The sequence below is a fragment of the Streptomyces sp. NPDC001717 genome (assembly GCF_042892775.1).
Lineage (GTDB): Bacteria > Actinomycetota > Actinomycetes > Streptomycetales > Streptomycetaceae > Streptomyces.
The window spans coordinates 1-54,254 of record NZ_JBIAUK010000045.1; the positions used below are offsets into that span (position 1 = coordinate 1).

Here is a 54,254-nt window from a genome sequence, read left to right on the forward strand (position 1 = left end):
CACCTCCTCGGGCGTCGAACCCCATGCGGCACCGGCAACACGAGCGGGTTTCGTTCGACGCCCTGCGGGGGCGCCCCACCGCACACCCGACCCCGCCGGCGCGGGAGTGCCAAGTGGGGGCCGCCCCGCCACACACCCGACCCCGACAACGCGGCGGTACGGGATGGGCGAATGGTCTGGATCGTCGGGAACGGGCAACCAATCGAGGCCCTCATACGTCTCGCCAGACGGGACGGACAACGGTCCCGTCGTGACGTTTGTCATCCAGTGAGGCCGAATTTCCCCCGTGATAGCGGCATATGCCGGAGCTCCCGATCCACAACGCCATTCCGCTCGCCCGGCCCGGCAGCTAGGGTCGGCCGGACGACCGCACCATCCTCGGGGGGAGGGAAGGAACCGGAGACGATGCCCGTACCCGTACCGAGGCAGCGGGAGACCACTGCCGAGGCGAGCGGTCAGGCCGTTCTGCACACGGCCGGCACGACCACCACCGCCACGGCAACGGCCACGGCGACGGCCACCGCGCCCCCGCACACGAGCCCGCTGACCCTCCTCGTCATCGAGGACGACCCGGCCGGCGGCCTCACCGTCCCCGAGATCCTCGATTCCGACGGGCACCGCATCCGGCTCCGCACCGCCCGCAACCTCGTCGAGGCCGAGCGCCTGCTCACCCCCGACGTGCACTGCATCCTGCTCGACCTGTCCCTCCCGGAGACGAGCCCCCGGGCGACCGCGACCGCGACCGCCACGGCGACCGCCACCGCCGTCGACCAGCTCGCCATCCTGCGGCAGGTGCTCCGCCTCGCGCCCCGGCACGCCGTGCTCGTCCTCACCTCCGAGGCCGACGCCGAGCGCGCCGCCGAGGCAGTGCGGGTCGGCGCCCAGGACTTCCTCTTCCGTGACGAGCTGGACGGCCGGCTGCTGAGCCGGGCCATCCGCTACGCGGTGGAGAGAAAGCGGGCGGACATCGCCCAGTACAAGCTTGCAGAATCGAAACTGCGCGCCCAGGAGAACGCCCGCCTGGAGCGCGGCCTGCTCCCCACGCCCCTGCTCGAAGGCTCCGACCTCCGCTTCGCCGCCCGTTACCGCCCCGGCCGCAGCCGGGCCCTCCTCGGCGGCGACTTCTACGACGCCGTCCGCACCCCCGACGGCACCGTCCACGCCATGATCGGCGACGTCTGCGGCCACGGCCCCGACGAAGCCGCCCTCGGCGTCGAACTCCGCATCGCCTGGCGCGCGCTGACCCTGGCCGGTCTGTGCGGCGACGACCTGCTGGCCACCCTCCAGGAGGTCCTGGAAGTGGAGCGCCCGTGCGAGGAGATCTTCGCGACGCTGTGCACGGTCGACATCTCCCCCGACGGCCGGCACGCGGGCCTGTGCCTGGCCGGCCACCCGGCCCCGCTGGTGTCCAGGCCGGGGCGTCCCGCGCGCCTGCTCCCGTACGAGAACAGCGGCCCGGCACTCGGGCTGCTGCCGCGCGCCCGTTGGCCGCGCCGCCAGGTCGAGCTCGGTGGCACGTGGAGCCTGATGCTCTACACGGACGGCCTGATCGAGGGAAGGATCGGCGAGGGCAAGGAACGCCTCGGGCAGGACGGCATGGTCGAGATGATCAACCGCCACCTGGACCGGGGTCTGAGCGGCGAGGGCCTGCTGGAGGCGTCCGTCACCGAGGCCCGCCGCCTCAACGGCGGCGAACTCACCGACGACGTGGCCGTGGTCCTGCTCTCACGCGCCGAGGCCTGAGGGAGCCCGGGGCCTACCGCCCGCCGTTGTACGGGCCGTACGGCCCGTCGCTGCTGCTGCCACCGCTGCGCCGGCCGCCGCCCGAGACCTGCTTGAGGGCCGGGCGGACATCGACGAGGAACACGATGGTCGCGACCAGTCCGGCGATCGTCAGGAACAGCATCGACGCCAGGAAGAAGTCCACCAGGACCGTGACGCCCAGGATGACCAGCCAGAAGGTCTTGGTCTGCTTGTCGGCCGCCCGGTAGGCGTCATCGCGCGCCAGCAGCGCGAACACGAACGCCACGACGGCGAGCGCCAGCATGGCGAACCCGAGAAACGGGAGCACCCCGTTGTCGAACCCGTTCATCAGCATCGCTTCGACCGCCTTCTTCTTCTCCGCCGCACATACCCGTACACACCTGCGCATTCCACGCTACCGGCACAGGTGCCCTCACGAACCACAACGGGCCGGACACCCTCCAGGTGCCCGGCCCGTCACACTCTCACGCTTCGGCCGTGGCCTTCTTCGCCGTGGTCTTGCGCGCGGAGGCCTTCTTGGGGGCGGCCTCGGCCGCCGGCTCCGCGGCCGGTTCCGCGGCGGGCTCCGCCTCGGGCGCGGGCTCCACGGCCACGGCGATGTCGACGATCTCCTCGGAGACCTCGCCCCGCCAGGCGCGCACGGCCTGCTCACCGTGCTCGGCGACCTTGTCGTAGGTCTCCTTGGCGCGCACGGCGTACTCCGCGGCCACGCCGACCCCGCGCAGCGCCAGGTCCTGGGCGGTCTCCCCGAGCTTCTTGGGGTCGATCGCGCCGAGCACCTCGGCGACCTTGGCGGTGACCGCCTCCTGCGCCTCCTTGGCCGCTTCCTTCGCCTTCTCCTGCACGACCTTCGGGTCGGTGTTCTTCACGGCCTCGATGCGCGCCGGGGCCTCGGCGCGCAGCTGCTCGATAAGCCCCGGCACCTTCTTGGCCTGCTGCACCGCGAGGTCCGCGGTGCCGGCGGCGAAGTAGAGCGGGGTGGGGTCGGTGAGGGTCTTCTTCAGGTCATCGGCGATGGCCATGTGGCTGGTCCTCCCGGATCAATTCCAGTTCGTCTTCGGCGGCATCTCGTCGCCCGGTGCCTCGGCCGGCGCATCGAGCGCGTTCTCCTTGCGGAACGACTCGTAGATCTGGAGCAGCACCTGCTTCTGCCGCTCGTTGATGGACGGGTCGGCGAGGATGACGGCCCGCGTCTCCACCTCGTCCCGGTCCCGCTCATCCAGGATCCCGGCTTGCACGTACAGCGTCTCCGCGGAAATCCGCAGCGCCTTGGCCAGCTGCTGCAGGATCTCCGCGCTCGGCTTGCGCAGCCCGCGCTCGATCTGGCTCAGGTACGGATTCGACACCCCCGCCGCGTCGGCCAGCTGCCGCAGCGAAAGCTGGGCCTGTCGACGCTGCTCACGGAGGTACTCGCCGAGGTTTCCGACGTTGAGCGATGCCATGCCCCCACCCTGCCCCACCTTGCTAACTTTTGCAAGCAGCTGCTTGCAACATCTCCCACCCTTGCTCTGGGCCGATCGGGCCGATCGGGCCGATCTGGAGCGTCACTCGTCGCCCTCGTCCTCCTCCGTGACCGCGTCCCAGGCCGGCAAGGGGGTCCTGGCCACGGTCGTGATCTCGACGACCTCGCACTCCATGAGCCGGACGGCGGCGAAGGGCCGCCGCCGCGCCCGTTCCCCGTCCTCGGGCGGGAAGCCGATCCGGATCATGTGAGGGTTGGACCGGTCGTAGGTGAGCAGCCAGTCGGTGTCGACGGTGGCGAAATGGTCCTGCCCTGCGGTCCCGTCGTGTTCGGAACGCCACGAACCCCGGTCCACGGTGGGCGCCAGTGCCCCGCGCAGCAGCCGCAGGCGCTCGGAGTGGGGCAGGGGCCCTTCCGACAGCAGCAGGTACCGCTCGACACGGGGGCGGAAGGCGTTGAACCACGGTGCGAGCCCCGGCTCCTCCTCCATCACCAGACGGGAGTCGACCCGTCCGATGGCCCACCCCTTGGCCGTTGTGCCTGTTCGTACCGAACGGCGTCCGGAGGTAGAGGAAATCGCCGAACTCTCCCCAGCCGTACGTCTCGACGAGCCGCCTGTAGTCATCGGGCAGCCGGGTGCCGATCGCGTTCTCCGCGGCGGTCCAGTCCCCGCGGGCGTCCACGGGGACCGCGGGCGGCGGCACCAGCCGGATCAGACGGTCGCAGTCCGTCCCGGTGCCCTTCGGCCCGGCCATCTCGGTCCCCCTCGTGTCGAATCTCGTCGCCGCGGGCTCAGCCGTTGAAGCCGAGCGCCAGGGCCACCACCGCGGGGGCCGCGTACATGATCGGGAAGACGGCGTGGGCGTACGCCTTGGCCCGGAAGGTCGTGATCACGGCCCCCGCGAAGTACAGGGCGATCCCGACCGCCGCCGCGATGCCGATCAGCGGGACGAAGATCCCGACCACCAGACCCACCGCGCCCGCCGCCTTCGCCACTCCAAGGAACGTCCAGATCGACTCCGGAACCCCGTACTCCCTCAGCGGCCCGACCACGAACTCGGCCTTCGCGAACACCGAGTAGGCCGAGAAACCGACCATCAGCGCACCGACCAGAGCGAAAACGACAGCGGTGGTGGACATGTGAGCTCCCCTCGGGCGGGCCCCGGAGCGACACCCGCCCGGTCGTGTTTCCCGCCTGCTTCACTCCACTGACCCGCCACCGGACCGGGTTGTGACAGGGCGGCCGAAAGTTTTTTCCGGAGACCGCTCAGACCCTGGTCAGGCCCCGTCAGGCCTCGGCGACGACCACCGTCGCGTAGAACTCCTCCGAGACGACCACCTTCGTCGCGAGACCCGCCGCCGTGAGGGCCGCCGCCGTCGACGGCGACTGGCGGGTGCTCGTCTCGATCAGCAGCCGGCCGCCCGGCGCCAGCCAGCGCGGGGCGCCCGCCGCGACCCGCCGATGGACGTCCAGGCCGTCCGCGCCCCCGTCCAGGGAGACCCGCGGTTCGTGGTCCCTCGCTTCCGGCGGCATGAGCCCGATCTCCTCCGTGGGCACGTACGGGGCGTTGACCACCAGTACGTCCACCCGGCCGAGCAGGGAGGCGGGGAGCGGACCGTACAGGTCGCCCTCCCACACCGTGCCGCCGTACGGGGCCACGTTGCGCCGCGCGTACGCCAACGCCACCGGGTCCACGTCCGCCACGTGCAGCTCCACCCCGCCCGGGGTCCGCGCCGCCACCGCCGCGCCCAGGGCGCCGACCCCGCAGCACAGGTCGAGCACCACCGCGCCGGGCCGGGCGAACGCCGCGGCCTCCCCCACGAGGAACTCGGTGCGCCGGCGCGGCACGAAGGCCCCCTCGCCCACCTCCATGCGCAGCCCGCAGAACTCCGCCCATCCCACGACGTGTTCCAGCGGTTCGCCGCCGACCCGGCGGGCCAGCAGCTCCGCCAGGTGGGCGTCGTCCCGGGCGGCCCCGCCCAGCAACTGCGCCTCCTCCTCCGCGAAGACGCAGCCTGCCGCGCGCAGGGCTTCCACCAGTGACATCGAGTGCGTCAAGTAAATCCGTCCCCAGTCCTCAGTCATCGCTCGTCGCTCGTCGCTCGTCGGTCTCAGAAGACGTCCGGGCACCACGGCCGGCGGGCCGTGCGGAACACGGCGTCCGCCAGCTCCACCGCCCCCGGCCGCCGCTCCGTCACCCGCCCGAGCGCGGCCAGCCGTACCGCCGACCCGTCACCCAGGTAGAGCGAGCCGAGCGCGGCCACGTCCAGGCTCAGGTCCGCCGGCTCCTCCGTCCGCTCGCACGCGCCGGTGCCCGCGTCCAGTCGGTAGCGGCCGTCCGACAGGCCCGCCGCGTCCGTGACCTCCAGTACGAGGATCCCCGGTGCGGCGTACGTCCGCGCACCCAGGGCCCGTACGACGTCCAGCAGCCGCACCCACAGGAAGTCCGAGGCCGTCACGATCCGGGCCGAGCGCGGGTCGGGCAGCAGGTCGGCGACCAGGTCGTCGGGGGCGCGGTAGCCGGTGCGGACCTTCGTCACCCAGTCGATGGAGCACAGGAACTGCCACAGCGCCCGCTCCGCCTGCGGGGTGACCGCCAGCAGGTCGTGGACCTGCACGGTGTTCTGCGGGACCTTCGCGTCCGTCCAGTGGTCGTCGGCGCCGTACGCGACCAGCCCGGCCGGCTCACCGGCCGCCGTGCGGTACACCGCGAAGAACTTCTCCTTGTACGGGCGGTACGACATCTCCTCCAGCCCGGTCGCCAGGTTCCACCAGCGCTCGTTCCGGTTCACGGCGCCGTGGGTGCGCGCCCGCAGCCGTTCGTGCAGCTCCGGCCCCACCCGCCGGACCTCGTCCACGTCGACCAGGTCGATCCGGCCGCCGTCCGCGGGGGCGGCGAGGCGCGGGTCCAGTCCGGTACGCGGTACGTCGATCTCCCATTCCGAGACGGAGGCCGCGGGGCCGTAGCCGTACCGCCCGTAGATCGGGTACTCGGCGGCGATCAGCGTCGAGAGCACGTCACCGCGCGCCGCGGCGGCGGCCAGCTCGTCGGCCATCATCCGGGACAGCAACCCCTGGCGGCGGTGCGTGGGCAGCACGCCGACGTTGGAGACCGCGCTGGACGGGACGGACGCCCCGCCGGGCACGGTCAGTTGCTGCGCGAAGGAACGGAAGGCGGCGACGCAGCGGCCCGACTCGGAGTCGAACGCGCCCAACGTCCGGGCGAGGTCGTTGTACTTGGCCCGCTGGGCCACGTCGGAGTCGGTGACACGGGCGGTGGTCAGGAAACCGGTGTTCACGGTCCTCAGCCACTCGGGGAGTTCGGATTCGGCGATCGGCCGGACGTCTGCACTCATGGCCGCCACGCTAATCGCCGGTCCGACGCCCGGTCGCCCGGTTTTCCGCCCTGCCGAGCACCCTTCCCTCCCCGGACCGCCTACGCCAGCAGGTCGTCCACCTGCGCCTCTCCCTCCCGGTAGCGCCGGGTGATCTCCGCGCTGCAGTCGTCGACCGTCCGCTGGAGCTGCTGCCGGCGCCGCGAGACCTGCTGCTCGTAGCGCACCAGCTTGCCCATCCCCTCGTACAGTTCGTCGTCCGTGCGGGCGCCGAGGTCCGACAGCTCCACGTCGGCCAGCATCTCCGCCGCCAACAGCCGGTACTCCTCGCCGTGCGGGGTGCCGAGCGTGACGTGCCGGGCGGAGGCGCTGCGGCTGGAGGGGGCGTCGGCGAGGATCTCCGAGAGCCGGTCCACCACGGGCGCCTCGGGGTCGGCACGCCGGGCGAGTTCGGCCCGCAGGATGTCGATGCGGCCCTGGAGCAGCCGCCGTACGTAGCTCAGATCGGCCTCGTCGCGCTGCGCGTCCCGGCGCAACGCGCGCAGTTCCGGGAGCCCGAGCTCGGTGGTGGGGTCCTCCGGCCCCGGCTGTTCGCCGGTGCGCTGCGCGGGCGGTCGTACCGCGGCAGCTGCGACGGAAGCGGGTGATGCAGGTACGGAGGTACCAGAAGTATTCATACGAACGGGTCCGTCCCCTCGACCGGTGCGGCCACCCGCACCGCCTGCGTGCATCGTGCCACTCTCCGTGGTCCGGACGCAGTCGTACTCCACCCGATCGGCCCCGGACGGGTGCAAGGCTGGTACACAGGTGGTATGCGAGCTGTGGTGCAGAGGGTGGACGGCGCGAGCGTCGTCGTGGGCGGCGAGACCGTGGGCGAGATCGTCGGCGAGGGGCTGTGCGTGCTGGTGGGGGTGACCCACGACGACACGCCGGAGAAAGCGGCGCTGCTGGCGCGCAAGCTGTGGTCGGTGCGGATCCTGGAGGCCGAGAAGTCCTGCAGCGACGTGAACGCCCCACTGCTGGTGATCTCCCAGTTCACGCTCTACGGCGACGCCCGCAAGGGCCGCCGCCCCACCTGGAACGCGGCGGCGCCCGGCCCGGTGGCCGAGCCGCTGGTGGACGAGGTCGTGGCGCAGCTGCGGGCGCTGGGCGCGACGGTGGAGACGGGCCGGTTCGGCGCGGACATGCGGGTCTCGCTGACCAACCACGGCCCGTTCACCATCGTCATCGACATCTAGCGCGCGGAGATCACGGCGCTACGACGACCTCCTGCGCGGCGGCCGTCCCGCCGACCAGCAGCGGCGCGTCCACCGGAACGTTCCGCTTGACCAGCGCGAGCGCGATCGGGCCGAGTTCGTGGTGGCGTACGGCGGTGGTCACGAAGCCCAGCTGCCGGCCCTCCTCCCCGTCGGAGGCGAGCCGGACGGGCGCGCCGTGCGCCGGGAGGACCACCTCGGAGCCGTCCAGGTGCAGGAAGACCAGGCGGCGCGGGGGCTTCCCCAGGTTGTGGACGCGGGCCACCGTCTCCTGACCGCGGTAGCAGCCCTTCTGGAGGTGGACGGCGGTGCCGATCCAGCCCAGCTCGTGCGGGATGGTCCGGTGGTCGGTCTCCAGGCCGAGCCGCGGCCGGTGCGCCTCGACGCGCAGCGCCTCGTACGCGAGGAGTCCGGCGGCCGGACCGTGCGCGGCGGCGAAGGCCTCCAACTCGGCGCGGGGCAGGAAGACGTCACGGCCGTGCGCGGTCTCCCGGACGGTGAACTCCTTGGGCACCTCGGCGATGGACCCGGCCGGCAGGTGCACGACGGCGAACTCGTCGGTGCGGTCGGCGATTTCGACGCGGTAGAAGAACTTCATCGCCTCCAGGTAGGCGAGCAGTTCCCCCTGGGTGCCGGGTTCGACGTGCGCCCACGTGGTCTCGCCGTCGTCGACGAGGTAGAGCGCGTGCTCGATGTGGCCGTTGGCGGAGAGGATCAGCGCCTCGGTGGCCTGGCCCGCGGGCAGTTCGGTGAGGTGCTGGGTGAGCAGCAGGTGCAGCCAGCTCAGCCGCTCCGGCCCGCTGACGGTGACGACCCCGCGGTGGGAGAGGTCGACGAAGCCCCGGCCGTCGGCGAGGGCGCGCTGTTCGCCGTACAGCTCGCCGTAATGGGCGGCGACGCCCTCGTCGCGGCCTTCGGCCTGCACGGCGCCGGGGAGGTGGAGCAAGGGGCTGCTGGTCATGGGACCAAGCGTACGACTCCGCTACGCGTGGCCGTCACGGTGTTTGGCGGAACACTTCTCGCACAGCCCGAAGATCGCGAAGTGCTTCATGTCGGTCTCGAAGCCGAAGGTGGCGCGCAGCTTCGCGGTGAAGTCGGCGGCGATGTCCACGTCCGCCTCGATGACGTCCGCGCAGTCACGGCAGACCAGGTGGATGTGGTGGTGCCGGTCGGCGAGGTGGTACGTGGGGGCGCCGTGCCCGAGGTGGGCGTGCGAGACGAGGCCCAGTTCCTCGAGGAGTTCCAGCGTGCGGTAGACGGTGGAGATGTTGACCCCGGAGGCGGTCTTGCGCACCTGGGCGAGGATCTCGTCCGGAGTGGCGTGCTCCAGGGTGTCGACGGCTTCCAGCACGAGCTGGCGCTGCGGTGTCAGCCGGTAACCGCGCTGCCGCAGGTCGCTCTTCCAGTCGGTGCCCTCGGGGTTCTCGGTGCTGACCACCCCGCCAGTGTAAGCGCGCGAAGGGGACCGGGAGCGAGCCCCGGTCCCCTTCGGCGCACGCGGATCAGCGGAAGAACGCGATGCCGTCGTCCGGCATGTCCGGGAGGTTGCGCGCCATCTCGGCGACCTCCTCGGGCGTGACGACCTTCTTCAGCTGGGCCGACATGTACGGACGCAGCTCGACGTCGGGCGTGGCCTTCTCGCCGACCCACATCAGGTCGCTCTTGACGTAGCCGTAGAGCCGCTTGCCGCCGCTGTACGGACCGGAGGCCGCGGTGCGCGCGACGGCGTCCGTGACCAGGTCGATCTGCGGCTTCTGATCGGCGAGCGAGCCGTACCAGACCTCGACGACGCCCTGGTCGCGGACCATGACGATCTCGACGTTGCGGTCCTTGTCGATGCGCCAGTAGCCCGACTCGGACTCCAGCGGCCGCACCTTGTTGCCTTCGGCGTCGAGCACCCAGGAGTGGGAGGTGTACTCCAGGAAGTCCCGGCCGTCATGGCCGAAGACGACTTCCTGACCGAAGTTGCACTTCTCCTCACCGGGGAAGTCGAAGACTCCCGCGCCCTCCCAGGTGCCGAGGAGGAAGGCCAGGGGGACGAGGCCGGGGTTCAGGTCGGACGGGATCTGGATCATGAATGGCTGCTCAGGCGATCTGTGGGAGGGGTTCCGGGGCGGTCTGCTGGGCCGGCTGTGGAGCCGGGGCTCAGCGCTGACCCTGGTACAGCTTCTTGACCGCCAGGCCGGTGAAGGCCAAGACGCCGACGCAGACCAGGACCAGCAGGGAGGTGAAGACTGCCTCAAGCACGGGGTGCTCCTCGGAATTCGTTTCTGGGGCTGTACGGGGCCGGTCCCCAAGCCTACTGGGCCGGGGACCGGCGCACCGTGTGAGGTGGGCCGTACCGGCGGTCAGTGCAGCAGCCGGCCCTGCAGCATCACCGTCTGGTGGAACGGAACGGTCGCCACCTCGCCCTTGCGGGTCTGGAAGACGACGGCGAGGAGGTCTCCCGAATCGACGCAGCCGAGCCTCACCTGGTCGTCGCCGTACGGGCGGGCCTCCGAGTACAGGGACAGGACCCCGATGCCCGACGGAGCGGACTGGCTGCTCTTGACCTTGGCCCAGGCACTGTCGGGCTCCAGGCGCTTGACGCCGTTGACGCTCGCGTTGAGGCCGCAGCCTTCGAACGTGTTCGCGAAACCGGACGAGTGGAAGCGCAGCAGGTAGACACGGGTGCGGGTGCCGTCCGGCATCAGCCAGCCGCGGCCGACGATCTGACGCAGGCCCTCGTCGGTGAAGCCCTGCTTCATCTTCTCGCGCGCGGTGGACTCGTACTCCTCCAGGAAGGTGTCGGGGGACACCACGGAGTCCTTCTCGAGCTTCAGCGCGGGGTCCTGCTCGGACCCCTCCGGGGCGGGGACCAGCAGTTCCAGTGCGGCCGCGTAGTGGATGCCGTCCTTGTTGTCCTCGGCGAACGGCTGGGCGGCGCCGGGCGGCAGCGTGGGCTTGACCAGCTGCGGGAAGACCCACCGGCCGTCGTCCTTCGTGGAGAGCCCGGGGATGTCGGTGCGCTCGGGGAGCGTGATCCCGTACGCGACGCCCGCGCCGGCAACGGCGAAGACGGTGACGGCCGCGGTCCAGCGGAGGAAGGCGAACAGCTTGCGGCGGTCCTTGGGCGCCCTGCCCTCCGGGGTTTCGGCGGTTTCGGGGGCTTCCGCGGCCGCGGACGCCGGGCCCTGGGCGGCTTCCGCGGTCACGGGCGCCGCGTCCTGCGGGGCCGGGGACTTGACCATGTCGACCGGTTCCACGGCACCTGCGGTCGTGTTCTGCTCGGTCACACGCTCTCCCCGGGGGTCTTCAGGTGGTTCAGCTGGTTCTTGAAGAACTCCGCGGCCTCGGAGGCGGAGAAGGGCTTGGGCCCGTACGCGTGGAAGCTGGCCAGTACGTCGCCCTGGACCGCCACGCAGTCGATCGAGTCGATCTTCTCCTTCTTCTCCTCGCCGATGGCGAAGAGCGAGCACTTGGCGTCCGGGTAGCCGTCCACCTTCGGGGCGTCGCGACCGTCGCCGAGGAGGTCGAAGAGCTTCTTGCTCATCTCGGAGAACTGGCCGAGGGCAGCCGGGTCGGCCTGCATCAGGCTTACCTCCAGCCCCATCCCGCCACCGTCCTTGGTGTAGCTGCGCCCGGCGACACCCTTGAGCTTCAGCTTCGCGAACGCCTCGTCGCGCTTCTTGCGGTCGGTGCTGGACAGGCCGTTGCGGGCTTCCTTGAGGCTCTCGACGGCAGCCTCGCCGGAGACGAAGAAGTTGTTGCCGTCGCCGGCGAGGTCCGGGCCCAGTCGGAAACCGCTCGGCACCGGCAGCAACTTGCCCGTCAGCTCGTTCGGCGGCACGGCCGGCGGCGTCTCGCCCTTCCCGGGGGACACCCCCTCGGCCGTCCAGTAGCGGGTCGGCGAGGTGCGGTCGGCGTCGGCGATCGCGAAGGCGCCCCAGGCGCCGGCACCCACGAGGAGGGCCACGCCCAGGCCCGCGGCGGCGAGGGTGACCCTCTTGCGGTCGACCGGTCGCCGCGCGGGCTCCGCCTGCGCCACGACGGCCTCCGGCCCGGCCCCTGCCGGGGTCTCGGCGGCTGCGGGGGTCTCGGCGGCTGCCCGGGTCTCGGCTGCCCCGGTGGCCGGCGTCGCGGGATCCGCAGCGGGCCGCGTGACCTCGGGAGCCGGGTTCGTCTCGTTCTGCGGCTCGGTCACAGTCGCTCCAGCTGTCGCTTGGCCAGGTCGATGAGCACGTCCTCGGCGATGTTCCTGCCGCGCTTCTCGTAGTAGAAGATCTCCACCACGACGTCCCCACGGCGGGCTTCCGCCGTTCCGACGCGGAGCGGGTGGTACCCCGGCTTCTCTTCGGCCTTGGACGCCACCCACACGTGCCCGGCCCCGTCGGCGACACCCGGAATGGCCGCACCGGCGTTGGCGGCCTCCTCCTGCCGGTAGGTGGTCTGGTGCCGCTGGTTGTACTCCGCCGTACGGCGGTCACGGAACTGCAGCAGCCGCACCTCGACCTCGATGTCCTCTCCCTCCGACCACGACGTCGACACGACGCGCCGGAGGTCGTCGTCGAGGATGTGGTGGAGGCCTTCGCCAGGCGACTCGTAGTTCGTGGCGAACCAGTCGAGGGACTCGTAACCGGCGCCGTCGACCACCTTCGCCCCCTTCGGGGCCTCGATCAGCAGCTTGGCGAGGTCGTCGTCCGTCTTGTGCCAGCGGTTGGCGTTGATCGTCTTGTTCGACGTCGTGGCGTCGGGCGCCAGTGCCTTCGGCGTCACGACCGTCTGCGCCAGCGGCGGCAGCGGGGTCGGTTCGCGGTCGTACTGGATGGCGTAGCCGGTGACCGTGCCCGCGAGCACGCCGAGGGCGGCCGCGCCCGCGATCAGGAGCGTCGTACGACCGCGACGGCGGCGCGGGCCGACGGCATCGGCGGCGGCTTCGACCTCGGCATCGGGTTCGGCGGCATCAGAGGTGGAGAGCTGGTCCCGAGTGTCCGAATCCGGGCTGGTCTCCGCCTCTTTTCGCTGCTCGGGGATGGTCTGTTCGTGTTCCAAAGGAGTCCCCCACAGGACATGAGGCACAGGTGACTACCTGCGCGTATCCATGACCTGATCAAGGGGGACTCGGTTGTATGAATGCTTATTACATTCTTATCTCGCCGGGTTGGATCCGGCTCGACGGCTCGACCGGCTCAGTCCTCGCGGCGCCGCTTCCCGTCCAGCTCGTCCCACCACTCGTCGGACTTCGGATCGCCGGAGGGATCGTCCCACCAGCGGTCGTCCGGGCCGCGCCGGTTCGCTATCACCGCGGCGACCGGCGGGATGACCATGGCGACCACGCACATGGCCACCGCCGCCGGCACCGAGAGCAGGCGCACGAAGGACCAGGCGGAGACGAAGAGGAACAGGCATCCGCCCATGAGCAGGAAGTAGATGCGCCTACGCCTGGCGTACATAGCTCCAGGGTAGAACCGCCCCGGCTCCGGGCAAGGGCTCGGACAGCACGAAGGGCCGCACCCAGACAGCGTCCAACCCCCTGGGGTGCGGCCCTTCGGCCGGTCATTCGGTGCCGCGGTGCGCGGGCACGGTCCGTCAGACCGCGATCGCCACGTCCGTCACGCCGCCGGCCTCGGCGACCACGACGGCGCGGTCGGCCTTGGCGCCCGGGACGAGCGCGCGCAGCGTCCACGAGCCGGGGGCCGCGTAGAAACGGAACTGGCCGGTGGCCGAGGTCGGGACCTCGGCGGTGAACTCGCCGGTCGAGTCCAGCAGGCGGACGTAGCCGGACACCGGCTCGCCGCCCTGGGTGATCTGGCCCTGGATCGCGGTCTCACCGGGCTTCAGCGTGTCGAGGGAAGGCCCGCCGATCTGTGCTCCACACATGTTCTCTGTCCTGTCCTAGAGAGGTCTTACGTCTTGCTGCGAGGGCGTCGCGTGCCCGCCGCCGTGGTTACTTGTTGGCGCCGAGCTCGATCGGCACGCCGACGAGCGAGCCGTACTCGGTCCAGGAGCCGTCGTAGTTCTTGACGTTCTCCTGGCCCAGGAGCTCGTGCAGCACGAACCACGTGAGCGCGGAGCGCTCACCGATGCGGCAGTAGGCGATGGTGTCCTTCGCCAGGTCGACCTGCTCGGCCTCGTAGAGGGCGGTCAGCTCTTCGTCGGACTTGAAGGTGCCGTCGTCGTTGGCGTTCTTCGACCACGGGATGTTGCGGGCGCTCGGCACGTGGCCGGGACGCTGCGACTGCTCCTGCGGCAGGTGCGCCGGGGCGAGCAGCTTGCCGGAGAACTCGTCGGGCGAGCGGACGTCGACCAGGTTCTGGGCGCCGATCGCGGCCACGACGTCGTCGCGGAAGGCACGGATGGAGGTGTCCTGGGCCTTGGCCTTGTACTCGGTGGCCGGGCGGTTCGGGACGTTCTTGCCGTCGACCAGGTCGCGGGAGTCGAGCTCCCACTTCTTGCGGCCGCCGTCGAGGAGGCGGACGTCCTGGTGACCGTAGAGCTTGAAGTACCAGTAGGCGTAGGACGCGAACCAGTTGTTGTTGCCGCCGTAGAGGACGACGGTGTCGTCGTTGGAGATGCCCTTGGCGGAGAGGAGCTTCTCGAAGCCCTCCTGGTCCACGAAGTCACGGCGGACCGGGTCCTGGAGGTCGGTCTTCCAGTCGATCCGGACGGCGTTGGTGATGTGGTTCTTGTCGTACGCGGACGTGTCCTCGTCCACCTCGACGATGACGACGTTGGCGTCGTTCAGGTGGGCCTCGACCCAGTCGGCGTCTACGAGGACGTCGCTGCGGCTCATGGTGTTCTCCTCCGGGGCAGTCTGCGGGGGCTGTACGGGTGCTGCGCTGCTGTTGCGTGCGTACGGGTGCGCTTCCGGACCTGCGCGGGGAGGCGTCAGGGATCAGGAGGCGGGTGCGGTCACGCGGGAAGGGCCGGTCGTGCGGCCGTCGTCCGGTCGTATGGAGCGGAATCGCTCACAAGTCACATGGATCGACAGAGCATGGCGGCGACGCGACACAGGTCTACTGCCCGCCGCTTCGTGAGGTCCGCCTGCTGATGCTTCATAGCCATGGATCGTAGGGACGAATCAGCCGCCCTGTCACCGGTGTGTCATATCCCGAGACGGGATCGTCCGAATTATGGGATGTGAACCCGTCGGACGACCGTCGCGCCGCCTCCCGGAGCCGTTCCGCGGCCCGCCCTTCTGCGGATCGGACCGCTCCGTCTCACGATCCGGCCAGCACCACGTCCGAACCCCCCAGTTCGAGGTGTACGCCCGCTTCGTCCGAGGTCAGCGCGGTGAGCTGGAGCCCGGCCGGCAGGCCCGCGTCGAGGCTGCGGTCGAAGTCGGTCCGCTTGCGGACGAGCCGTTCGAGGCCGGGTATGCCCTCGCCCGGCACCTCGTCGGCGTGCACCCGGACGATCTTTCCGCCCTTGCCGCCCTCCGCGTCCACCAGGGTGACGGTGGACACGACGCTGCGGGTGAGGGTCTTGCCGAGCACTTCCACCCCCACGGAGACCTTCACCTTGCCGGGCGCCCCGCCGTAGGAGAGGGTCGCGCCGGTCTGGGAGGCCGCCGTGAGGTCGGCGTACGTGATGAGCCCGGAGCCCTCGGCCCGCTTGGCGGTCCCGCCCGCGTAGTCCCCGGCGAGCTTGACCCCGCGGAAGCTCGCGTCGAGCTGCGAGAGGCGCGTCTTGCGGCCGTCCGCCATCACCTCGACGCCCCGGAGTTTCAGGTCGACCTGGTCCAGGTCGTGGCTGAGCGCCTGCGTGAGGAAGGGGAATCCGTGGATGTCCACTTCCGCGCTGCCGGCCAGGCCCTGCCGGGCCTGGATCCGGTCGGCGAGCTTGTTCTCGGCGTAGCCGACCGCCCACCGGTCCACCCCGGTGAACAGGGCGCCCAGCACCACTCCGATGATCACAACGACACGCAGAACCCGCACGCGCCCCTCCCCCGTCAGTCCGGTACGTGCGTTCCAGTTGACCACGTCCGATGTCAGGGACAGATCAGCTCACCACCCGGCCGATGAGGTACACGGCGGGAGCGGCCACCGCGAGCGGCAGCGCGACGCCGGCCGTCATGTGCACGAACTTCGACGGATAGTCGTACGCGGCCACGCGCAGCCCGATCAGGGCGCAGACGCCCGCCGCGAGCCCGACCAGGGCCCCGCCCACACCGAGGTCGGTGAGCCCGCCCACGACGAGGCCGGAGCCGGCGGCCGAGGCGAGCGCGACACCGACGGAGGGGGCCGTGGGCAGCGGCAGGGCGCGGGTGAACGCGGCCACCGCGACGGCCACCGCGCCGACGGAGACCGCGGCGGTGTCGGCCGCGAGCCAGCCCGCGCAGACGATGGCGAGGGCGGCGGAGGCCACCGAGGCCATCAGGCCGTACATGCGCTCGTCCGGGTCGGCGTGGCTGCGGAGCTGGAGGACGAGGGTGATCAGCACCCAGGCGCCGAGGGTGCCGATGATCGCGCCGGGGCCGTACGCATCGTCGACGGCGAGCACGGCGACGTCGGAGACGAGAGCTCCCGCGAAGGCGAGGGCGATGCCCTGGCGGGCCGGCCACATGCCGTTGAGGCGGAACCAGCCGGCCGCGGTGAGCGCCTGGAGGGCGACCAGCGGGGCGAGCAGGGCGTACTGGCCGAGGACGGCGGCGAGGGCCATCAGCAGGCCGAGGGCGGCGGTCAGTATGGCCGACTGCGGACCGGGGTCGATGATCGGCGACCGACCCTCGGCCCGGGCCTGCGCGGGGTCGACGGCGCGGAGGGTGTTCCCGCCGAGGGTGGGGGGCGACCAGGCGCTGTCCTCGGCCGCTTCGCCTGCGGCGGGCTCGGCGGCCGCCGCGGCCGCGGCGCCGGCTGCGGGCGCGGCTGCGGGAACGGCTGCGGGAACGGCTGCGGGCGCGGCTGTCTGCGGGGGCAGGAAGGCCGTCTGCTCGGCGGCCCCCTCCGGCTCCGCCGGGCCCGTCGGGCCCGGGTAGGGCGGCAGGTACGCCGTCTCGGCAGCCGAGACGGCCGTCCCGGCGCCCTGGGACCAGTCCTGGGCGGGGACCGGGGCCGGGGCCTCGTCCCGGAACCAGCCCTCGGGCACGGCGGACTGCGCCTGAGCCCCGGGGTCGGCCTGGTAGGGCGGGAGGAAGGCGGTCTGTTCGGCGGCGCCCGCCTCCGCGGGCTGCGCGGAGGCGGCCTGTGGGCCGGGGTAGGGCGGCAGGTACGCGGTTTCGGCGGCCGAAGCGGGCACGGCGGCCTGCGGGGCCGCGGGCTGCGGCTCGGGGCCCGGGTACGGAGGCAGGTACGCCGTCTCCGCGGCCGAGGCCGCCGGGGCGGCGTGCTGCGGGAGGTAGGGGGTCTCCGCCGCCGGAGCGGGGGCGGCGGGGACCGCGCCCCGGGACCAGTCCTGGGCGGGGGCCGGGGCCGGGGCCTCGTCCCGGAACCAGCCCTCGGGGGCGACGGGCCGGCCCGCCTGCGCCTGCTGAGCCTGCCGGTACGCGTCGGCGCCCGTGCCCGAGCCGTCCGGCCACGGGCCGCCGGCCTGGGGCTCCTGCGCCTGCGGGGCCGGGTACGACGGATAGGCCTCGGCGGCCGGGACCGCGCCCGACCCGTCCGACCACGAACCGGCGACCTGCGGCTCCTGCGCCTGCGCGGCCGGGTACGACGGATAGGCCTCGGCCCCCTGGGCCCCGGGCCACGGCACGCCGGTCGGAGCCGGGGCCGCGCCCGCGGCACCGGCCTGGGGCTCGTCGCGGAACCAGCCCTCAGGGGCCACCGGCCGGCCGGGGACGGCGCCCAACGGCGGCTGGACCGGCTGGACCGGCTGCACCGGCTGCACCGGCTGGTAGCCGGTGTCCCAGGTGTCGGCCTGCCAGGTCTGCGTCCCGTATGGGTCCGGGGCCGGGTCCTGCTGCGGATGGGGCTGCGGCGGATGGGGCTGCTGTGGCTGCTGTTCTTCGGGCGTGCTCATCGGTTTCCGCTCACCCGCCCGCGAACGGCGGGAGCACCTCGACGGTGCCCCCCTCGGTCAGCAGGACGGCATCGTGCGGGCGCTTGCCCACGGGCTCGTCGTTCACCAGGAAGGAGCAGCGCAGCAGGACCCGGGTCAGCTCCCCGGGGTGGCGTTCCCGCACGGCGTCGAGCGCCTCGGCCAGTGTGCCCGCCGAGTACGGCTCCTCCGCCGTCCCGGCCGCGGCCTTGGCCGCCGCCCAGTAGCGGATGGTTCCGGTTGCCACTGCAGCTCCTATCGTCGGCTCTCTACCGTCGGCCTCCATGATGACCCCTCGCGCGCCCGCCCCCGGCGTGCTTCCGCGCGCCCCGGGTGCGCCCGGTCGGCCCCACCGCACCGCCCGGCGGGCCGCCGATCCGGTGAAACCAGGGCATACGAGGGGCGTGGGCGTGGCAGGAACCACAGAATCGGAAGCGGAAGAGGCCTCGGCCCCGAAAGGGCCGGTGGGCTATTCTCGTGGCGAGAGGATCCGGGCAACGTTGCCCCCGGGTCCTTTTGTGCTTTCAGCACGTTGAACGAGACGGGAACACCGGCCGTCCCCGCACGCCTCAGGGCGCGGGGCCGCGAGGACGCCGGCGGGACCGCGCACGACACCGTACGAAGCAGAACCGCGCACGTCCTCGACGGGACCGAGGAGGAACCGACGTGATGGACCAGCGATCCGTGCACCACCGTCCGACCGGGGCGGGTGGTCGGGCATGAGCTCCCTGCTGCTGCTCACCAACGCCCTGCAGCCCTCCACCGAGGTGCTGCCCGCCCTCGGCCTGCTGCTCCACAACGTCCGGGTGGCCCCGGCCGAGGGTCCGGCGCTCGTGGACACCCCGGGCGCCGACGTGATCCTCGTGGACGGCCGCCGCGACCTGCCGCAGGTGCGGTCGCTGTGCCAGCTGCTCCGCTCCACCGGGCCCGGCTGTCCGCTGATCCTGGTCGTGACCGAGGGCGGTCTGGCCGCGGTCACCGCGGACTGGGGCATCGACGACGTACTGCTGGACACCGCGGGCCCCGCCGAGGTGGAGGCGCGGCTGCGGCTGGCCACCGGCCGGCAGCAGATGGGCTCGGACGACTCCCCGATGGAGATCCGCAACGGTGACCTGTCGGTCGACGAGGCGACGTACTCCGCGAAGCTGAAGGGCCGTGTCCTGGACCTGACCTTCAAGGAGTTCGAGCTGCTGAAGTACCTCGCGCAGCACCCGGGCCGGGTCTTCACCCGTGCGCAGCTGCTCCAGGAGGTCTGGGGCTACGACTACTTCGGCGGCACCCGCACGGTCGACGTGCACGTACGGCGGCTGCGCGCGAAACTCGGCCCCGAGCACGAGTCGCTGATCGGCACGGTGCGCAACGTCGGCTACCGCTTCGTGACCCCGGAGAAGGTGGAACGGGCGGCGGCGGAGGCGGCCGCGCAGGCCGCCGCGAAGGCCACGGCGCAGGCGTCCGCGCAGGCGTCCACCCAGGCTTCCGTACACTCCGGGTGAGGCCTTCACCCGGTCGGCCGAAGTCGGTGTGACCGTCCACTCGGCAGGACGCCCTGCCCAGAGGTAGGTCACCCCGCGTAGACTCCCGCACGTGGCCAAGGTGACGCGGGATGACGTTGCACGACTTGCGGGTACGTCTACCGCCGTCGTGAGCTACGTCATCAACAACGGACCCCGGCCGGTCGCCCCGGCCACGCGCGAGCGTGTCCTCGCCGCGATCAAGGACCTGGGCTACCGCCCGGACCGGGTCGCCCAGGCGATGGCCTCGCGGCGCACCGACCTCATAGGCATGATCGTCCCGGACGCGCGCCAACCGTTCTTCGCGGAGATGGCGCACGCGGTCGAACAGGCCGCCGCCGAGCGCGGAAAGATGGTGCTGGTCGGCAACTCCGACTACCGCACCGAGCGCGAGGTCCACTACCTGCGGGCCTTCCTCGGCATGCGGGTCTCGGGGCTGATCCTGGTCAGCCAGGGCATGAGCGAGCAGGCCGCGAGCGAGATCGAGGCCTGGGACGCGCGGGTGGTGCTGCTGCACGAGCGCCCGGAGGCCATCGACGACGTCGCGGTCATCACGGACGACATCGGCGGCGCCCAGATGGCGACCCGGCACCTGCTGGAGCACGGCCACGAGTACGTCGCCTGCATCGGCGGCATCGAGAACACCCCGTCGGTCGGCGACCCGGTGGCCGACCACGTCGAGGGCTGGCGCCGGGCCATGCTGGAATCGGGCCGCTCGACCGAGGGCCGGCTCATCGAGGCCCCGTACAACCGGTACGACGCGTACCAGGTCGCGCTGGAGGTCCTGGCCCGGCCGGACCGCCCCACGGCGATCTTCTGCGCCACCGACGACCAGGCCATCGGTGTGCTCCGGGCCGCCCGCGAGCTGCGCATCGACGTGCCCGGGGAGCTGGCCGTGGCGGGCTTCGACGACGTGAAGGAGGCGGCCCTCACGGACCCGCCCCTGACCACGATCGCCTCGGACCGCACGGCGATGGCCCGCGCGGCCGTGGACCTCGTCCTGGACGACGCCGTGCGCGTGTCGGGCTCCCGGCGCGAGCGGCTGAAGCAGTTCCCGTCGGCCCTGGTGATCCGCCGCTCCTGCGGCTGCCGCTAGTGCTCTGACCGGAAAGGTCCACCGCCTCACGACGCCCGGCACGGCACCTCGCCGCGTTGTCGGGCCACGCAAGCCCGCGGCTGCCGCTACGCCGTCCGGAAGCCGCGGGCCCTCGTCCCGGTGTGCCGGTCGGCGCGGTCCGCGAGGGCCGCGAAGATCAGCAGCGCGGGCGCCACGAGGAACGCGGGGATCCCGAAGAGGGCGATGAGCGCGCCCAGGAACAGCATGGGCGCGCCCACGGCGAAGCAGGCCGCCGCGAAGGCCTTCGGCGCCCACCGCATCAGGAGCGGCAGGACGATCGGGGACTGGAAGAGCAGGAGCCCGAGGAAGTCCCGGCCACCGAGGACGAGCGACATCGCGACCGCCACCGCGACGGCGGCCACGGCCGCGCCCCACGGCAGAGCGGCCACCGTCCGACGTGCGTCCCCGGCTTCGTCCCCAGCTCCGGCCCCGATCACCGTTCCGATCACCGTCTGGATTCCAGTCCCGGTTCCGGTTCCGGTCCCCGTCGTCGTCCCGTTCCCGTTCGCGTCCATGCTCGCCCCCTGATTTTGAACACGTTCATCTGAACACGTTCAAGATAGCGGAGTACGGCGCCCCGGGGAAGCGCACTTATTTCGGGCATACGCGGTTCTGTCGGGCTTCTCAGCCCAGACTCAGGAAGCTCTCATCAACGGCGGACAGAGTCGTCACCATGACCGAGAACTTCCGCCGCGAAGGCGAGTACCCCCAGGAACACCGCCCGACCCAGCACGCCCCCTTCGGCGATGACTGGCAGCGCGGACAGGACCGGCAGACGCAGGAGGCGGCCGGGTCCTACCCGCCGCCGCCCGGCTACCCGCCCGCCGCCCCCGGCTGGCACGAGGCGCACCAGCCCCAGCCCCCGGTGCTCCAGGGCGAGACGGTCCCCCCGGCCGCCAACGCCTCGGACGGCTCCGGCGGCTCCGGCGGCTGGGGCACCTGGGGCTCCGCCCCGCACGGCCCCGCCCCCCGCGCCAAGAAGCCCGTCGCGCTGCTGGCCGCCGTCGCGCTCGCCGCGGCCGTGGTCGGCGGTGGCACCGCGGCCGCCGTCCAGCAGCTGATGCTCGTCAAGGGCTCCTCCGGCGGCGGCGTCAACGGCACCAACGTCTCGCAGTCCAGCAACGGCACCGTCGCGGGCGTCGCCGAGCAGGTCAGCCCCTCCGTGGTCCGCATCGACACCCGTACGGGCTCCGGCCAGGGCACCGGCTCCGGCATCGTCGTCACCTCCGACGGCGAGATCGTCACCAACAACCACGTCGTCGCCGGCGCCTCCGAGATCCAGGTGACGATGAGCGACGGCAAGAAGTACAAGGCCCAGGTCCTCGGCACCGACCCCGACAAGGACCTCGCCCTCGTCAAGCTCCAGGGCGCGAGCGGCCTCAAGGCGGCCTCCCTCGGCAACTCGGACAACGTGAAGGTCGGCGACCAGGTCGTCGCCATCGGCTCCCCCGACCGCCTCACCGGCACGGTCACCAGCGGCATCGTCTCGGCCCTGAACCGCGAGGTCACCGTCGACAAGTCCGAGCAGCAGCAGTCGCCCCAGCAGGGCGACGACGGCTGGCCCTTCTCCTTCGGCGGGCAGCAGTTCAACGGCCGGACCGGCTCGAACACCGCCACCTACAAAGCCATCCAGACCGACGCCTCCCTCAACCCCGGCAACTCCGGCGGCGCCCTCGTCGACATGAACGGCCAGATCGTGGGCATGCCCTCCGCGATCTACTCCCCCACCAACAGCAAGTCCAGCGCGGGCAGCGTCGGCCTCGGCTTCGCCATCCCGGTCAACACGATCAAGGCCGACCTGGACTCCCTGCGCAAGGGCGGCCCGGGCGGCAGTGGCACCTCCGACACCGGGAACTCCCCCACCAACGGCTTCGGCACCTCCTATTAGCCCGTCGTGCGAGGCTGGGAGGCGCCCGCCCGCACACCCACCGGACACCACCACCCAGGGGGACAGCCAGATGAATCCCGCCGAAGGCGAAGCTCGGATCCTCGTCGTCGACGACGAACCGGCCGTACGCGAGGCCCTGCGCCGCAGCCTCGCCTTCGAGGGGTACGCCGTACAGACCGCGGTCGACGGGCTCGACGCCCTCGACAAGGCGGCCTCGTACGACCCCGGCCTGATCGTCCTGGACATCCAGATGCCCCGCATGGACGGCCTGACGGCCGCCCGCCGGCTGCGCTCCTCGGGCAGCGTCACCCCGATCCTGATGCTCACCGCCCGTGACACCGTCGGCGACCGCGTCACCGGACTCGACGCGGGCGCCGACGACTACCTCGTCAAGCCGTTCGAGCTCGACGAGCTCTTCGCCCGCGTCCGCGCCCTGCTGCGCCGCAGCTCCTACGCCACCCCGCGCCCCGGCGCCGAGACCCACGAGGACGCCCTGACCTTCGGCGACCTGCGCATGGACCTCGCGACCCGAGAGGTCACCCGGGCCGGGCGGCCGGTGGAACTGACGCGCACCGAGTTCACCCTGCTGGAGATGTTCCTGGCGCACCCGCGCCAGGTCCTGACCCGCGAGCAGATCCTCAAGACCGTGTGGGGCTTCGACTTCGAGCCCAGCTCCAATTCCCTGGACGTGTACGTGATGTACCTGCGCCGCAAGACCGAGGCCGGCGGCGAGCCCCGCCTGGTCCACACCGTGCGCGGGGTGGGCTACGTACTGCGCGCCGGCGAGAGCGGGCCCGAGTGAGTCCGGCCGCCAGATTCCGCGGGCTGCCGCTGCGCTCGCGGCTGGCCCTGCTGGTGGCGGTCGCGGTGGCACTGGCCGTCGCGGCGGTCGCCGCGGTGTCGTGGGTGATGGTCCGCACCCAGCTGCGCGACCAGCTCGACAACTCCCTGACGACCGCGAACGAGTCGGCGAACGCCCAGGTGCTGCGGGCCATCAGCGACGGCGCCTGCGTGGTCCGGCCGCCCGCCCCGCAGAACGGCCAGGACATCGCCGGGAACCTCAACGCCACCGTGCAGATCGTGACGGCCGACGGCGGGCACTGCTGGGTGAGCGGTCCGGCGACGCTGCCGGTCACCGGCCTGGACAAGCAGATCGCCCGGGGCGAGCGCGGCAGCGCCCTGCACGACGTCACGACCGCCGACGGCATCGAGATGCGCGTCTACACCCGCACCGCGCGGACCCAGCCCGGATCCGCGGTCTTCGGCATCTCCATCGCCAAACCCGTCGCGGACATCGAGAAGCCGCTCTCCACCCTGGCCTGGGTGCTGGTCCTGGTCGCCGGTGTCGGAGTCGTCGGCGCGGGCGCCGCCGGCCTGTGGGTGGCCCGCACCGGCCTGCGGCCCGTCGACGAACTGACCGGCGCCGTCGAGCACATCGCCCGTACCGAGGACCTCACCGTCCGCATCCCCCACGAGGGCGACGACGAGATCGCCCGCCTGTCGCGGTCCTTCAACTCCATGACGGCGGCCCTCGCCTCCTCCCAGGAGCGCCAGGCCCAGCTGATCGCGGACGCCGGGCACGAGCTGCGCACCCCGCTCACCTCGCTGCGCACCAACATCGAGCTCCTCGCGCGCAGCGAGGAGACCGGTCGGGCGATCCCGCCCGAGGACCGCAAGGAGCTGCTGGCCTCGGTCAAGGCGCAGATGACGGAGCTGGCCTCGCTGATCGGCGACCTCCAGGAGCTGTCCCGGCCGGACGCCGTCTCCCACGGCCCGCTCCAGGTCGTGGCCCTGCACGAGATCGCGGGGGCGGCGCTGTCCCGGGCCCGGCTGCGCGGCCCGGAGCTGGAGTTCGCCTCCGCGCTGGAGCCCTGGTACGTACGGGGCGAGGCGCCCGCGCTGGAGCGTGCGGTGGTCAACCTGCTGGACAACGCGGTGAAGTTCAGCCCGCCGGGCGGCTCGGTCGAGGTGTCGCTGCGGGCGGGCGAGCTGACCGTACGGGACCACGGGCCGGGCATCCCGGCCGAGGACCTCCCGTACGTCTTCGAGCGGTTCTGGCGTTCCGAGTCGGCCCGGGCCCTGCCCGGGAGCGGGCTCGGCCTGTCGATCGTGGCCCGTACGGCGGCCCGCGCGGGTGGCAGCGCGGAACTGCGGGCGGCGGCGGACGGGGGCCCGGGCACGGAGGCGGTGCTCCGCATCCCGGGGGCGCCGACGCCGCCGCCGTCGTCGGAACCGTCAGTTGTGCCGGATCAGTGAGGCGACCAGGCCGGACCGGGTGTTGGGGAAGTCCATCGGGACGATCCCGAGCCCGGTGCGGCCGGCCATCTCCGCGCCGTCGACGAAGGCGTGCACCTGCGGATTGAGGCGGTCGGAGTTCCAGCGCGGCGGCATGTAGGCCGCGGTGCTGACGTAGTTCACGAAGAGCTTGCCGGGCTGCTGGACCGCCTTGCGGAAGTGGTTCTCGATCCGGCCGCGTTTGGCGAAGGGCTCGGTGTTGTAGTCGTCCTGGATGTCGAAGACGTTGCCGTCGCCGTAGCGCAGGCCCGGCAGGCCGGCGTTGTCGGCGAGCAGGACGACCTTGCCGCGGGCCTGTCCGAGGGTGGGCAGGGTGTCGGCGATGCGGAACAGGGGACGCCAGCCGCGGTTGTCGAGGTAGTCGTCGAAGACCGCCCGGAACGTCGCGTCGCTGTCCGTCGAGTACTCCTGCTTGAGGCGCATCAGGACGGTCTCGGACGGGTGGGCGGCGAGGAAGTTCCAGCAGGCGACGAGGACGTCCCCGAACATCAGGTCCTGGAAGAAGGCCGCGTGGTGGATGGCGAAGGAGCCGCCCGTGACCCGGCAGCGGACGTCGAGGAAGCGGATGCCGGAGTCGAGCTGCTGGGCGATCGAGGTGTTCTGGCAGGCGACGTAGAGGCCGCCCTTGGTGGCGCCGGAGTCGTGCGTGCCGGGGATGGTCATCCGCTGGAGGGCGGTGGAGTCGGCCAGGCCCGCCATCCAGTCCTGGGTGCCGAGGGCCGCCGCGGCGGCGGGTGGTGCGCCGAGTCCGATGGCGGCGCCGGTCGCGAGTGCGCCGGCCAAAAACGCCCGCCGGTCCAGTCCCCTGCCCATGCCCGCCCCTTCGCCGACCCAGTGGTGGGGGCGATTATGGCGTGCGCACGTCAATTCCACTACCCATGAGTACGGAACTCGCGCACCACGCGGGAGGGGCTACCCCTCCAGCAACTCCGCCATGCGGCGCAGCCCCTGGGCGAGCTCGTGACCGTTCGGAGCCTGCTCCGGGTCGGTCAGGCACTGCACCATGACCCCGCTGAGCAGCGCGATGTGCAGCGAGCCGAGGGAGCGCACGTCCTCCTCCGCGACCTCCGCCTCGGGCACGCCCGCCAGCACGGCGGCCACCATGCGCCGGTTGCGGCGCTGCCCCTCGGCCAGGATCGCGAGCAGCTCCGGATGGGCCTGCGCGTGCACGAAGGCCTCGACGGAGGCGGTCCACAGCCAGCGCATCTCGCCGAAGTCCCGGATCTTGCGGTCCCAGGTGTCGGCGTAGCGCTCCTCGGCCGTGTCGCCCTGGCCGGTGAGCCGCCCGGACCCTGCGGCCCACTCCTCCATGGCGTCGAAGAGCGCCTGGTTGAGCAGGGCGTCGCGCGATCCGAAGTGGTAGCCGATCGCGGCCATGCTCACGTTCGAGGCCGTGGCGATGTCGCGCACGGTCGTGCGCAGGTACCCCTTCTCCTCCAGGCAGCGGCGGGCTCCGGCCAGCAGGTCCTCGCGATTTCCCATGCAGGGATCGTATCCGCGCCCCCATCCCTCTTGGGCAAGCGCGCAAGACGAGCGTATTGCGCGCTTGCCCAAATCCTGGCAGGCTTCAGGCATCGGAAGGATCACCGGTCAACGGGAGGCAAGAACCATGCGCAACGAGCTGAAGATCGACGGCCGCACCCTCGCCTACACCGACTTCGGCGGCGCCGGCCGCCCGCTGCTCGCCCTGCACGGCGGAATGTCCGAAGGCGCCGCCTTCACCGGGATGGCCGCCGCCCTCGGCGAGGAGTGGCGGGTCATCGCCCCCGACCAGCGCGGCCACGGCGACTCCGACCGGGCCCCCGACTACCGCCGGGAGGGATACGTGGCCGACGCCGTCGCCCTGCTCGACCACCTCGACCTCCGGGAGCCGGTGGCCGTCCTCGGCTACAGCCTGGGCGGGCTCAACGCCGTCCACCTGGCCTCCGCCCACCCCGACCGGGTCGGCGCGCTGATCGACGTGGACGCCACGGTGCAGATCCACCCCGACGGGTCGTCCGACTGGTTCGGCTTCCTCCGCGGGCTGATCTACACCGCCCCCACCCGCGAGGAGCTGCTGGAGGCCGCGGGGCCGATGGGCGCCCAGATCGTCGGGCAGGCGCTGCGCCCGCTCCCCGACGGCTCGGGCTGGCGGCTCCCGTTCCACCCGCAGGACCAGCTCGACTCGATCGAGGGCTGCCGCGGCGACCACTGGGACGCCTGGCTCGGCAGCGACTGCCCCGCGCTGCTCGTCCACGGCACCCGCAGCGCGGCCCTCCCCCAGGAGGTGGCCACCGCGATGGTCACCCGACGGCCGAGGACCTCGTACGCGCCCCTGGAGGGCGACCACTTCGTGCCGTTCCAGGACCCGGAGGGCTTCTACGAGGCGGTGCGCAAGTTCCTGGCCGGGCTGTAGGCCGTCCGCGCCGACCGGATCGTCGACCGGGCGCGTCCCGACCGATGAGTCCGGTCGCTGCGGGCAGTCTCCATCGTTGTCGACGTCGACAGCGATGGAGGAAACGCATGAGCCAACTGCTGAGGGTCCAGAACTTCATGGTCTCCGCCGACGGGTTCGGCACTGGTGAGGGCCAGAGCCTGGAGAGGCCGTTCGGCCACGCCGACCCCGGGAAGATGTTCGCGTGGGCCGGCGCCACCGCGAGCTGGCCGAACCGCACCGACCCCGGCGGCAGCCGCGGCCTCGACGACTACTTCACCCGGGACTTCCGGAACAACATCGGCGCCGAGATCATGGGCCGCAACAAGTTCGGTCCGCAGCGCGGCCCCTGGGAGGACCTCGACTGGCAGGGCTGGTGGGGCGACGAGCCCCCCTTCCACACCCCGGTGTTCGTCATGACCCACCACGTGCGCCCCTCGTTCACCCTCTCCGACACCACGTTCCACTTCGTCGACGCCGACCCGGCCACCGTCCTGGAACGGGCGCGGGAGGCGGCGGGGGGCAAGGACGTCCGGCTCGGCGGCGGGGCCACCACCGTCCGGGAGTTCCTCGACGCCGGCCTCGTCGACACCCTCCACGTCGCGGTCGCCGACGAGGTCCGGCTCGGCTCGGGGGTCAGGCTGTGGGAGTCCCCCGAGGAACTGCTGGACCGCTACCACCTCGACGTGGTGCCCAGCCCGGGCGGAGGAGTGACGCACCACCTGTTCTGGCGCAGGTAGGACTGTTCCGGCGCAGGTGAGACCGTTCCGGCGCGGGTGAGAACGGCCGAGGGGCGGCGGGCCGAAGCCCACCGCCCCTCGGGACGTCCTGCCGTTCGTACTACTTGACGACCGTGATCCGGTCGGCCGCCGGCGGCGCGATCGGGGTCGCGGCCGTCGACTTCATCAGGTAGGCGTTGAAGCAGTCCAGGTCGGACGGACCGTTCAGCTTGTTCTTGTGCTCCTTCAGGACGGTGAAGCCGTCACCGCCGCCCGCGAGGAACTCGTTCATCGCGACGCGGTAGGTCTTGGCGGGGTCGATCGCCGCGCCGTTCAGCTTGACCGAGTCGACGACGATCCGGTCCGCGCCGGTCTTCGTCATGTCGAGGGTGTACGTGAAGCCCTTCGACACCTGCAGGATCTTCGGGTTGGCCCCGTTGACCGGGCCGGTGACCTGCTGCTGGAGCGCGGTGATCAGCTGCGCGCCGGTCAGGTCGACGATGTTCATCATGTTGTTGAACGGCTGGACCGTGTACGACTCGCCGTACGTCACCACGCCGTCGCCCTCGGCGCCCGCCGCCTTGTAGGCGAGGTCGGCGCGGATGCCACCCGGGTTCATGATGGCCAGCTGCGCGCCGCCCTTGTCGGCCGGGGCCAGGGCCTCCAGCTGCGCGTCGGCGATCAGGTCGCCCAGCGGCTTCTCCGGCGCCTCCGAGCCGCGGCCCGGGATGTCGGCGGAGATGAAGCCCTGCGGGCGGTTGGCGATCGGGGCCGCCAGGGCCTTCCAGCGGTCGACCAGCTCGGTCATGTCCGGGGCCTTGGGCTGGTCCCGGGAGACGATCTTGTTGACCGGCTTGGGCGCCTTGACCGGGGTGCGGACGATGTCCTTGGTCGCCCGGTCGTAGGTGAGGTTGGTGTCCGTGAACAGCCGGCCGTAGGAGGCCGCCGAGGTCACCGTGCGCGGGTTGCCCGCCGGGTCGGGGATGTTGCAGCTGTAGGCCTGGTGCGTGTGGCCGGTCACCAGCGCGTCGACCTTCGGGTCCACGTTCTTGGCGATGTCCACGATCGCGCCCGAGATGCCGGCGCCGGCGCCCGGGGAGTCGCAGTCGTAGTTGTACGCGCCGCTCGCGGGCAGACCGCCCTCGTGGATCAGCGCGACGATCGACTTCACGCCCTGCTTGTCCAGCTCGGCGGCGTACTTGTTGATCGTCTCGACCTCGTCGCCGAACTTCAGGCCCTTCACGCCGTCGGCGGTGACGACGTCCGGAGTGCCCTCCAGGGTGACGCCGATGAAGCCGATCTTCACGTCCCCCTTCTTCCAGATGAAGGTGGGCGACAGCAGCGGACGCTTGGTCTTCTCGTCCGTGACGTTCGCGGCGAGGTACTTGAACTCGGAGCCCGTGAACTCCTTGCCGTACTCGAAGCAGCCCTCGACCGGGTGGCAGCCGCCGTACACCATGCGGCGCAGCTCGGTCTTGCCCTCGTCGAACTCGTGGTTGCCGACGCTGCTGACGTCCAGCTTCAGCTTGTTGAGCGCCTCGACGGTCGGCTCGTCGTGGAAGATGCCCGACAGCATCGGGCTGCCGCCGATCATGTCACCGGCCGCGGCCGTGACGGAGTACTCGTGGCCCTTGCGGGCCTCGCGCAGGCTGGTCGCGAGGTACTCGACCCCGCCCGCGGGTATGGCTTTGGTGGTGCCGTCGGCCTGACGCTCGGTCACGTTGCCGGAGGAGCCCTGCGGGGGCTCCAGCGTGCCGTGGAAGTCGTTGAACGACAGCATCTGCACGTCGACGGTGCGGGCCTGGGCGGACTTACCGCCACCACTCGCGGCTCCGGCCGGAAGGGCGGCGGCGACCATGGCCCCGGCGCCGGCGGTCACGGCCAGGGCGGTGAAGGTCAACCGGCGGGCTCGGCGGTGCCGTTGTGGCGTCGCTGACATCTAATCCCCTTTGTGGACAGCGATACTGCTTGGGAGGTCCGCCGCAGCCTATTGTCAACGCGCGTAGCACAACAGGGGGTAACCGGTATCGAGCTGGTTACATGCAGAAGAAGGACGGCCCCCCGACGGTACGGAGCCGGACAACGCGGGCTGATCCTCCCCGACTCGAACGAGACGGCCTAGGCTCGTCCCATGACTGACGCAACAGCGGCCCTGGAGCCGGGACGGCAGATCGAGACCCTCGACGAACTGACGGAGGAACAGGCCGAATCCGTCCTCGCCCTGATCGAGGAAGCGGCCCGGTCGGACGGCACCACCGCCGTCTCCGAGCAGGGTCGGCTCCAGCTGCGCGGCGGTCCGCGCGAGGGGATCCGGCACTTCCTCCTCACCGATGGCGGGCGGCTCGCCGGATACGGGCAACTGGAGGACACCGACCCGGTGGAGGCCCCGGCCGCCGAGCTCGTCGTCCACCCCGCGCTGCGCGGCCGCGGCCACGGGCGGGCCCTGGGCTCGGCCCTGCTGGCCGCCTCCGGCAAGCGGATCCGGGTGTGGGCCCACGGCGGCAAGTCGGCCGCCCGCCACCTGGCGCAGGTGCTCGGTCTGACCCTCTTCCGCGAGCTGCGTCAGCTGCGCCGACCGCTCGCCGAGGGCGACCCGCTGCCCGAGCCGGTCCTGCCGGCCGGGGTGACGGTGCGGACCTTCGTACCCGGCGCCGACGACGCCGCCTGGCTCGCGGTGAACGCGGCCGCCTTCGCCCACCACCCCGAGCAGGGCTCGCTGACCCAGCGCGACCTGAACGACCGGATCGCCCAGCCGTGGTTCGACGCGGACGGCTTCTTCCTCGCCGAGCGCGAGGGCGAGCTCGTCGGCTTCCACTGGACGAAGGTCCACGCGGCGGACAAGCTCGGCGAGGTCTACGTACTGGGCGTCCGCCCGGGCGCCCAGGGCGGCGGCCTCGGCAAGGCCCTCACCGCGATCGGCCTGCGACACCTGGCGGCCCAGGGCCTCCCGACGGCGATGCTCTACGTGGACGCCGACAACCCGGCGGCCCTGCGCGTCTACGAGGGCATGGGCTTCACCACCCACGAGGTCGACCTGATGTACCGCACGGAAAGCTGACCCCCTACGCCGGCGGGGCAAAACCAGCCCCGCCGGCGTTTGAGGCGCGGGGTCCGGGTCAGAGCCCCGAAAGCCCGGGCGCAGCCCGGGGTCGCTCGCGCGACGGCGCCGCACCGGCACGGCAACGGTCCGACCCCGCCGGGGCGCGGGGCCCGCCCCGCACCCGTCCGTGCGACAGCCGGACGGACCCGGGAAGCCACACGCCATTAACCGCGCATTCAGACGCGCTTGCGACGCTCCGTGAATGCAGCCCCGGCAGCCCCGACTCCGACTGACGGCCGACACTTCCGACGCGCCTGTCCTACCGCGTGCGCGGAAGAATGGAGTCATGAGCCACAAGCCCAGCGCAGGCCCCACCGAGGTCCCCGCCCAGCACCCGTCTCAGACCGCCACTCCCACCACCGCCGCGGCGCAGTTCAGCGCGCCGCCGCGCCTGGGGTCCATAGCCGCGCACCGGCCCCACGTGGGCCTCGATCCGGACCTCGACGCCGATCTGGACGCGTACGAGGACAAGGACGGCAACGAGCTCCCCCCTGGCCGGTTCCTCGACCGGGAGCGCAGCTGGCTCGCCTTCAACGAGCGCGTGCTCGAACTCGCGGAAGACCCCACGACGCCGCTCCTGGAGCGGGCGAACTTCCTGGCGATCTTCGCGAGCAACCTCGACGAGTTCTTCATGGTCCGCGTCGCCGGCCTCAAGCGTCGCATCGCGACCGGTGTCGCCACCCGTTCGGCCTCCGGTCTGCAACCCCGCGAGGTGCTGGACCTGATCTGGACGCGCTCGCGCGAGCTCATGGCCCGGCACGCCGCCTGCTTCCAGCAGGACATCGCCCCGGCCCTCGCCGAGGAGGGCGTGCACCTCATCCGCTGGCCGGACCTCACGGAGAAGGAGCAGGCCCGGCTCTTCACGCTGTTCCGGAACCAGATCTTCCCGGTGCTCACCCCGCTGGCCGTGGACCCCGCGCACCCGTTCCCGTACATCTCCGGCCTCTCCCTGAACCTGGCCGTCGTCGTGCGCAACCCGGTCAGCGGCCACCGCCACTTCGCCCGGGTCAAGGTCCCGCCGATCCTCTCCCGCTTCCTGGAGGCCTCCCCGCAGCGCTACGTCCCGCTGGAGGACGTCATCGCCGCGCACCTGGAGGAGCTCTTCCCCGGCATGGAGGTGCTCGCGCACCACATGTTCCGGGTGACCCGCAACGAGGACCTCGAAGTCGAGGAGGACGACGCGGAGAACCTGCTCCAGGCCCTGGAGAAGGAGCTCATGCGGCGCCGCTTCGGCCCGCCCGTGCGCCTGGAGGTCGAGGAGTCCATCGACCCGGGCGTCCTGGACCTCCTGGTGCAGGAGCTGAAGGTCAACGCCTCCGAGGTGTACCCGCTGCCCGGGCCGCTGGACCTGACCGCCCTCTTCGGGATCGCCTCGTTGGACATCCCGGAGCTGAAGTTCCCGAAGTTCGTCGCCGGCACCCACCGGGACCTCGCCGAGGTCGAGTCCGCGTCCGCGCCCGACATCTTCGCCGCGCTGCGCGAGCGGGACGTCCTGCTGCACCACCCGTACGACTCGTTCTCCACCTCGGTGCAGGCCTTCCTGGAGCAGGCCGCCGCCGACCCGGACGTCCTCGCGATCAAGCAGACGCTCTACCGCACCTCCGGTGACTCGCCGATCGTGGACGCGCTGATCGACGCCGCGGACGCCGGCAAGCAGGTCCTCGTACTCGTCGAGATCAAGGCCCGCTTCGACGAGCAGGCCAACATCAAGTGGGCCCGCAAGCTGGAGGAGTCCGGCTGCCACGTCGTCTACGGGCTGGTCGGCCTCAAGACCCACTGCAAGCTCTCGCTCGTCGTCCGCCAGGAGGGCGAGACGCTGCGCCGCTACTCGCACGTGGGCACCGGCAACTACCACCCCAAGACCGCCCGGCTCTACGAGGACCTCGGCCTGCTCACCGCCGACCCGCAGGTCGGCGCGGACCTCTCCGACCTGTTCAACCGGCTGTCGGGCTACTCGCGGCGCGAGACCTACCGCCGTCTGATGGTCGCCCCGCGCTCGCTGCGCGACGGGCTGATAGCACGCATCGACAAGGAGGCGGCCCACCACCGGCTCGGCCGCCCCGCGTACGTGCGCATGAAGATGAACTCGATCGTCGACGAGGCGCTCATCGACTCGCTCTACCGCGCCTCGCAGGCGGGCGTGCCCGTCGACATCTGGGTCCGCGGCATCTGCGCCGTGCGCCCAGGGGTCCCCGGGCTCTCGGAGAACATCCGGGTCCGCTCGATCCTCGGCCGCTTCCTTGAGCACTCCCGGGTCTTCGCCTTCGGCAACGGCGGCGAGCCCGAGGTGTGGATCGGCAGCGCCGACATGATGCACCGCAATCTCGACCGCCGAATCGAGGCACTGGTCAGGGTCGCCGACCCGGCCCACCGCGCGGCACTGGACCGGATGCTGGAGACCGGCATGTCCGACCTCACCTCCTCCTGGCACCTGGGCCCGGACGGCGAATGGACCCGGCACAGCACGGACTCCGAGGGCCAGCCGCTGCGGCACGTACAGGAGATGCTCATAGACGCCCGGAGGCGCCGGCGTGGCTCAGCCAAACCATGACCCGACCGCAGGTGACGTTCTCGGCGTCTATCTGACATCCCAAGCGACCGCGTTCCTGCGCGCGCTGCGCCTGCACGACGCGGGCGCGGCGGGGATGTCGGACGCCGCCGAGAGCAGTGAGGCGGCGCGCGGCCTGCGGGGGGCCGCGCGCCGGATCAGCGGTTCGCTGGCCACTTTCCGGGGGGTGACGGAGTCCTCGTGGGCGGACGGGCTGCGCACCGAGCTGGTGTGGCTGTCCACGACGCTGGCCGACGAGCACGCGTACGCGGCCCGGCTGACCCGGCTGATGGACGCGCTGCACCGGCTCTCGGGGTCCTCGTCCGCGGACGTACCGGCCCCCCGCACCGGCGGGGGCGCCCTCACGGTGGGCTCGGCCCGGGCGGGCGCGCTGCTGGAGCGGCAGCTCACCCTGGCCCGTACGCGCGCCCACTCGGCCACCCTGCAGGCCCTCGGCTCGGCCCGCTTCCACGCGGTGGCGGACGCGGTGGCGGTGCTGGCCTCGGAGGTCCCGCTGAACCTGGTCGCGGCCCGCGGCCGGGTGTCCGAGGTCCTCGCCCCGCTGGCGGAGGTGGCCGAAAGCCGCCTGGCCGCGGCGGTCGCGGCGCTCCCCCCGGCCGACCACACGCACCCGTACGACTGCGACCACGACGGGCTCTGGCACGAGGTCCGCCGACTGCTGCGCGCCCACCGGTACGCACGGGAGGCGCTCGGCGGCGACGTGGCCCGGCTGGCCGCGGCGGGCGAGGCCCTGGACCGGCACCGCGACGCGGCCGAGGCCGCGGCGGCCTCGGCGACGGCGGCCCGCACCCCGCGCATCGCCCCGGCGACGGCGTACGCGCTGGGCGTGCTGCACGCGGACCAGCGCCACGAGGTCGAAGCGGCCCGGGCGGCGTTTCAGGCCATCTGGCTCCCGGAACCCGTCGCCATCACGCCACGGTAACGGAGGGATAACGGATACTTACGTCCGTATACATACCGCTCGGCACGCACCGGGCCGTCCGCCACGGTTCACCGTCCGTTCACTCTCCTCGGTCGGCTGCTTCACCTGTTCTGCCTAATTTCGGTGATGCGAGGAGCGAGTCGCAGGTCGGACCAGCGGCTCTCCGCGCAACCGACGTAGTCCTCTTCGCACGCCGCCCCGATACAGAAAGCGGCCGGCGGCTTCTGGAAGGAACACCCGAAAGTGAAGCTTCAGCGCAAGAACATGCTTCGTGCCTCTGCTCTCGGAGCGCTCGTCGTGTCCGGCGCCCTGGTCCTCACGGCGTGCGGCTCGGACGACAACACCAAGACGGCCGAAGGCAGCCCGAAGGCCTCCGCCCCCGCCGCCGGCGACATCAAGTGCGCCGACGCCAAGGGCAAGCTGCTGGCCTCCGGTTCCTCCGCCCAGAAGAACGCGGTCGAGCTGTGGATCAAGAACTACATGGCCGCCTGCTCGGGCGTCGAGGTGAACTACAAGTCCTCCTCCTCCGGTGAGGGCATCGTCGCGTTCAACCAGGGCACCGTCGGCTTCGCCGGCTCCGACTCGGCGCTGAAGCCGGAGCAGGTCGAGGAGTCCAAGAAGGTCTGCACCGGTGGTCAGGGCATCGACCTCCCGATGGTCGGCGGTCCGATCGCCCTCGGCTTCAACGTCGCCGGCGTGGACAAGCTGAACCTCGACGCCGCCACGATCGCCAACATCTTCAACGACAAGATCAAGAAGTGGGACGACGAGGCGATCAAGAAGCTGAACCCCGGCGTCACGCTTCCCTCCACCGCCATCCAGGCCTTCCACCGCTCCGACGACTCGGGCACCACCGAGAACCTCACCAAGTACCTGAAGGCCGCCGCCCCCGACGCCTGGACCACCGAGCCGGCGAAGAAGTGGGCCGCTCCGGGCGGCCAGGCCGCCTCCGGCTCCGCCGGTGTCGCCGCCCAGGTCAAGCAGGTCGACGGCGCGATCGGCTACTTCGAGCTCTCCTTCGCGAGCGCCCAGGGCATCAAGACCGTCGACCTGAACACCGGCGCCTCCGCCCCGGTCAAGGCCTCCGGTGAGAACGCCTCCAAGGCCATCGCCGCCGCCAAGATCGCCGGCACCGGTTCCGACCTGGCCCTGAAGCTCGACTACACCACCAAGGCCGAGGGCGCCTACCCGCTGACCCTGGTCACCTACGAGGTCGTCTGCGACAAGGGCAACAAGGCGGAGACCCTGCCGACCGTGAAGTCCTTCCTGAACTACACCGCCTCGGACGCGGGCCAGAAGGTCCTCCTCGAGAACGGCTACGCGCCGATCCCGGCCGAGATCAACGCCAAGGTCCGCGAAGTCATCAACAGCCTCGGCTAATTCCTGACCCCGAGGTCCGGCCCGCCCCCCGTCCGGGGTGGGCCGGACTCCGGGACCCTCCCCTTCACCCGGGGGAAATCCGGTGCACCGCCGCCAGGGGGCCTGCCCCCCACACAGACCGGAAAGACCATGGCTTTCACACCCACCCAGATAGACACGGCTCCGCCCGTCATCTCCAAGAGCAAGTCCACCGGCCGCGCCGGTGACAAGATCTTCGCCGGGCTCTCCAAGGGCTCCGGCATCCTGCTCCTGGTGATCATGGCGTCGATCGCCGCCTTCCTCACCTACCGCGCCTCGATCGCACTGTCGAAGAACGAGGGGAACTTCCTCACCACCTTCGACTGGAACGCGTCGGCCAACCCGCCCGTCTTCGGCATCGCCGTCCTGCTCTTCGGCACCGTCGTCAGCTCGATCATCGCGATGGCCATCGCGGTCCCGGTCGCCGTCGGCATCGCCCTGTTCATCTCGCACTACGCGCCGCGCAAGCTGGCCGCGCCCCTCGCGTACGTGGTCGACCTGCTGGCCGCCGTGCCGTCGATCATCTACGGCATCTGGGGCGCCCTCTTCCTGGTGCCGCAGCTGAACGGCCTGAACCTCTGGCTCGACGAGTTCTTCGGCTGGACCTACGTCTTCGACAAGACCCAGGTCGGCGTCGCCCGCTCCCTCTTCACCGTCGGCATCCTGCTCGCGATCATGATCCTGCCGATCGTGACCAGCGTCAGCCGCGAAGTCTTCCTCCAGGTCCCGCGCATGAACGAGGAGGCCGCCCTGGCCCTCGGCGCGACCCGCTGGGAGGTCATCCGCATGTCGGTGCTGCCCTTCGGCCGCTCCGGTGTCATCTCCGCCTCGATGCTCGGCCTCGGCCGCGCGCTCGGCGAGACCATGGCCGTCGCGACCGTCCTCTCCCCGAGCTTCCTCATCTCGTTCCACGTCCTGAACCCCGGCGGCGGTACCTTCGCGCAGAACATCGCCGCCAAGTTCGACGAGGCCAACGAGTTCGGCCGTGACGCGCTGATCGCCTCGGGTCTGGTCCTCTTCCTGCTCACCCTGCTGGTCAACGGTGCAGCTCGCCTGATCATCGCTCGCCGCAAGGACTTCTCGGGGGCGAACGCCTGATGAGCCACGCAATCCAGGACCACCGCCCCACCGGGGCCACCCGGTCCGGCGCCCGCACCAGCCTCACCCGCGGCGGCCTGCCCCGCTGGGCCCCGGCCGGCATCGCGGCCCTCTCGATCGCGCTCGGCTGCGGCATCGGCATCGCCTTCGACCTCAGCAGCAAGATCCAGTGGGGTCTGCTCGCGGCCCTGCTCTTCGTCGTCATCACGTACACCGCGAGCGCGGTGATCGAGAACGGCCGCCAGGCCAAGGACCGCGTCGCGACCTCCGTGATGTGGGTCTGCTTCGTCCTCGCCGTGATCCCGCTGCTCTCGCTGATGTGGACCACCGTCAGCCGCGGCCTCAAGCTGCTCAGCGCGAACTTCCTCACGCACTCCATGAACGGCGTGACCAGCTTCGACGAGGGCGGCGGCGTCTACCACGCGCTGCTCGGCACCATCGAGCAGGTCGCCCTGGCCACCCTGATCGCCGCGCCGATCGGCCTGCTGACCGCCGTCTACCTGGTCGAGTACGGCAAGGGCTCGCTCGCCAGGGCCGTCACCTTCTTCGTCGACGTCATGACCGGCATCCCCTCCATCGTCGCGGGTCTGTTCATCCTGACGACCTGGAACCTGATGCTCGGCTTCGGCCCGTCCGGCTTCGCCGGCGCCATGGCCCTGTCGATCCTGATGATGCCCGTCGTGGTCCGCTCCACCGAGGAGATGCTCAAGCTCGTCCCGAACGAGCTGCGCGAGGCCGCCCTGGCCCTCGGTGTGCCGAAGTGGCGCGTGATCCTCAAGGTCGTGCTCCCCACCGCCATCGGCGGCATCGCCACCGGCGTCATGCTGGCAGTGGCACGCATCGCGGGCGAGACCGCCCCGATCATGCTGCTGGTCTTCGGTACCCAGCTGATCAACGGCAACCCCTTCGAAGGCGCCCAGTCCTCGCTCCCCCTCTACATCTGGGAGCAGTACAAGGTCGGCAGTGAAGCCTCCTACGACCGGGCATGGGCCGGAGCGCTCGTCCTGATCGCCTTCGTCATGATCCTCAATCTGGTGGCCCGCGGCATCGCCCGCTGGAAGGCCCCGAAGACCGGTCGCTGACGCGACTCTTTGAAAGCGAAGTGACCCCTCATGGCTAAGCGAATCGACGTCAGCGGACTGTCCGCCTTCTACGGCGCCCACAAGGCCATCGACGACATCTCGATGACCGTGGAGCCCCGCTCCGTGACCGCCTTCATCGGCCCGTCCGGCTGCGGCAAGTCCACCTTCCTGCGCACCCTCAACCGCATGCACGAGGTCACCCCCGGCGGCCGCGTCGAGGGCAAGGTCCTCCTGGACGACGAGAACCTGTACGGCACGGGCGTGGACCCGGTCGCGGTCCGCCGCACCGTCGGCATGGTCTTCCAGCGCCCCAACCCCTTCCCCACCATGTCGATCTTCGACAACGTGGCGGCGGGCCTGCGCCTGAACGGCAAGTACAAGAAGTCCGAGCTCACGGACATCGTGGAACGCTCCCTCAAGGGCGCCAACCTCTGGAACGAGGTCAAGGACCGCCTGAACAAGCCGGGCTCCGGCCTCTCCGGCGGTCAGCAGCAGCGCCTGTGCATCGCCCGCGCGATCGCGGTCGAGCCGCAGGTCCTGCTGATGGACGAGCCCTGCTCGGCCCTCGACCCGATCTCCACCCTCGCGATCGAGGACCTGATCGGCGAGCTCAAGGAGCGCTTCACGATCGTCATCGTGACGCACAACATGCAGCAGGCGGCCCGCGTCTCGGACCGCACCGCCTTCTTCAACCTCGCCGCCGTCGGCCAGCCGGGCAAGCTCATCGAGCTCGACGACACGGACCGGATCTTCTCGAACCCGTCCGTCCAGGCCACCGAGGACTACATCTCGGGCCGCTTCGGCTAAACCCCGAGGTCACAGACGTCCTGCGGTGCTGCATGGCGGTGCCACCGCAAGGCGAAAGAAAGAAAAAGGGCCGGCTCCCCCTGGGTGGGGGGAGCCGGCCCGCTTTCGTCACCGGGGCCGCGCCGCTAGACGAACGCGAGATCCACGACCCAGAAGCACAGCGCGGCCACGAGCGCCGCCGCCGGCATGGTGATGAACCAGCCGAGCACGATGTTCTTGGCGACGCCCCAGCGGACCGCGTTCACCCGCTTCGTCGCGCCCACGCCCATGATCGCCGAGGTGATCACGTGGGTGGTGGAGATCGGCGCGTGGAAGAGGTACGCCGAACCGAACATGATCGAGGCACCCGTGGTCTCCGCCGCGAAGCCCTGCGGCGGGTCCAGCTCGATGATCTTCCGGCCGAGCGTGCGCATGATGCGCCAGCCGCCCGCGTACGTACCCAGCGACAGCATCACCGCGCACACGATCTTGACCCACACCGGGATGGGGTCGTCGGCCGTCTGCACGTCGGCGATGACCAGGGCCATCACCACGATGCCCATCGTCTTCTGCGCGTCCTGGAGGCCGTGGCCCAGCGCCATCGCGGCCGCGGACACGGTCTGCGCGATGCGGAACCCGTGCTTGGCCTTGTGCGGGTTGGAGCGGCGGAACATCCACAGGATGACCACCATCACCAGGTAACCGGCGATCAGACCGACGACGGGCGAGAGGAACATCGGGATGACGACCTTGTCGAGCACGCCCGACCAGATGACCCCCGTACCGCCCGCCAGCGCCGCACCCACCATGCCGCCGAACAGCGCGTGCGACGAGGACGAGGGAAGACCGAAGTACCAGGTGATCAGGTTCCAGATGATCGCGCCGACGAGGGCCGCGAAGAGGATCCACATGCCCGTGGCGCCCGTGGGCGTCTCGATCAGGCCCTCGCTGACCGTCTTGGCCACCCCGCTGCCCAGGAAGGCACCGGCGAGGTTCATCACCGCGGCCATGGCCAGGGCCGCGCGCGGGGTGAGCGCCCGCGTGGAGACCGACGTCGCGATGGCGTTCGCGGAGTCGTGGAAGCCGTTCGTATACGTGAAACCGAGCGCGACACCGATGGTCACGACCAGAGCAAAGGTGTCCACGAGGTTCAGGACTCCTTGACCGCGATGGTCTCCACCGTGTTCGCGACGTGCTCGAACGCGTCGGCCGCCTCTTCGAGCACGTCGACGATCTGCTTGAGCTTCAGCACCTCGATGGCGTCGTACTTGCCGTTGAAGAGCTGGGCGAGCAGCTTGCGGTGGATCTGGTCGGCCTGGTTCTCAAGTCGGTTGACCTCGATCCAGTACTCGGTGAGGTTGTCCATCGTCCGCAGGTGCGGCATCGCCTCCGCGGTCAGCTCCGCCGCCCGCGCCAGCACCTCGATCTGCTGCTCGACACCCTTGGGGAGCTCCTCCACGTTGTAGAGGACGACCAGGTCGACCGCCTCCTCCATGAAGTCCATGATGTCGTCGAGCGACGAGGCCAGGCTGTAGATGTCCTCGCGGTCGAACGGCGTGATGAAGGAGGAGTTCAGCTGGTGGAAGATCGCGTGGGTCGCGTCGTCCCCCGCGTGTTCCGCTGCCCGCATCCGTTCCGCGATCTCGGCCCGGGCGGAAGAGTCCGCTCCGAGCAGTTCCATCAGGAGCTTGGAGCCCGTGACGATGTTGTCCGCGGATGCGGCGAACATGTCGTAGAAGCTCGTCTCCCTGGGGGTCAGACGAAATCGCACGTGAGGTCCTCGGGGTGATGGATTCGGTCAGGCTGATGCTAGGCGCATCCCCCGGCCACGGCTAACCGGCGGTTCCCCAGTGTCCTCCATCAGGCAGAGTGAGGACCACGGACCCCTGTCCCTTGGACGGGAGCCCGGTATCCTATACCCACGAGGGGTATGCGCGGACCACACGGGAGAAGTCATGACGACCATCGAGACAGAGGGTTCGGAGGGCGCGGGAGCCGTCCACGGCTACCACCACCAGAAGGCCGAGCACCTCAAGCGGCTGCGCCGGATCGAGGGCCAGATCCGCGGCCTCCAGCGGCTCGTCGACGAGGACGTGTACTGCATCGACATACTCACCCAGGTCTCCGCGAGCACGAAGGCCCTCCAGTCCTTCGCGCTCCAGCTCCTGGAGGAGCACCTGCGCCACTGCGTGGCGGACGCGGCGGTCAAGGGGGGCACCGAGATCGACGCCAAGGTGGAAGAGGCCACCAAGGCCATCGCCCGCCTGCTGCGCACGTAGCGCAGGCCCGGTTCCCACCTCCGCCGGGGGACATCGAGCCCCGCCAGGTGGCACCTCCCAGCGGTAGCCGGGGGAGATCGAGGCGCGGGGGTCCGGGGGCGGAGCCCCCGGGTCTTTCCGGCCCCGCCGCGCGAACGCAGCCCAGCCTCAGTGCCTCCGGCGGAGCCGCAACGGCGGCGCGTCAGCCGGACCAGATCCCCATCAGGACCTCGTCGATCCGGTCCTGGCTCAGCCGCTCCTCGGCCGCCGCCGACGCCGCGATGATCAGCTCGCCGCACAGTTCGATCTCGGCCAGCGCCACGTGGTCCTGCACCGTCGTACCGCCTGCGGGAGTCACGCGTGTCACCTCAATCTGCCACCGGCCACCGGCCGTCATCGGTCATGCCGCATCACTCGCCGGCGCCCGGTTCATCAGCGTAGGGAGAGCGCCCGGCGACGCCCATGGCACGGAAGGACCATTTCCGGGCACCGCCCCATGGCCCGACCCGCTCGGCCCACCCACCCCGACCCGCCCGCCGGCACCGGCCGCCCGTTCCCACTACTCGGCGATCTTCCCTGCGTAGATGTCCCCGCCGGCCGGCAGCACGACGGTCACCGGCGTCCCGAAGCCGTACAGCAACGTCGTGGACGAGACATCGATCACGCCATCGTTGACGTACGTGAACCGGTGCCGGACCTTCCGCAGCCGCCCCTCCTCGTCCAGGTACGCGTCGAACGGCACCGTGTCCTTGCCGAACCCTTTCGCCGCCGCCTCCAGCGCCCCCCGCACCTCCGGAGAGGCGATCCGCGCGGCCCGCCCGATGTCCGTCGTCCCCCGGTAGTGCCGCACCTTGGTGCCCGCGACCTCCGTCTCCCCGACGTACGTCACTTCCTGCGCGCCCCGCAGCAGTTCCGCCGCGACCAGCGGATCGGTCGCCCCGCCCGTGACCAGGTTCCCGTCGGCGAGGGTCGTCGTGTCGACCCGCACCCACTTGTCGTCGGGGACGCCCGCGCCCCGGTTCTTCATGTACAGCGCCCCGGGCACGAGCAGTTCGGTGATGGGCCGGTGCTCGGCCTGTCCCTTCACGTCCGCCGGGAGCATGACCAGCAGCTGTCCCATCCGGTTCTTGAAGTCGACCCCGCCCTCGCCGCGGATCGTGACCCGGGTCCCGCCCGTGGCCATCTCCATGGCCGTACGGGCCCGTGCGCTGCCCGTCCTCGTCAGCGCGTCCGCCGCCCCGCGGACCACCGCGGCCGGGTCCCCGGGGGGCCTGTCGTCACCGCCGCCGTCGGCCGCGCATCCGGCCAGCGCCGTGACGGCCAGGGTGACGCCGGCCGCGAGCACCGCCTCGCCCGCACGACCGCGCAGCCGCCTGTGCTGGTGCACCACCATCGCCTGCCAACCCCCAACGCGTGACCGCTGTCTGCCCGAGGCCCCCACCCGCTCCGGTTAACGAGGTCCGGGGTTTCCCGTCACGGCCCCCGGCCCTCCCGGAACCTCGCCCCGCCCGGGTACCGTTGGAGCGTGGAACCGCATACAGACGCGCCGTTGGTCCCTCCGCTTGTCTCCCTGCCGCTCCAGCCCGCGCAGTCGCGGCCGCCGGCCCCGCACATCACCTCCACCGCCGAGCGGGGCTCGTTCTGCCTGGCGGTGTGCAGCTGCGGCTGGACCGGCCCGGCCCGCCGCTCCCGCGACCTGGCCCGCAAGGACGCCTCCCGGCACACGGCGTCCTAGGGCCACGGCACGGGGGGGACGTCGCCCGTTCGGACGACTCGGCTGGCCGGGTCGCACCGCAGCCGATGCCCTGGACTCATGCCAGGACCCGCAGCCCGCCTCGCCGCCCTCCTCTGGGCCCTGCTCATCGTGTCCGCCCCGGCGGCCACGGCCCGGGCCGGACCCGTCGGCTCGGCGGAGGGGCCGGGCGACGTGGCCCTGGCCGTGGGACTCACCGTCCTGGCGGCCCTGGCGACCGGACTGTGGTTGCGCTCCCGCTACCGCCGCGACGGCGATGCCGACGCCGATGCCGACGGCGGCGACCCGTGACCCCACGCCCCCGCCCGACGGCGGTACGGATGTGCTTCGGCGCGGCGGGACTGTGCCTGCTGGCGGCCGCACTGCTCGGCATATGGAGGCTGTACGCCTAGTACGCCCGGCACACCCGGTACATCCGGCACCGCGGCCTCCGCTCAGGCCGCGAGGTCCTTCTCCTGCGTGCGCCGCCCCGCCGCCGGGTTCTGCGGCTGCGCCAGCCCGACCGGCTTCGGCAGCATCCGCTCCTTGGCCCGTACGAGCCGTCCCAGACGCGGGGAGCGGGCCACGGCCCGCACGACCGGGTTCAGCAGGGCCATCGCGAGCGGGGCGAGGACGAGGACGACGGCGGCGCCGAGCGCGAACCCGCCGATGACGTCGGTCGGATAGTGGACGCCCATGTACACGCGGCACACGCCCTCGGCGAGGGCCAGCGCGATCCCGAGCAGTCCGAGCCGCCGGTTGGCCACGAACAGGCCGATGCCCAAGGCCATCGCGAGGGCGGCGTGGTCGCTGACGAAGGAGAACCGGGCGTCGCCGAACTCGGCGCCGAGGCGCGCCCCGAGACCGGGGTCGAGCACCTGGAGCCCCTCGTGCTGGGCGAACGGCCGCGGCCGCCCGACGAATTCGCGCAGCGGAACGTTCACGCACAGGGCCAGCCCCGCGGCCAGCGGCGCCCACACCAGCGCGGTGAAGGACTCGACGGCCGTGGCCTCGTCCTGGCGGCGGGCACCGCGCCAGCACCACAGGACCAGGAGCACCAGGGCCAGCAGGATCCCGTACTCACCGACGACGGCGACGATCCGGTCGAGCCAGCTCGGGGCGTGCCGGGCCGCGCCGTTGATCCGGTACAGCAGGCTGACATCCACGTTCGGCCCACTGCTCGTGAGTCCAGCCATGGTGATGCGGCCCCTTGCTCTTGCCGTGGTTCCCCTGCGGACGCACGCCGGTGTGCGCCCCTTCGCCCCCGTTTTGATCAAGCCCCGTGACCATGGAACGCCCGTTCTGGCAAGTACGTTCCACTCTCCACCGAATGATCACTCCAACGTTATCGAAGAGTGACTCATCGTCGCAGCTCAGGGCCTTTGGTTTACGGAGAGTTGCCAGGGGCCGCGTTCGCGCCGACCCGCTCCGGAAGCGCCTCCGCGCCGTCCTTCGTGACGCGGGTGGCACCGAAGTAGTCGGGAGTGTCGATCTTGTCGAAGCGGATGACAGCGCCCGTATAGGGGGCGTTGATCATATAGCCGCCACCCACGTAGATCCCGACGTGCCGAATGTCCCGAGAGTTCGTCAGGTCATCGGAGAAGAACACGAGGTCGCCGGGGAGCAGTTGGTCCCGCGAAGGGTGCGCACCGGCGTTGTACTGGTCGTTCGCGACGCGCGGCAGCTGGATCCCCACCGTCTCGTACGCGGCCTTCGTCAGCCCCGAGCAGTCGAACCGGCCGTTCTGGTCGGGCGTTCCGTTGCCGCCCCACAGGTACGGGGTTCCGAGCTGCTTCTGCGCGAAGTAGATCGCCCCGGCGGCCTGTTGCGAGGGCGCCACCCGGCCGACGGGCCGGGCGAAGCTCTTCGCCAGGCTGGTGATCGCCTTCACGTACCCCTGGGTCTCCTTGTACGGGGGCACCCCGCCGTACTTGATGACCGCGTACGCCCCGGCGTTGTAGGCGGCGAGCATGTTCGACGCCGGGTCACCGGGCACGCTCGCCACGTCCTTGGCCAGCTCGCAGTCGTACGAGGCCGCCGACGGGATCGCGTCGTTCGGGTCCCAGATGTCCCGGTCCCCGTCGCCGTCGCCGTCGATGCCGTGGCCCGCCCAGGTGCCGGGGATGAACTGCGCGATGCCCCGCGCGTCCGCCGGGCTGACCGCGCTGGGGTTCCAGCCGCTCTCCGAGTACAGCTGCGCCGCGAGCAGCGCCGGGTTGACCGCCGGGCAGAGGTTGCCCCACTTCTCCACCAGCGCCTGGTACTTCGCCGGCACGGCCCCCTTGGCCAGGCCCACCGTGCCGCCGGCCCCGCCCGCGCGCCCCAGTCCCGCCGCCGCGGAGTAGGTGCCCACGACGATCAGCACGAGGAAGCCCAGGCACAGCCCGATCCCGATCCCGCCGGCCATCCAGAATCTGCGCACCCGTCAACCCTCCCCCATCGCAGCCCCTTTCGGACGCGATTCGACCGTGTCGCCTGTCCTACTACCCCACTTGCCATCTTTGACGGACGGCGGACGGCCGTCCAGTCCCTCTCGGGGCACGGACGGGGCGCACGGCTACCTGGGGGCGACGAAGAGGCTCTGCGCGCTCCGCCCGACCGGCCCCTTCTCGTCGTGCAGCCGCGCGTCGGCCAGCCCGATCCCGGCCCCGTCCACGCTGGTGGCGGCCTCCACGCAGACCCACTCGCCCACCGGATGCCGGTGCAGGTGGACCGTCAGATCACCGTTGACGAAGACGAACCGCCGGAAGTCCATCACCGAGCCGATGCCGTTCCCCGAATCGGCGGCGACCAGCACCCGGTCCAACGCCCTGGGCTCCTCGCCCGCCAGCAGCGGCACCCTCATCCGCATCCAGCAGGTGCCCGGACCCGGCTCGACGAACGCGCCCTCGGTGAACCGGCTCTCCATCGCCGTGTGGTAGCCCACGTCCCACGGCACCGGGAAGAACGGGGTCTGCGCCACTTCCCCCGGCGAGGGCACGACCGGCCCCGGCACCACCGCCGGAACGACCTCCTCGGCGACCCTGATCCGCAGGGCCCGCGCGAGCATCACCGGAGCCGAGGCGCCCTCCGGGGTGAGGGCGGCCTCGACCACCTCGGTACCGCGTCCGGCCCGGAGCACGCTCGTGGTGACCTCCAGGGCGCCGATCGGCACCGGGCGCAGGATCTCGTACGTGATCCGCGCGATCCGCATGTCCGCCCGCGCGCCAGGCCGCTCCTCGACCGCCCGCCCGAGCAGGGCGGCCGGCGGCCCCGCGTGCTGCGACCCGGGGTCCCAGGGGCCCCTCGTGTACTCGCCGGCGGCGAACCGCCCGGTGTCGACCCGTTCGTAGAACCCCTCGACAGCGCCCATGCGCCTCACGCTACCGACTGGTAACCACCGGCACCAGCCCCGCCCGGCGGGCTCGACGGACCCATCGGGCCCAGTGGGCCCCACGAGCGCAGTGGGCTCAGCGGGCGAACCCCAGCCCCACTCCCAGCCCCACCAGCACCGACCCGATGGCCCGGTTCAGCGTCTTCTGCGCCTTCAACATCCGCTCGCGCAGCCGGGAGTCGGAGAAGAACAACGCCACCGCCCCGAACCACACCAGGTGCGCCGCCGACATGAACAGCCCGTACCCCGCCTGCTGCCACACCGGCGTCTGCGGCCCCACCACCTGCGTGAACGTCGACACCACGAACAGCGTCGTCTTCGGGTTCAGCACATTGGTCAAGAACCCCGACCTGAGCGCCCCGGCGCGCGTCAGCTCCGCCTTCGTCTCCAGGTCCACGGTCACCCCGTCCCGCGCGCGGAAGGTCCGTATCCCGATCCACACCAGATACGCCGCGCCCGCCAGCTTGATCGCCGTGAACAGCGCGGTCGAGGAGGCGATCAGCAGCCCCACCCCGAGCATCGTGTACGTGACGTGGACCAGCACACCGGCGGCGACACCGGCGGCGGCGAACAACCCGGTGGGCCGCCCGTAGAGGTAGCTGTTGCGGACCACCATGGCGAAATCGGCGCCGGGACTGATCACGGCGAGGAGGGTGATGACTGCGACTGCGATCACTTCTGTCATGCGCCGATGCTCGACCCCCGGCCCACTCCCGCTCAACCCCCTTTTGCCGTACGCATACTTGACAGCATGCCCACACAGCCGCCGCTCTCCCTGATCCCGTACCGGCCCGCCACCGACGGCCCCCTGCTCCGCACGTGGGTCACCACCCGCGCCGAGCTGATGACCTGGGCCGGCCCCAGCTTCTCCTGGCCCCTCGACGAGGCCCAGCTCACCGCCTACGCCGCCGAGCCCGACCGCCGCATCTGGACCGCCCTGTCCCCGACCGGCGAGCCCGTCGGGCACGTCTCCCTCTCCGGCACCCGCCTCGGCCGGGTGCTGATCGCCCCCGGGGCCCGCGCCCACGGCCTCGGCTCGGCCCTGGTCTCCCGGGCCGTGGAGCTCTGCTTCGACGAGCTGCGCCTCCCGGAGATCACCCTGGGCGTCTGGGCCCACAACACGGCCGCGCTGCGGATCTACGAGAAGCTCGGATTCCGCACGCAGCAGGTGATCAAGGACGTCGAGCAGGTCGACGGCACCCCCTGGTCGGCCGTCCAGATGCGGCTGCCCGCCCCCGACCGGTCACAATGAACGGGTGGCCCACGCTCCCCTCCCTCCCCTCCCCGTCCTGCAGGCCGACTGCTCCCAGTGCTTCGCGCTCTGCTGCGTCGCCCTGCCCTTCGCCAAGTCGAACGACTTCGCCGTGAACAAGGCCGCCGGAACCCCCTGCAAGAACCTCCGGCAGGACTTCCGCTGCGGCATCCACACCCGGCTCCGCGACGAGGGGTTCCAGGGCTGCACGGTCTTCGACTGCTTCGGCGCGGGCCAGCAGGTCTCCCAGGTCACCTTCGGCGGCCGCGACTGGCGCACCGGCCCCGACACGGCCCGCCCGATGTTCGAGGTCTTCCCGGTGATGCGGCAGCTGCACGAGCTGCTCTTCTACCTCGCCGAGGCCCTCACCCTCCCCGCCGCCGCCCCGGTCCACCCGGACCTGCGCCGCGTCCTCGCCACCACGGAGGAGTGGACGCGCGCCGACGCGGCCGCCCTCGCGGCCCTGGACGTGTCCGCCCTCCGCCAGGACGCGAACACGCTGCTGCTCAAGACCAGCGAGCTCGTACGGGCCAAGGTGCCGGGCCGCAGGAAGAACCACCGCGGCGCCGACCTGATGGGAGCCCGCCTCTCCGGCGCCGACCTGCGCGGCGCGAACCTGCGCGGTGCCTACCTCATCGCCGCCGACCTCAGCCGTGCCGACCTCCGCACCGCGGACGTGATCGGCGCCGACCTCCGGGACGCCGACCTGCGCGACGCGGACCTGCGCGGGGCCGTCTTCCTCACCCAGGCCCAGCTGAACGCCGCTCGCGGCAACGCCGGGACCCGCATCCCCGCCACCCTCGCCCGCCCCGCCCACTGGGCCTGAGGACGACCGGCTGAGCCCCGTACGCCAAGGCCTCGGGGCTCAGCACTCAACCCTCAGGACTCAGGGCCTCAGGGACTCAGGGCCGGACGATGGCAGTCCACCCCGAAGGACACGTCACGACACCCGCCGTGTGCGTGCAGAAGTTCTCGTAGATGTCACCCGTGGTCGTGAGCACCTTGATCCGCACCGTGTTGCCCTCGCTCGCGATGGACACGCTGCAGGCGTTGCGCGGGTGGCCCGGGTTCGCCGCCGTGGTGAGGTTCTTCCAGGAGTAGGCCCCCGGGACGGGGTTCACCGTCCGCCGCCCGATGAAGGTCCGCCCCCGGTCCAGGGCCGCGGTGAACTCCAGGTTCGCCGTACCCCGGACGGTGTCGATGTCCGAGCACGGCCCCGGTGCACCGGGCCGCCCGGGAGGCCCGGCCGGACCCCGGTCGCCCTTGGGCCCCTTCGGTCCCGGCGGCCCCTTCGGTCCCGGCGGCCCCTTCGGACCCCGCGCCCCCCGCGACCCCACACAGCCGTCACCGGCGACCTCCGGCGTGACCCTCACCTCCTCCTTCCCGCTCGCTCTCGAGCCGTCGTCACACTCCCAGCCGTCCGAGGCCTCCGCCGCCGCGGCAGCGGCAGAACCCGAAGCCGACGCCGGAACACCCGTGAGCCCGAGCGCCAACGGCACCGCCAGACCACAGGCCAGCCACGCGCGACGCCGACCTGCCCTCATCGCCGAACCCATCCGTCCACTCCTCGTGTCGCCCTTCCGAACGACCGGAGCATCACCCGCACTAGCGCGTACGGATGGAATGACTGACGGAATGTCGGACAAATGTCAGCGAGACGGACCAACGACACGCCCCCGCACTCGGCCGAACGGCGGCCCCTCACCCCACCCCCCGCACGCCGAGACGGCGATCATTGCCCGACGTCACCCCCCGTGATACACACAGTGACCACACGCACATTCGCATACCCGCCACCCGTGCCCAGGTCAGAGCGCACGGTCGGGTCACAGGCTGGGACATCGGGTAAAGAGAGCCGTCAAGTCGACGACGACGGCGGTTTCATCAGCGAAGATAGTGAGTGACCCCTGCCGTCGGGCACGGGCTACCGGAACTACCCATACAGGGGCGGTGAGTTACATGATCCTGGCAGCCGAAAAGGGCGACATCACCACCATCATCGGCGGAATCGCCCCGAACTGGGGGCCGTTCGGCAGTCTCGGCAACGAAGCGAAGGTCATGATCGAAGTGGTCATGGCCGTGGCGATCCTCCTCTGCCTCGGCATCGCCATCTGGGGCGCGGCCAAGCAGCGCATCGGCGCGACCGCGCTGCGCGACACGTTCAGCGCGGAACAGGGCAAGGGCCTCATCGTGGCCGGCCTGACCGGAGTCTTCATCATCGGCTCCCTCGGGACGCTCTTCACGATCGTCTACGGGATGGCCGTCTGACCGCGCCGTGGACCACGGCGGCAGCACCTGATGAGGAATCACCACACCGCGCCTGAGCGGGAACCAGCACTGCCGTCGTACGACGCGGAGGGGGCCGACACGGAATGAGCAACGACGACCACTACGGCGGCGGCTACGGCGAGGTCGGCGGCACGGGCCAGACCCGCACCCGCCTCCCGGACGCCCCCGCCGACCCGTACGGCCCCACCCGCCGCGCCCCCCGCGCATCCCGCAGCCTGATCACGGTGGTCGGTGTCGTGGTCCTCCTGATCGCCGCCATCGCGTTCGCGAACCAGGCCCCGGACGGCACCGAGGACAAACCCGCGGACAACGCCCCGGCCACCTCCTCCACCGCGGCCACGGGCACCAACCCCGTCACCGGCAAGACCGCCGGCATCCCCCGCGGCTTCGCCCACGACGAACAGGGCGCCCAGTCCGCAGCCGCCAACTACGCGGTGGCACTGGGCTCCGACGGCATGTTCAAGAAGAACACCCGGCACGCCCTCGTCGACGGGATCTACGCACCCGAGACGGCGGCCCGCCTGAAGGGTCCTCAGGACGAGGCGTACTCGACCGAGTTCCTCGCCAAACTCGGACTCGACGCGAACGGGAACCCCCCGCAGGGCAGCACCTTCGTCACCCGGGCCGTCCCCATCGGCACCCGCGTCGAGAGCTACACCCCGACCGGCGCCAAGGTCGCGGTCTGGTACACGGGCCTGATCGGCATGTCCGGCGCCAAGTCCACCGACCCGGTCCGCACCCTCTGGAAGACCTGGACCTTCGAACTGAGCTGGATCGGCGAGGACTGGAAGGTCGTCGACGACACCCAGCAGGACGGGCCCGCACCGGTTCCCGGCGATGTCCCCGTGTCGACGTCCGACGACATGAGCAAGGCCATCAAGGAATTCGGAGGATTCACCTATGCCCGCTAGCCGACGGCTCCCCGCCCGGCTGGGCGTGATCGCCTCTGCCCACCTGGCCCTCGCCGCCCTGGCCACCCACGCCTACGCGGCCCCCACCCCGACCCCGACGCCCACACCGACCCCGTCGGCCAACAAGGACTGCGAACTCCTCGTCGGCTCGGCCAAGGAGTACTGCGAGAAGGGCTCCGGAGCCGCCCCCCGCCCGGGCCTCACCCCGAGCGACCCCACCGACGCCCTCAACCCCCTCGCCTCCCTCGCCAAGGGCTGCGCCGACGCCGCCTCCTGGATCGTCGCCAAGCTCAGCGAAGCGGTAAAGGGCAGCGCCAACGTCGACTTCACCAACCCCGCCTTCCTCAAGCAGTACGCGGTCGTCTTCGCCGCCTCCACCATCCTCACCCTCGTCCTCTGGCTCTTCGCCGTGGCCAAACGAGCCGTCCGAGGCGTCCCCCTGACCACCGCCCTCTCCGAAGCCATCGGCTTCCTCTGGCTCACGGTCCTCGCCTCCGCCTTCACCCCCCTCATCCTCTACACCGTCGTCTCCGCCACCGACGGCGTCACCGAGGTCATCGCCTCCGCCACCGGCGGCCAGACCGACGTCTTCTTCGGCTCCTTCTCCGAAGCCCTCAAGAAGGGCGACGACATCGGCGGCGGCCCGATCATGCTGATCGTCGTCTCCCTCGTCACCGTCCTCGCCGCCGGCGTCCTGTTCCTGGAGCTCTTCATCCGGGCCGCCCTCCTCTACGTGGGCGCCCTCCTCGGCGTCGTCGTCTACTCCGGCCTCGTCGACCGCAACCTCTGGGGCCACGTCCGCCGCTGGGCGGGCATCATGATCGCCGTCATCCTCGTGAAGCCGGTCATCGTCATCGTCCTCGGCCTCGCCGGCGCACTGACCGGCGAAAAGGGCCCCAACGCCTTCTCCGCCGTCGTCACCGGCCTCGCCATCATCCTCCTGGCGATCTTCGCCTCCGCGATGATCTACCGCTTCGTCCCCGGCTTCGGCGACGAGATCGCCTCCGCCCGCGCCGGCCGCAGCAAGGCCACCGACGGCGCCCAGGCCGCCGCCGTCATCAGCTCCCCGGCCTCCCTCGTCTCCCAGGGCATCAAGACCCACAGCAGCCGCGGCGCCCACCGCGGCGGCGACGGCGGGGCGGCCAACGCCGCCCGTCCCGCCAACCCCATCTCCGGAGGCGTGGCCGCCCACAGCAGCCGCCCCACCGGCGGCGGAGCCGGCGGCGGATCAGTCCCCTCCGCCACACCCCCGCCCCGCACAGGTTCGAGCACGAGGAACACAGGAGGTGACGGGCGTTGACGACCCAGTCCCACCAGCTGCACCCGGTCGCGCCCCGCCGCACGTATCTCATCGGCCGCGCCCGGCCGAACGCGATCGTCGGCAAGAACCGCGAGACCGGCGAGATCGCCCTGATCATCGCGGGGGCGTTCCTCGGCATGATGAGCGGACTGCTCGTCCCCGACCTCACCCTGCGCATCGTGAGCCTCGCCGGGTTCCCCATGCTCTCGCTCGCCGCCGTGTACGTCCCCTACCGCGGCCGCACCTTCTACAAGTGGTTCGAGATCAACCGCAGCTACAAGCGCACCCTGCGCCGCGGCACCACGTACCGCTCCACCGCCATGGAAGCGGGCACCCGCGCCGCCGACGGCCGCGAGGTCGAGATCGGCCCGCCCCCGGGCATCGGCCGCATCAGCTGGCTCGCCGCCCCCTTCGGCCCCGACGAGATCGCCGTACTCCTCCACGCGGACCGCCGCACCGTCACCGCCGCCATCGAGATCGAGGGCCCCGGCGTCGGCCTGCGCGACAGCGAGGACCAGGAAGCCCTCGTCGACCGCTTCGGCACCCTCCTCAAGCACGTCGCCAACGGCGACGGCTTCGTCACCCGCCTCCAGATGCTCGCCCGCACCCTCCCCGCGGACCCCGACGCCCACGCCAAGGACGTGCTCCAGCGCGGCGACACCAACGCCCCCGGCTGGCTGCGCGACTCGTACGACCAGCTCCAGTCGATGGTCTCCACCTCCTCCGAGCAGCACCGCGCCTACCTCGTCGCCTGCATGCACTACTCGCGCGAACTCGCGGCCGAGGCCCACACCATCGCCCGCGCCGGCACCCCCAAGGGCCGCAAGCTCGACCGCGACGCCGGCCTCGCCATCGTCATGGCCCGCGAGCTCACCGACATCTGCGCCCGCCTCGCCGAAGCCGACATCCGCGTCCGCCAGCCGCTCGGCCAGGGCCGCCTCGCCTCCCTCGTGCACTCCATGTACGACCCGGACCACCCCATCGACCACATCCAGGCCATGACCAAGCGCAACGCCTGGCCCGCCGAACTCGACGCGGTCGAACCCACCTACCTCCAGGCCAAGACCCGCGAGTCCTCCACCCGCGCCCCCTGGTGCCACGCCACCGCCTGGGTGAAGGAATGGCCGATGACCCCGGTCGGCGTCAACTTCCTCGCCCCGCTCCTCGTCCACACCCCCGACGTGATCCGCACCGTCGCCGTCACCATGGACCTGGAACCCACCGAGATCGCCATCGAGCGCATGCTCACGGAGAAGACGAACGACGAGGCCGACGCCAGCCGCGCCGCCAAGATGAACCGCACCGTCGACCCCCGCGACATCGCCGCCCACGGACGGCTCGACCAGAGGGGTGAAGATCTCGCCAGCGGCGCTGCGGGAGTCAACCTGGTCGGGTACATCACGGTGTCCTCGCGATCACCCGAAGCCCTCGCCCGCGACAAGCGCACCATCCGCGCCTCCGCCGGCAAGTCCTACCTGAAACTCGAATGGTGCGACCGCGAGCACCACCGCGCCTTCGTCAACACCTTGCCGTTCGCCACCGGCATCCGACGCTAGCTGGAGGGAAGTTCCGCACATGCGAGATCCCATGTCCGCGCTGACGGACGCCTTCACCAGCTTCCTGTTCGGCAAGGTCGAAACCACGCGCCTGCCCGTACGCACCTCCACCGGGCAGGCGCAGGCCGTGTACCTGCCCACCGCCGCCCCCGGACTCGGCGACTCCGGAGTCATCATCGGCCGCGAGGTCTACAGCGGCAAGGGCTACATCTACGACCCCTTCCAGCTGTACGGCCAACAACTGCCCGCCCCCCACTGGCTCGTCCTCGGCGAGTCCGGCAACGGCAAATCGGCCCTGGAGAAGACCTACGTCCTGCGCCAGCTCCGCTTCCGGGACCGCCAGGTCGTCGTCCTCGACGCCCAGGGCGAGGACGGCGTCGGCGAATGGAACCTGATCGCCCAGCAGCTGGGAATAACCCCCATCCGCCTGGACCCGATCGCCGCCAACGACTCGGGCATCCGCCTCAACCCCCTCGACCCGGCGATCACCACGACCGGCCAGCTCGCCCTGCTCCGCACCATCATCGAAGTCGCCATGGGCCACGGCCTCGACGAACGCTCCGGCTTCGCCCTGAAGGTCGCCCACGCCTACGTGGTCGACAACATCCGCGACCGCCAGCCCGTCCTCACCGACATCGTGGAACAACTGCGCCACCCCGAAGCCGAATCGGCCCTCGCGATGAACGTCGACATAGACGATGTCCGCGCCTGGGGCCTCGACGTCGCGCTCGTCCTCGACCGCCTCGTCGACGGCGACCTCCGCGGCATGTTCGACGGCCCCACGACCGTCGGCATCGACCTCGACGCGCCCCTCATCGTCTTCGACCTGTCCCACATCGACCGCAACTCCATCGCCATGCCCATCCTCATGGCGATCGTCGGTGTCTGGCTCGAACACACCTGGATCCGCCCC

General features: G+C 71.3%; 60 protein-coding genes (1 of these 60 running past the window's edge). 26 read left to right on the forward strand and 34 right to left on the reverse strand.

Annotation, left to right across the window (positions count from 1 at the left end):
- Positions 1-405 precede the first annotated feature (405 nt).
- Positions 406-1,743 carry a PP2C family protein-serine/threonine phosphatase gene (locus ACFYZL_RS37780; RefSeq protein WP_388685433.1) on the forward strand — a complete coding sequence of 446 codons (1,338 nt, stop codon included), beginning with the start codon at positions 406-408 and terminating at the stop codon, positions 1,741-1,743.
- Between the two features lie 13 nt (positions 1,744-1,756).
- Here ACFYZL_RS37780 and ACFYZL_RS37785 read toward each other — a convergent pair whose 3' ends face one another.
- The 8 genes from ACFYZL_RS37785 to ACFYZL_RS37820 all read right to left on the reverse strand — a co-directional run bounded on the left by ACFYZL_RS37785 (position 1,757) and on the right by ACFYZL_RS37820 (position 7,239).
- Complete coding sequence (locus tag ACFYZL_RS37785) at positions 1,757-2,098, reverse strand: DUF2516 family protein (protein ID WP_384745493.1); 342 nt, start codon at positions 2,096-2,098, stop codon at positions 1,757-1,759.
- Between the two features lie 130 nt (positions 2,099-2,228).
- Positions 2,229-2,786, reverse strand: coding sequence for a hypothetical protein (locus ACFYZL_RS37790; protein ID WP_384745492.1), 558 nt, complete (start codon positions 2,784-2,786; stop codon positions 2,229-2,231).
- A gap of 18 nt (positions 2,787-2,804) precedes the next feature.
- Positions 2,805-3,206, reverse strand: coding sequence for a helix-turn-helix domain-containing protein (locus tag ACFYZL_RS37795; RefSeq protein WP_384745490.1), 402 nt, complete (start codon positions 3,204-3,206; stop codon positions 2,805-2,807).
- A gap of 102 nt (positions 3,207-3,308) precedes the next feature.
- Positions 3,309-3,716, reverse strand: coding sequence for a hypothetical protein (locus tag ACFYZL_RS37800; RefSeq protein WP_388685437.1), 408 nt, complete (start codon positions 3,714-3,716; stop codon positions 3,309-3,311).
- A 302-nt stretch (positions 3,717-4,018) separates the two neighbouring features.
- Positions 4,019-4,366 carry a DoxX family protein gene (locus ACFYZL_RS37805; protein WP_384745487.1) on the reverse strand — a complete coding sequence of 116 codons (348 nt, stop codon included), beginning with the start codon at positions 4,364-4,366 and terminating at the stop codon, positions 4,019-4,021.
- A 148-nt stretch (positions 4,367-4,514) separates the two neighbouring features.
- Entirely contained in the window at positions 4,515-5,273 is a 759-nt protein-coding gene (locus tag ACFYZL_RS37810) for a putative protein N(5)-glutamine methyltransferase (RefSeq protein WP_388685491.1), read from the reverse strand.
- Positions 5,274-5,338: 65 nt separating this feature from the next.
- A complete protein-coding gene (locus ACFYZL_RS37815) occupies positions 5,339-6,583 on the reverse strand; it encodes a GNAT family N-acetyltransferase (RefSeq protein WP_384745484.1) in 1,245 nt (414 codons plus the stop codon).
- 80 nt (positions 6,584-6,663) lie between these two features.
- Positions 6,664-7,239 carry an AmfC protein gene (locus tag ACFYZL_RS37820; RefSeq protein WP_384745482.1) on the reverse strand — a complete coding sequence of 192 codons (576 nt, stop codon included), beginning with the start codon at positions 7,237-7,239 and terminating at the stop codon, positions 6,664-6,666.
- Between the two features lie 135 nt (positions 7,240-7,374).
- Between ACFYZL_RS37820 and dtd the strand changes: the two genes are divergently transcribed.
- Positions 7,375-7,800 carry a D-aminoacyl-tRNA deacylase gene (gene dtd / locus ACFYZL_RS37825; protein ID WP_376659489.1) on the forward strand — a complete coding sequence of 142 codons (426 nt, stop codon included), beginning with the start codon at positions 7,375-7,377 and terminating at the stop codon, positions 7,798-7,800.
- Positions 7,801-7,810: 10 nt separating this feature from the next.
- Here dtd and ACFYZL_RS37830 read toward each other — a convergent pair whose 3' ends face one another.
- The 13 genes from ACFYZL_RS37830 to ACFYZL_RS37890 form a co-directional block, all read right to left on the reverse strand.
- Positions 7,811-8,779, reverse strand: a complete 969-nt coding sequence (locus tag ACFYZL_RS37830; protein ID WP_384745480.1) for a YgfZ/GcvT domain-containing protein — start codon at positions 8,777-8,779, stop codon at positions 7,811-7,813.
- A 21-nt stretch (positions 8,780-8,800) separates the two neighbouring features.
- Positions 8,801-9,256, reverse strand: coding sequence for a Fur family transcriptional regulator (locus ACFYZL_RS37835; protein WP_384745478.1), 456 nt, complete (start codon positions 9,254-9,256; stop codon positions 8,801-8,803).
- A 64-nt stretch (positions 9,257-9,320) separates the two neighbouring features.
- Complete coding sequence (locus ACFYZL_RS37840) at positions 9,321-9,893, reverse strand: FABP family protein (protein ID WP_384735241.1); 573 nt, start codon at positions 9,891-9,893, stop codon at positions 9,321-9,323.
- 273 nt (positions 9,894-10,166) lie between these two features.
- Entirely contained in the window at positions 10,167-11,093 is a 927-nt protein-coding gene (locus ACFYZL_RS37845) for a hypothetical protein (RefSeq protein WP_384745476.1), read from the reverse strand.
- Entirely contained in the window at positions 11,090-12,001 is a 912-nt protein-coding gene (locus ACFYZL_RS37850; protein ID WP_388685442.1) for a hypothetical protein, read from the reverse strand. The genes ACFYZL_RS37845 and ACFYZL_RS37850 overlap by 4 nt, the downstream gene beginning before the upstream one ends.
- On the reverse strand, positions 11,998-12,849 hold the full coding sequence (locus ACFYZL_RS37855) for a hypothetical protein (protein WP_388685445.1): 852 nt from the start codon (positions 12,847-12,849) through the stop codon (positions 11,998-12,000). The genes ACFYZL_RS37850 and ACFYZL_RS37855 overlap by 4 nt, the downstream gene beginning before the upstream one ends.
- Before the next feature lie 137 nt (positions 12,850-12,986).
- A complete protein-coding gene (locus ACFYZL_RS37860) occupies positions 12,987-13,250 on the reverse strand; it encodes a DUF3099 domain-containing protein (protein ID WP_384745471.1) in 264 nt (87 codons plus the stop codon).
- 136 nt (positions 13,251-13,386) lie between these two features.
- Complete coding sequence (locus tag ACFYZL_RS37865) at positions 13,387-13,677, reverse strand: DUF1416 domain-containing protein (protein ID WP_384745469.1); 291 nt, start codon at positions 13,675-13,677, stop codon at positions 13,387-13,389.
- A 67-nt stretch (positions 13,678-13,744) separates the two neighbouring features.
- On the reverse strand, positions 13,745-14,590 hold the full coding sequence (locus tag ACFYZL_RS37870; protein ID WP_384745467.1) for a sulfurtransferase: 846 nt from the start codon (positions 14,588-14,590) through the stop codon (positions 13,745-13,747).
- Between the two features lie 182 nt (positions 14,591-14,772).
- Positions 14,773-14,862, reverse strand: a complete 90-nt coding sequence (locus tag ACFYZL_RS37875) for an Ms5788A family Cys-rich leader peptide (protein WP_350875872.1) — start codon at positions 14,860-14,862, stop codon at positions 14,773-14,775.
- 155 nt (positions 14,863-15,017) lie between these two features.
- A complete protein-coding gene (locus tag ACFYZL_RS37880) occupies positions 15,018-15,734 on the reverse strand; it encodes a DUF2993 domain-containing protein (protein ID WP_384745465.1) in 717 nt (238 codons plus the stop codon).
- A gap of 64 nt (positions 15,735-15,798) precedes the next feature.
- Positions 15,799-17,754, reverse strand: coding sequence for a hypothetical protein (locus tag ACFYZL_RS37885; RefSeq protein WP_388685448.1), 1,956 nt, complete (start codon positions 17,752-17,754; stop codon positions 15,799-15,801).
- Between the two features lie 10 nt (positions 17,755-17,764).
- Positions 17,765-18,019 carry a MoaD/ThiS family protein gene (locus ACFYZL_RS37890; RefSeq protein ID WP_384589029.1) on the reverse strand — a complete coding sequence of 85 codons (255 nt, stop codon included), beginning with the start codon at positions 18,017-18,019 and terminating at the stop codon, positions 17,765-17,767.
- 472 nt (positions 18,020-18,491) lie between these two features.
- Here ACFYZL_RS37890 and ACFYZL_RS37895 point away from each other — a divergent pair, with 472 nt between their 5' ends.
- Both ACFYZL_RS37895 and ACFYZL_RS37900 read left to right on the forward strand, forming a co-directional pair.
- Positions 18,492-19,265, forward strand: a complete 774-nt coding sequence (locus ACFYZL_RS37895; protein ID WP_384745463.1) for a response regulator transcription factor — start codon at positions 18,492-18,494, stop codon at positions 19,263-19,265.
- A 91-nt stretch (positions 19,266-19,356) separates the two neighbouring features.
- Positions 19,357-20,379, forward strand: coding sequence for a LacI family DNA-binding transcriptional regulator (locus ACFYZL_RS37900; RefSeq protein ID WP_376659501.1), 1,023 nt, complete (start codon positions 19,357-19,359; stop codon positions 20,377-20,379).
- 86 nt (positions 20,380-20,465) lie between these two features.
- On the opposite strand, the gene ACFYZL_RS37905 is transcribed toward ACFYZL_RS37900, so the two are convergent.
- Positions 20,466-20,915 carry a hypothetical protein gene (locus ACFYZL_RS37905; protein ID WP_388685453.1) on the reverse strand — a complete coding sequence of 150 codons (450 nt, stop codon included), beginning with the start codon at positions 20,913-20,915 and terminating at the stop codon, positions 20,466-20,468.
- A gap of 158 nt (positions 20,916-21,073) precedes the next feature.
- Here ACFYZL_RS37905 and ACFYZL_RS37910 point away from each other — a divergent pair, with 158 nt between their 5' ends.
- From ACFYZL_RS37910 to ACFYZL_RS37920, 3 genes are all read left to right on the forward strand, one after another.
- Entirely contained in the window at positions 21,074-22,288 is a 1,215-nt protein-coding gene (locus tag ACFYZL_RS37910; protein WP_388685455.1) for a S1C family serine protease, read from the forward strand.
- Between the two features lie 70 nt (positions 22,289-22,358).
- Positions 22,359-23,090 (forward strand): response regulator transcription factor, encoded by a 732-nt coding sequence (locus ACFYZL_RS37915; protein WP_384745459.1) that lies wholly within the window; start codon positions 22,359-22,361, stop codon positions 23,088-23,090.
- Positions 23,087-24,544, forward strand: a complete 1,458-nt coding sequence (locus ACFYZL_RS37920) for a sensor histidine kinase (RefSeq protein WP_388685458.1) — start codon at positions 23,087-23,089, stop codon at positions 24,542-24,544. Before ACFYZL_RS37915 ends, ACFYZL_RS37920 begins: the two co-directional genes overlap by 4 nt.
- On the opposite strand, the gene ACFYZL_RS37925 is transcribed toward ACFYZL_RS37920, so the two are convergent.
- Positions 24,524-25,396 (reverse strand): phosphatidylinositol-specific phospholipase C, encoded by an 873-nt coding sequence (locus tag ACFYZL_RS37925; protein WP_384745457.1) that lies wholly within the window; start codon positions 25,394-25,396, stop codon positions 24,524-24,526. The genes ACFYZL_RS37920 and ACFYZL_RS37925 overlap by 21 nt on opposite strands.
- Before the next feature lie 99 nt (positions 25,397-25,495).
- Positions 25,496-26,065, reverse strand: coding sequence for a TetR/AcrR family transcriptional regulator (locus ACFYZL_RS37930; RefSeq protein ID WP_384745455.1), 570 nt, complete (start codon positions 26,063-26,065; stop codon positions 25,496-25,498).
- Between the two features lie 127 nt (positions 26,066-26,192).
- Between ACFYZL_RS37930 and ACFYZL_RS37935 the strand changes: the two genes are divergently transcribed.
- Positions 26,193-26,978 carry an alpha/beta fold hydrolase gene (locus ACFYZL_RS37935; protein ID WP_384745454.1) on the forward strand — a complete coding sequence of 262 codons (786 nt, stop codon included), beginning with the start codon at positions 26,193-26,195 and terminating at the stop codon, positions 26,976-26,978.
- A gap of 107 nt (positions 26,979-27,085) precedes the next feature.
- The gene (locus ACFYZL_RS37940) at positions 27,086-27,736 is read left to right on the forward strand and encodes a dihydrofolate reductase family protein (protein ID WP_384745452.1); all 651 of its coding nucleotides are present in this window, start codon (positions 27,086-27,088) and stop codon (positions 27,734-27,736) included.
- A gap of 100 nt (positions 27,737-27,836) precedes the next feature.
- On the opposite strand, the gene ACFYZL_RS37945 is transcribed toward ACFYZL_RS37940, so the two are convergent.
- Entirely contained in the window at positions 27,837-29,654 is a 1,818-nt protein-coding gene (locus ACFYZL_RS37945) for a bifunctional metallophosphatase/5'-nucleotidase (RefSeq protein ID WP_384745450.1), read from the reverse strand.
- Positions 29,655-29,846: 192 nt separating this feature from the next.
- Between ACFYZL_RS37945 and mshD the strand changes: the two genes are divergently transcribed.
- The 7 genes from mshD to pstB all read left to right on the forward strand — a co-directional run bounded on the left by mshD (position 29,847) and on the right by pstB (position 38,691).
- Positions 29,847-30,773, forward strand: coding sequence for a mycothiol synthase (mshD, locus tag ACFYZL_RS37950; RefSeq protein ID WP_384745448.1), 927 nt, complete (start codon positions 29,847-29,849; stop codon positions 30,771-30,773).
- Positions 30,774-31,101: 328 nt separating this feature from the next.
- Positions 31,102-33,366 (forward strand): RNA degradosome polyphosphate kinase, encoded by a 2,265-nt coding sequence (locus tag ACFYZL_RS37955; protein ID WP_384745447.1) that lies wholly within the window; start codon positions 31,102-31,104, stop codon positions 33,364-33,366.
- Positions 33,347-34,306 carry a CHAD domain-containing protein gene (locus tag ACFYZL_RS37960; RefSeq protein ID WP_384745446.1) on the forward strand — a complete coding sequence of 320 codons (960 nt, stop codon included), beginning with the start codon at positions 33,347-33,349 and terminating at the stop codon, positions 34,304-34,306. Before ACFYZL_RS37955 ends, ACFYZL_RS37960 begins: the two co-directional genes overlap by 20 nt.
- A 243-nt stretch (positions 34,307-34,549) precedes the next feature.
- Complete coding sequence (gene pstS, locus ACFYZL_RS37965; protein ID WP_384745444.1) at positions 34,550-35,686, forward strand: phosphate ABC transporter substrate-binding protein PstS; 1,137 nt, start codon at positions 34,550-34,552, stop codon at positions 35,684-35,686.
- A gap of 129 nt (positions 35,687-35,815) precedes the next feature.
- Positions 35,816-36,802: a phosphate ABC transporter permease subunit PstC gene (gene pstC / locus ACFYZL_RS37970; RefSeq protein ID WP_384590833.1), complete on the forward strand. Its 987-nt coding sequence runs from the start codon at positions 35,816-35,818 to the stop codon at positions 36,800-36,802.
- Positions 36,802-37,884, forward strand: coding sequence for a phosphate ABC transporter permease PstA (gene pstA, locus ACFYZL_RS37975; protein ID WP_384745442.1), 1,083 nt, complete (start codon positions 36,802-36,804; stop codon positions 37,882-37,884). Before pstC ends, pstA begins: the two co-directional genes overlap by 1 nt.
- Before the next feature lie 30 nt (positions 37,885-37,914).
- The gene (gene pstB / locus ACFYZL_RS37980; protein WP_384590827.1) at positions 37,915-38,691 is read left to right on the forward strand and encodes a phosphate ABC transporter ATP-binding protein PstB; all 777 of its coding nucleotides are present in this window, start codon (positions 37,915-37,917) and stop codon (positions 38,689-38,691) included.
- A gap of 125 nt (positions 38,692-38,816) precedes the next feature.
- Here pstB and ACFYZL_RS37985 read toward each other — a convergent pair whose 3' ends face one another.
- Positions 38,817-39,815: an anion permease gene (locus ACFYZL_RS37985; protein ID WP_384745441.1), complete on the reverse strand. Its 999-nt coding sequence runs from the start codon at positions 39,813-39,815 to the stop codon at positions 38,817-38,819.
- A gap of 5 nt (positions 39,816-39,820) precedes the next feature.
- Complete coding sequence (locus tag ACFYZL_RS37990) at positions 39,821-40,441, reverse strand: DUF47 domain-containing protein (protein ID WP_384590821.1); 621 nt, start codon at positions 40,439-40,441, stop codon at positions 39,821-39,823.
- Positions 40,442-40,625: 184 nt separating this feature from the next.
- Here ACFYZL_RS37990 and ACFYZL_RS37995 point away from each other — a divergent pair, with 184 nt between their 5' ends.
- Positions 40,626-40,949, forward strand: a complete 324-nt coding sequence (locus ACFYZL_RS37995) for a metal-sensitive transcriptional regulator (protein WP_384745438.1) — start codon at positions 40,626-40,628, stop codon at positions 40,947-40,949.
- A 181-nt stretch (positions 40,950-41,130) separates the two neighbouring features.
- On the opposite strand, the gene ACFYZL_RS38000 is transcribed toward ACFYZL_RS37995, so the two are convergent.
- Both ACFYZL_RS38000 and ACFYZL_RS38005 read right to left on the reverse strand, forming a co-directional pair.
- Positions 41,131-41,325 (reverse strand): hypothetical protein, encoded by a 195-nt coding sequence (locus tag ACFYZL_RS38000; RefSeq protein WP_384590815.1) that lies wholly within the window; start codon positions 41,323-41,325, stop codon positions 41,131-41,133.
- A gap of 162 nt (positions 41,326-41,487) precedes the next feature.
- Positions 41,488-42,321: a hypothetical protein gene (locus ACFYZL_RS38005; protein ID WP_388685468.1), complete on the reverse strand. Its 834-nt coding sequence runs from the start codon at positions 42,319-42,321 to the stop codon at positions 41,488-41,490.
- 132 nt (positions 42,322-42,453) lie between these two features.
- Between ACFYZL_RS38005 and ACFYZL_RS38010 the strand changes: the two genes are divergently transcribed.
- Both ACFYZL_RS38010 and ACFYZL_RS38015 read left to right on the forward strand, forming a co-directional pair.
- A complete protein-coding gene (locus tag ACFYZL_RS38010; protein ID WP_384745435.1) occupies positions 42,454-42,663 on the forward strand; it encodes a hypothetical protein in 210 nt (69 codons plus the stop codon).
- Between the two features lie 78 nt (positions 42,664-42,741).
- Entirely contained in the window at positions 42,742-42,972 is a 231-nt protein-coding gene (locus ACFYZL_RS38015) for a hypothetical protein (protein ID WP_388685471.1), read from the forward strand.
- 143 nt (positions 42,973-43,115) lie between these two features.
- Here the strand turns inward: ACFYZL_RS38015 and ACFYZL_RS38020 are convergent, their stop codons facing one another.
- From ACFYZL_RS38020 to ACFYZL_RS38035, 4 genes are all read right to left on the reverse strand, one after another.
- Positions 43,116-43,856, reverse strand: coding sequence for a phosphatase PAP2 family protein (locus ACFYZL_RS38020; protein WP_384745432.1), 741 nt, complete (start codon positions 43,854-43,856; stop codon positions 43,116-43,118).
- Positions 43,857-44,047: 191 nt separating this feature from the next.
- Positions 44,048-45,067, reverse strand: a complete 1,020-nt coding sequence (locus tag ACFYZL_RS38025) for an NlpC/P60 family protein (RefSeq protein ID WP_384745496.1) — start codon at positions 45,065-45,067, stop codon at positions 44,048-44,050.
- Positions 45,068-45,217: 150 nt separating this feature from the next.
- The gene (locus ACFYZL_RS38030; RefSeq protein WP_384745430.1) at positions 45,218-46,012 is read right to left on the reverse strand and encodes a thioesterase family protein; all 795 of its coding nucleotides are present in this window, start codon (positions 46,010-46,012) and stop codon (positions 45,218-45,220) included.
- Between the two features lie 97 nt (positions 46,013-46,109).
- Positions 46,110-46,718 (reverse strand): LysE family translocator, encoded by a 609-nt coding sequence (locus ACFYZL_RS38035; RefSeq protein ID WP_384745429.1) that lies wholly within the window; start codon positions 46,716-46,718, stop codon positions 46,110-46,112.
- Positions 46,719-46,784: 66 nt separating this feature from the next.
- On the opposite strand from ACFYZL_RS38035, the gene ACFYZL_RS38040 reads away from it, so the two are divergent.
- Positions 46,785-47,285 (forward strand): GNAT family N-acetyltransferase, encoded by a 501-nt coding sequence (locus ACFYZL_RS38040; protein WP_388685474.1) that lies wholly within the window; start codon positions 46,785-46,787, stop codon positions 47,283-47,285.
- Between the two features lie 4 nt (positions 47,286-47,289).
- Positions 47,290-48,111: a pentapeptide repeat-containing protein gene (locus ACFYZL_RS38045; protein ID WP_388685477.1), complete on the forward strand. Its 822-nt coding sequence runs from the start codon at positions 47,290-47,292 to the stop codon at positions 48,109-48,111.
- Between the two features lie 76 nt (positions 48,112-48,187).
- Here the strand turns inward: ACFYZL_RS38045 and ACFYZL_RS38050 are convergent, their stop codons facing one another.
- The gene (locus tag ACFYZL_RS38050; RefSeq protein WP_384745425.1) at positions 48,188-48,406 is read right to left on the reverse strand and encodes a hypothetical protein; all 219 of its coding nucleotides are present in this window, start codon (positions 48,404-48,406) and stop codon (positions 48,188-48,190) included.
- Positions 48,407-49,244: 838 nt separating this feature from the next.
- On the opposite strand from ACFYZL_RS38050, the gene ACFYZL_RS38055 reads away from it, so the two are divergent.
- From ACFYZL_RS38055 to ACFYZL_RS38075, 5 genes are all read left to right on the forward strand, one after another.
- Entirely contained in the window at positions 49,245-49,553 is a 309-nt protein-coding gene (locus tag ACFYZL_RS38055) for a hypothetical protein (RefSeq protein ID WP_008742356.1), read from the forward strand.
- A 104-nt stretch (positions 49,554-49,657) separates the two neighbouring features.
- Positions 49,658-50,485, forward strand: coding sequence for a hypothetical protein (locus ACFYZL_RS38060; protein ID WP_384745423.1), 828 nt, complete (start codon positions 49,658-49,660; stop codon positions 50,483-50,485).
- Positions 50,475-51,785 carry a hypothetical protein gene (locus ACFYZL_RS38065; RefSeq protein WP_388685480.1) on the forward strand — a complete coding sequence of 437 codons (1,311 nt, stop codon included), beginning with the start codon at positions 50,475-50,477 and terminating at the stop codon, positions 51,783-51,785. Before ACFYZL_RS38060 ends, ACFYZL_RS38065 begins: the two co-directional genes overlap by 11 nt.
- Positions 51,782-53,341, forward strand: a complete 1,560-nt coding sequence (locus ACFYZL_RS38070; protein ID WP_388685483.1) for an SCO6880 family protein — start codon at positions 51,782-51,784, stop codon at positions 53,339-53,341. The genes ACFYZL_RS38065 and ACFYZL_RS38070 overlap by 4 nt, the downstream gene beginning before the upstream one ends.
- A gap of 19 nt (positions 53,342-53,360) precedes the next feature.
- Positions 53,361-54,254 carry the 5' portion of an ATP-binding protein gene (locus ACFYZL_RS38075; RefSeq protein WP_384745418.1) on the forward strand. The gene runs 522 nt beyond the window's last position, so 894 of the gene's 1,416 nt are visible here — the first part of the coding sequence; its start codon is at positions 53,361-53,363; its stop codon lies off the right edge, out of view.

What these genes read in the sequence shown, in the direction of transcription:
- ACFYZL_RS37780 (WP_388685433.1), top strand. Translation starts at nt 406, where the DNA reads ATGCCCGTACCCGTACCGAGGCAGCGGGAGACCACTGCCGAGGCGAGC.
- ACFYZL_RS37785 (WP_384745493.1), bottom strand. Translation starts at nt 2,098, where the DNA reads ATGCTGATGAACGGGTTCGACAACGGGGTGCTCCCGTTTCTCGGGTTC.
- ACFYZL_RS37790 (WP_384745492.1), bottom strand. Translation starts at nt 2,786, where the DNA reads ATGGCCATCGCCGATGACCTGAAGAAGACCCTCACCGACCCCACCCCG.
- ACFYZL_RS37795 (WP_384745490.1), bottom strand. Translation starts at nt 3,206, where the DNA reads ATGGCATCGCTCAACGTCGGAAACCTCGGCGAGTACCTCCGTGAGCAG.
- ACFYZL_RS37800 (WP_388685437.1), bottom strand. Translation starts at nt 3,716, where the DNA reads ATGGAGGAGGAGCCGGGGCTCGCACCGTGGTTCAACGCCTTCCGCCCC.
- ACFYZL_RS37805 (WP_384745487.1), bottom strand. Translation starts at nt 4,366, where the DNA reads ATGTCCACCACCGCTGTCGTTTTCGCTCTGGTCGGTGCGCTGATGGTC.
- ACFYZL_RS37810 (WP_388685491.1), bottom strand. Translation starts at nt 5,273, where the DNA reads ATGTCACTGGTGGAAGCCCTGCGCGCGGCAGGCTGCGTCTTCGCGGAG.
- ACFYZL_RS37815 (WP_384745484.1), bottom strand. Translation starts at nt 6,583, where the DNA reads ATGAGTGCAGACGTCCGGCCGATCGCCGAATCCGAACTCCCCGAGTGG.
- ACFYZL_RS37820 (WP_384745482.1), bottom strand. Translation starts at nt 7,239, where the DNA reads ATGAATACTTCTGGTACCTCCGTACCTGCATCACCCGCTTCCGTCGCA.
- dtd (WP_376659489.1), top strand. Translation starts at nt 7,375, where the DNA reads ATGCGAGCTGTGGTGCAGAGGGTGGACGGCGCGAGCGTCGTCGTGGGC.
- ACFYZL_RS37830 (WP_384745480.1), bottom strand. Translation starts at nt 8,779, where the DNA reads ATGACCAGCAGCCCCTTGCTCCACCTCCCCGGCGCCGTGCAGGCCGAA.
- ACFYZL_RS37840 (WP_384735241.1), bottom strand. Translation starts at nt 9,893, where the DNA reads ATGATCCAGATCCCGTCCGACCTGAACCCCGGCCTCGTCCCCCTGGCC.
- ACFYZL_RS37860 (WP_384745471.1), bottom strand. Translation starts at nt 13,250, where the DNA reads ATGTACGCCAGGCGTAGGCGCATCTACTTCCTGCTCATGGGCGGATGC.
- ACFYZL_RS37865 (WP_384745469.1), bottom strand. Translation starts at nt 13,677, where the DNA reads ATGTGTGGAGCACAGATCGGCGGGCCTTCCCTCGACACGCTGAAGCCC.
- ACFYZL_RS37870 (WP_384745467.1), bottom strand. Translation starts at nt 14,590, where the DNA reads ATGAGCCGCAGCGACGTCCTCGTAGACGCCGACTGGGTCGAGGCCCAC.
- ACFYZL_RS37875 (WP_350875872.1), bottom strand. Translation starts at nt 14,862, where the DNA reads ATGGCTATGAAGCATCAGCAGGCGGACCTCACGAAGCGGCGGGCAGTA.
- ACFYZL_RS37885 (WP_388685448.1), bottom strand. Translation starts at nt 17,754, where the DNA reads ATGAGCACGCCCGAAGAACAGCAGCCACAGCAGCCCCATCCGCCGCAG.
- ACFYZL_RS37895 (WP_384745463.1), top strand. Translation starts at nt 18,492, where the DNA reads ATGAGCTCCCTGCTGCTGCTCACCAACGCCCTGCAGCCCTCCACCGAG.
- ACFYZL_RS37905 (WP_388685453.1), bottom strand. Translation starts at nt 20,915, where the DNA reads ATGGACGCGAACGGGAACGGGACGACGACGGGGACCGGAACCGGAACC.
- ACFYZL_RS37910 (WP_388685455.1), top strand. Translation starts at nt 21,074, where the DNA reads ATGACCGAGAACTTCCGCCGCGAAGGCGAGTACCCCCAGGAACACCGC.
- ACFYZL_RS37915 (WP_384745459.1), top strand. Translation starts at nt 22,359, where the DNA reads ATGAATCCCGCCGAAGGCGAAGCTCGGATCCTCGTCGTCGACGACGAA.
- ACFYZL_RS37925 (WP_384745457.1), bottom strand. Translation starts at nt 25,396, where the DNA reads ATGGGCAGGGGACTGGACCGGCGGGCGTTTTTGGCCGGCGCACTCGCG.
- ACFYZL_RS37930 (WP_384745455.1), bottom strand. Translation starts at nt 26,065, where the DNA reads ATGGGAAATCGCGAGGACCTGCTGGCCGGAGCCCGCCGCTGCCTGGAG.
- ACFYZL_RS37935 (WP_384745454.1), top strand. Translation starts at nt 26,193, where the DNA reads ATGCGCAACGAGCTGAAGATCGACGGCCGCACCCTCGCCTACACCGAC.
- ACFYZL_RS37940 (WP_384745452.1), top strand. Translation starts at nt 27,086, where the DNA reads ATGAGCCAACTGCTGAGGGTCCAGAACTTCATGGTCTCCGCCGACGGG.
- ACFYZL_RS37945 (WP_384745450.1), bottom strand. Translation starts at nt 29,654, where the DNA reads ATGTCAGCGACGCCACAACGGCACCGCCGAGCCCGCCGGTTGACCTTC.
- mshD (WP_384745448.1), top strand. Translation starts at nt 29,847, where the DNA reads ATGACTGACGCAACAGCGGCCCTGGAGCCGGGACGGCAGATCGAGACC.
- ACFYZL_RS37955 (WP_384745447.1), top strand. Translation starts at nt 31,102, where the DNA reads ATGAGCCACAAGCCCAGCGCAGGCCCCACCGAGGTCCCCGCCCAGCAC.
- pstC (WP_384590833.1), top strand. Translation starts at nt 35,816, where the DNA reads ATGGCTTTCACACCCACCCAGATAGACACGGCTCCGCCCGTCATCTCC.
- pstA (WP_384745442.1), top strand. Translation starts at nt 36,802, where the DNA reads ATGAGCCACGCAATCCAGGACCACCGCCCCACCGGGGCCACCCGGTCC.
- pstB (WP_384590827.1), top strand. Translation starts at nt 37,915, where the DNA reads ATGGCTAAGCGAATCGACGTCAGCGGACTGTCCGCCTTCTACGGCGCC.
- ACFYZL_RS37995 (WP_384745438.1), top strand. Translation starts at nt 40,626, where the DNA reads ATGACGACCATCGAGACAGAGGGTTCGGAGGGCGCGGGAGCCGTCCAC.
- ACFYZL_RS38000 (WP_384590815.1), bottom strand. Translation starts at nt 41,325, where the DNA reads ATGACGGCCGGTGGCCGGTGGCAGATTGAGGTGACACGCGTGACTCCC.
- ACFYZL_RS38005 (WP_388685468.1), bottom strand. Translation starts at nt 42,321, where the DNA reads ATGGTGGTGCACCAGCACAGGCGGCTGCGCGGTCGTGCGGGCGAGGCG.
- ACFYZL_RS38015 (WP_388685471.1), top strand. Translation starts at nt 42,742, where the DNA reads ATGCCAGGACCCGCAGCCCGCCTCGCCGCCCTCCTCTGGGCCCTGCTC.
- ACFYZL_RS38020 (WP_384745432.1), bottom strand. Translation starts at nt 43,856, where the DNA reads ATGGCTGGACTCACGAGCAGTGGGCCGAACGTGGATGTCAGCCTGCTG.
- ACFYZL_RS38025 (WP_384745496.1), bottom strand. Translation starts at nt 45,067, where the DNA reads ATGGCCGGCGGGATCGGGATCGGGCTGTGCCTGGGCTTCCTCGTGCTG.
- ACFYZL_RS38030 (WP_384745430.1), bottom strand. Translation starts at nt 46,012, where the DNA reads ATGGGCGCTGTCGAGGGGTTCTACGAACGGGTCGACACCGGGCGGTTC.
- ACFYZL_RS38035 (WP_384745429.1), bottom strand. Translation starts at nt 46,718, where the DNA reads ATGACAGAAGTGATCGCAGTCGCAGTCATCACCCTCCTCGCCGTGATC.
- ACFYZL_RS38040 (WP_388685474.1), top strand. Translation starts at nt 46,785, where the DNA reads ATGCCCACACAGCCGCCGCTCTCCCTGATCCCGTACCGGCCCGCCACC.
- ACFYZL_RS38055 (WP_008742356.1), top strand. Translation starts at nt 49,245, where the DNA reads ATGATCCTGGCAGCCGAAAAGGGCGACATCACCACCATCATCGGCGGA.
- ACFYZL_RS38060 (WP_384745423.1), top strand. Translation starts at nt 49,658, where the DNA reads ATGAGCAACGACGACCACTACGGCGGCGGCTACGGCGAGGTCGGCGGC.
- ACFYZL_RS38065 (WP_388685480.1), top strand. Translation starts at nt 50,475, where the DNA reads ATGCCCGCTAGCCGACGGCTCCCCGCCCGGCTGGGCGTGATCGCCTCT.